The sequence below is a fragment of the Flavobacterium sp. ACN2 genome (genome assembly GCF_002303885.1).
Taxonomy (GTDB): Bacteria; Bacteroidota; Bacteroidia; order Flavobacteriales; family Flavobacteriaceae; genus Flavobacterium.
Genome location: NZ_MRCM01000003.1, coordinates 288,358 through 346,028, shown reverse-complemented (window position 1 = coordinate 346,028; position 57,671 = coordinate 288,358). Strand labels below are relative to the sequence as shown.

The 57,671-nt window shown below is 35.1% G+C and carries 36 protein-coding genes (1 of these 36 running past the window's edge); 26 read left to right on the top strand and 10 right to left on the bottom strand.

All coding sequences use genetic code 11. The features are described from left to right. The first annotated feature begins 352 nt into the window (after positions 1 to 352). Together BSF41_RS05410 and BSF41_RS05405 are read left to right on the top strand one after the other, a co-directional pair. Entirely contained in the window at positions 353 to 4,180 is a 3,828-nt protein-coding gene (locus BSF41_RS05410) for a T9SS sorting signal type C domain-containing protein (protein WP_253251761.1), read from the top strand. A gap of 443 nt (positions 4,181 to 4,623) precedes the next feature. Continuing rightward, positions 4,624 to 10,047 carry a T9SS sorting signal type C domain-containing protein gene (locus BSF41_RS05405; protein ID WP_095928490.1) on the top strand — a complete coding sequence of 1,808 codons (5,424 nt, stop codon included), beginning with the start codon at positions 4,624 to 4,626 and terminating at the stop codon, positions 10,045 to 10,047. 43 nt (positions 10,048 to 10,090) lie between these two features. On the opposite strand, the gene BSF41_RS05400 is transcribed toward BSF41_RS05405, so the two are convergent. The 3 genes from BSF41_RS05400 to BSF41_RS05390 form a co-directional block, all read right to left on the bottom strand. After that, positions 10,091 to 10,957 carry a cupin-like domain-containing protein gene (locus BSF41_RS05400; protein ID WP_095928489.1) on the bottom strand — a complete coding sequence of 289 codons (867 nt, stop codon included), beginning with the start codon at positions 10,955 to 10,957 and terminating at the stop codon, positions 10,091 to 10,093. Between the two features lie 163 nt (positions 10,958 to 11,120). Continuing rightward, the gene (locus BSF41_RS05395) at positions 11,121 to 11,558 is read right to left on the bottom strand and encodes a hypothetical protein (protein ID WP_095928488.1); all 438 of its coding nucleotides are present in this window, start codon (positions 11,556 to 11,558) and stop codon (positions 11,121 to 11,123) included. Between the two features lie 98 nt (positions 11,559 to 11,656). Further along, positions 11,657 to 12,604, bottom strand: a complete 948-nt coding sequence (locus BSF41_RS05390; protein WP_095928487.1) for a bifunctional riboflavin kinase/FAD synthetase — start codon at positions 12,602 to 12,604, stop codon at positions 11,657 to 11,659. A gap of 194 nt (positions 12,605 to 12,798) precedes the next feature. Here BSF41_RS05390 and BSF41_RS05385 point away from each other — a divergent pair, with 194 nt between their 5' ends. Next, positions 12,799 to 15,474: a reprolysin-like metallopeptidase gene (locus BSF41_RS05385; protein ID WP_095928486.1), complete on the top strand. Its 2,676-nt coding sequence runs from the start codon at positions 12,799 to 12,801 to the stop codon at positions 15,472 to 15,474. A 15-nt stretch (positions 15,475 to 15,489) separates the two neighbouring features. Here the strand turns inward: BSF41_RS05385 and BSF41_RS05380 are convergent, their stop codons facing one another. Then, positions 15,490 to 16,023, bottom strand: a complete 534-nt coding sequence (locus BSF41_RS05380; protein ID WP_371610881.1) for a ComF family protein — start codon at positions 16,021 to 16,023, stop codon at positions 15,490 to 15,492. Between the two features lie 345 nt (positions 16,024 to 16,368). Here BSF41_RS05380 and BSF41_RS05375 point away from each other — a divergent pair, with 345 nt between their 5' ends. The 6 genes from BSF41_RS05375 to BSF41_RS05350 all read left to right on the top strand — a co-directional run bounded on the left by BSF41_RS05375 (position 16,369) and on the right by BSF41_RS05350 (position 23,841). Further along, positions 16,369 to 17,787, top strand: coding sequence for a T9SS type A sorting domain-containing protein (locus tag BSF41_RS05375; protein WP_095928484.1), 1,419 nt, complete (start codon positions 16,369 to 16,371; stop codon positions 17,785 to 17,787). Positions 17,788 to 17,926: 139 nt separating this feature from the next. Next, positions 17,927 to 19,468, top strand: coding sequence for a glycine--tRNA ligase (locus BSF41_RS05370; protein ID WP_095928483.1), 1,542 nt, complete (start codon positions 17,927 to 17,929; stop codon positions 19,466 to 19,468). 270 nt (positions 19,469 to 19,738) lie between these two features. Beyond that, positions 19,739 to 20,548, top strand: coding sequence for a LytTR family DNA-binding domain-containing protein (locus BSF41_RS05365; protein WP_095928482.1), 810 nt, complete (start codon positions 19,739 to 19,741; stop codon positions 20,546 to 20,548). A gap of 177 nt (positions 20,549 to 20,725) precedes the next feature. Then, on the top strand, positions 20,726 to 21,001 hold the full coding sequence (locus tag BSF41_RS05360; protein WP_095928481.1) for a hypothetical protein: 276 nt from the start codon (positions 20,726 to 20,728) through the stop codon (positions 20,999 to 21,001). A gap of 97 nt (positions 21,002 to 21,098) precedes the next feature. Then, the gene (locus tag BSF41_RS05355; RefSeq protein WP_253251760.1) at positions 21,099 to 23,153 is read left to right on the top strand and encodes an ATP-binding protein; all 2,055 of its coding nucleotides are present in this window, start codon (positions 21,099 to 21,101) and stop codon (positions 23,151 to 23,153) included. Continuing rightward, complete coding sequence (locus BSF41_RS05350; protein WP_095928479.1) at positions 23,143 to 23,841, top strand: response regulator; 699 nt, start codon at positions 23,143 to 23,145, stop codon at positions 23,839 to 23,841. Before BSF41_RS05355 ends, BSF41_RS05350 begins: the two co-directional genes overlap by 11 nt. A 122-nt stretch (positions 23,842 to 23,963) precedes the next feature. On the opposite strand, the gene thiL is transcribed toward BSF41_RS05350, so the two are convergent. After that, positions 23,964 to 25,010: a thiamine-phosphate kinase gene (thiL, locus tag BSF41_RS05345; protein WP_095928478.1), complete on the bottom strand. Its 1,047-nt coding sequence runs from the start codon at positions 25,008 to 25,010 to the stop codon at positions 23,964 to 23,966. Between the two features lie 231 nt (positions 25,011 to 25,241). Here thiL and BSF41_RS05340 point away from each other — a divergent pair, with 231 nt between their 5' ends. Together BSF41_RS05340 and BSF41_RS05335 are read left to right on the top strand one after the other, a co-directional pair. Continuing rightward, positions 25,242 to 25,721: a DinB family protein gene (locus tag BSF41_RS05340; RefSeq protein ID WP_095928477.1), complete on the top strand. Its 480-nt coding sequence runs from the start codon at positions 25,242 to 25,244 to the stop codon at positions 25,719 to 25,721. A 47-nt stretch (positions 25,722 to 25,768) separates the two neighbouring features. Continuing rightward, entirely contained in the window at positions 25,769 to 26,266 is a 498-nt protein-coding gene (locus BSF41_RS05335) for a DinB family protein (RefSeq protein WP_095928476.1), read from the top strand. A 38-nt stretch (positions 26,267 to 26,304) separates the two neighbouring features. On the opposite strand, the gene BSF41_RS05330 is transcribed toward BSF41_RS05335, so the two are convergent. After that, complete coding sequence (locus BSF41_RS05330) at positions 26,305 to 27,264, bottom strand: YafY family protein (RefSeq protein ID WP_095928475.1); 960 nt, start codon at positions 27,262 to 27,264, stop codon at positions 26,305 to 26,307. 193 nt (positions 27,265 to 27,457) lie between these two features. On the opposite strand from BSF41_RS05330, the gene BSF41_RS05325 reads away from it, so the two are divergent. Genes BSF41_RS05325 through BSF41_RS05315 form a run of 3 tightly spaced genes read left to right on the top strand, consistent with a single transcriptional unit; the run spans position 27,458 to position 29,785 of the window. Next, positions 27,458 to 28,201, top strand: a complete 744-nt coding sequence (locus BSF41_RS05325; RefSeq protein ID WP_095928474.1) for a prolipoprotein diacylglyceryl transferase — start codon at positions 27,458 to 27,460, stop codon at positions 28,199 to 28,201. After that, positions 28,191 to 29,582: a radical SAM protein gene (locus BSF41_RS05320; protein ID WP_095928473.1), complete on the top strand. Its 1,392-nt coding sequence runs from the start codon at positions 28,191 to 28,193 to the stop codon at positions 29,580 to 29,582. The genes BSF41_RS05325 and BSF41_RS05320 overlap by 11 nt, the downstream gene beginning before the upstream one ends. Positions 29,583 to 29,587: 5 nt before the next feature. Further along, complete coding sequence (locus BSF41_RS05315; protein ID WP_095928472.1) at positions 29,588 to 29,785, top strand: hypothetical protein; 198 nt, start codon at positions 29,588 to 29,590, stop codon at positions 29,783 to 29,785. A gap of 91 nt (positions 29,786 to 29,876) precedes the next feature. On the opposite strand, the gene BSF41_RS05310 is transcribed toward BSF41_RS05315, so the two are convergent. The 4 genes from BSF41_RS05310 to BSF41_RS05295 all read right to left on the bottom strand — a co-directional run bounded on the left by BSF41_RS05310 (position 29,877) and on the right by BSF41_RS05295 (position 34,144). Then, a complete protein-coding gene (locus BSF41_RS05310) occupies positions 29,877 to 30,494 on the bottom strand; it encodes an outer membrane beta-barrel protein (protein WP_095928471.1) in 618 nt (205 codons plus the stop codon). Positions 30,495 to 30,731: 237 nt separating this feature from the next. After that, positions 30,732 to 32,528, bottom strand: coding sequence for a translation elongation factor 4 (gene lepA / locus BSF41_RS05305; protein ID WP_095928470.1), 1,797 nt, complete (start codon positions 32,526 to 32,528; stop codon positions 30,732 to 30,734). Between the two features lie 162 nt (positions 32,529 to 32,690). Next, positions 32,691 to 33,392 carry an NUDIX domain-containing protein gene (locus BSF41_RS05300; RefSeq protein WP_095928469.1) on the bottom strand — a complete coding sequence of 234 codons (702 nt, stop codon included), beginning with the start codon at positions 33,390 to 33,392 and terminating at the stop codon, positions 32,691 to 32,693. A 35-nt stretch (positions 33,393 to 33,427) separates the two neighbouring features. After that, entirely contained in the window at positions 33,428 to 34,144 is a 717-nt protein-coding gene (locus BSF41_RS05295; protein WP_095928468.1) for an NUDIX domain-containing protein, read from the bottom strand. Between the two features lie 389 nt (positions 34,145 to 34,533). Between BSF41_RS05295 and BSF41_RS23590 the strand changes: the two genes are divergently transcribed. The 12 genes from BSF41_RS23590 to BSF41_RS05240 form a co-directional block, all read left to right on the top strand. Then, entirely contained in the window at positions 34,534 to 34,716 is a 183-nt protein-coding gene (locus BSF41_RS23590) for a hypothetical protein (protein ID WP_141248118.1), read from the top strand. Positions 34,717 to 34,756: 40 nt separating this feature from the next. Continuing rightward, positions 34,757 to 37,846 carry a TonB-dependent receptor gene (locus tag BSF41_RS05290; protein ID WP_095928467.1) on the top strand — a complete coding sequence of 1,030 codons (3,090 nt, stop codon included), beginning with the start codon at positions 34,757 to 34,759 and terminating at the stop codon, positions 37,844 to 37,846. A gap of 12 nt (positions 37,847 to 37,858) precedes the next feature. Beyond that, a complete protein-coding gene (locus BSF41_RS05285) occupies positions 37,859 to 39,439 on the top strand; it encodes a RagB/SusD family nutrient uptake outer membrane protein (protein ID WP_095928466.1) in 1,581 nt (526 codons plus the stop codon). An 18-nt stretch (positions 39,440 to 39,457) separates the two neighbouring features. After that, the gene (locus BSF41_RS05280; protein ID WP_253251759.1) at positions 39,458 to 40,327 is read left to right on the top strand and encodes a hypothetical protein; all 870 of its coding nucleotides are present in this window, start codon (positions 39,458 to 39,460) and stop codon (positions 40,325 to 40,327) included. 137 nt (positions 40,328 to 40,464) lie between these two features. Then, a complete protein-coding gene (locus tag BSF41_RS05275) occupies positions 40,465 to 42,951 on the top strand; it encodes a glycoside hydrolase family 2 TIM barrel-domain containing protein (RefSeq protein WP_095928464.1) in 2,487 nt (828 codons plus the stop codon). Positions 42,952 to 43,079: 128 nt separating this feature from the next. Beyond that, positions 43,080 to 45,479: an alpha-xylosidase gene (locus BSF41_RS05270; protein ID WP_095928463.1), complete on the top strand. Its 2,400-nt coding sequence runs from the start codon at positions 43,080 to 43,082 to the stop codon at positions 45,477 to 45,479. A gap of 263 nt (positions 45,480 to 45,742) precedes the next feature. After that, the gene (locus BSF41_RS05265) at positions 45,743 to 47,749 is read left to right on the top strand and encodes a glycoside hydrolase family 97 protein (protein ID WP_095928462.1); all 2,007 of its coding nucleotides are present in this window, start codon (positions 45,743 to 45,745) and stop codon (positions 47,747 to 47,749) included. Positions 47,750 to 47,845: 96 nt separating this feature from the next. Beyond that, complete coding sequence (locus BSF41_RS05260; protein WP_095928461.1) at positions 47,846 to 49,426, top strand: glycoside hydrolase; 1,581 nt, start codon at positions 47,846 to 47,848, stop codon at positions 49,424 to 49,426. A 99-nt stretch (positions 49,427 to 49,525) separates the two neighbouring features. Then, entirely contained in the window at positions 49,526 to 51,763 is a 2,238-nt protein-coding gene (locus BSF41_RS05255; RefSeq protein WP_095928521.1) for a glycoside hydrolase family 3 C-terminal domain-containing protein, read from the top strand. 93 nt (positions 51,764 to 51,856) lie between these two features. Beyond that, positions 51,857 to 53,347 (top strand): cellulase family glycosylhydrolase, encoded by a 1,491-nt coding sequence (locus BSF41_RS05250; RefSeq protein ID WP_172426849.1) that lies wholly within the window; start codon positions 51,857 to 51,859, stop codon positions 53,345 to 53,347. Positions 53,348 to 53,461: 114 nt separating this feature from the next. Then, on the top strand, positions 53,462 to 55,408 hold the full coding sequence (locus tag BSF41_RS05245; RefSeq protein ID WP_095928460.1) for a sialate O-acetylesterase: 1,947 nt from the start codon (positions 53,462 to 53,464) through the stop codon (positions 55,406 to 55,408). 288 nt (positions 55,409 to 55,696) lie between these two features. Beyond that, positions 55,697 to 57,671, top strand: the 5' portion of a protein-coding gene (locus BSF41_RS05240) for a glycoside hydrolase N-terminal domain-containing protein (RefSeq protein ID WP_095928459.1). 422 nt of this gene lie beyond the right edge of the window; 1,975 of the gene's 2,397 nt are visible here — the first part of the coding sequence; the start codon lies at positions 55,697 to 55,699; its stop codon lies off the right edge, out of view.

Genomic DNA, 57,671 nt, shown 5'->3' with positions numbered 1-57,671 from the left:
ATAATATTTCTTCAAAAGCCCATTTTTTTATTAAAGAATGGGCTTTTTTTATTGGTCTCAGATCGGGGTTTAAAACCCTGCAATTTATTGCAGTACTTTTAGTAATGCGAAAAAATTTAATTTTTTGACTTTTTAGTATTGATAATAGTTTTCAAAGTTGAGAGACTTTCAGTCTCTCGTCAAACAAACCTCTGCACTTTCAGTGCAGAGTGGTTTAGTTAGAAAAAATCCCTAAATCTTGGTATTGTGTTTTTAATTATGGCTTTATAATTTAGTTTAATTCTTACAATTTTTAAACTTTAATTGCGCCGTTTTGATTAAAAATATATTTTATTCGTTAATGCTAGTTTTAATGTCAGCTCAAACGCTTTTCTCGCAACAAGGCAAAGTTGACAGTTCGTTTAACGTTTTAGATGATGGCCAAAATGGGGATGGATTTGATAATAGTGTTCGAACGCTTCTTCTTCAAAAAGAAGGTGCTTTGCTGGTTGGTGGCGATTATTTGAGTTTGAATGGCACAGCGGTTTCCTACCTTACTCGATTAAATCCAAACGGATCTATAGACGAAAGTTTCAATACAGGAACAGGTTTTAATGGTAAAATTTATGCCTCTTGTGTACAAGCCGATGGAAAAATTATTGTTGGAGGAAATTTTACAAGTTACAACGGAATTAAAGCTGGAAGATTAATTCGTTTAAATGAAGACGGTTCTTATGATGCTACTTTTGATATCACAATTGGAGCAGCTACAGGCATTGTATATGATATTGCTTTACAGTCAGATGGTAAAATAATTATAGTTGGCAGCTTTGCAAAATATAATAATGGTACAGTAAACAGAGTAGTACGTTTATTGCCAAACGGAACGATCGATTCTACATTTCTTACCGGTTCTGGATCCGCATTAAATGTTACACAAGTAAAAGTTTTATCAGACCAGAGAATCATCCTTACAGGTAATTTTACCACTTTTAATGGCATTTCTGCCAACAGAATAATTCGTTTAAACTCTAATGGGACCTTTGATTCCAGTTTTAATACTGGCGCTGGATTCAATGATGATATTAATGCAATTGCCTTACAGTCTGATGGTAAAATGATTTTAGGCGGTAATTTTACTTTTTTTGATAATGTTGAAGCGAATAGAATTATTCGCTTAAATGAAGACGGAACTAAAGATGAAAGCTTCTCAACTGGTTCAGGTTTCAGCAAAGAGGGAGTTCAGACAATCAGAATTAATAAGAATGGCGATATTATGGTAGGCGGTTCTTTTACCGGATATTACAATAAAACCGAAGTGATAAGATTAATTTTTCTACAATCTGATGGTAGCGTAAAACCTAATTTTGATATCGGTGCAGGACCTGCTTCTGCCTCAGTTCTAGCTTTAGAATTTGATGAAGAGGATTGTTGGTTTGTAGGAGGTTCTTTCGCTGTTTTTAACGGCCAAAATCAGGGCAGGTTAGCAAAAATTAATAGTGAAGGAGAACACGATATTTCCTATTTGGCTTCTGGAGTAGGATTTGACAACTCTGTTTTTAGTATCCTGCCTCTTCCAAACAGAAAGATAATAGTTGGCGGAAATTTTAAAACCTTTAATGGAGTTGCTGCTCCCAAAATGGTTTGCTTATTAGAAAACGGAGCGATCGATCCAGCTTTTAACGCCACAAATTCTGGAAGCAATAATGTAATTAAAACTACTGTACTTCAAAGTGATGGAAAGATTGTTTTAGGAGGTAATTTTACAAAGTACAATGATCTTACTCAGAATCGTATTGTTAGAATATTGGTAAATGGAGAAATTGATAATTCATTTAACGCTGGCGACGGATTTAATGCACAAGTGTATACGATGGCAATTCAGTCCGATCAAAAAATAATTGTGGCAGGAGCATTTACTAAATATAATACTGTTAGCGCTAATAGAATCGTCCGAATTCTTCCAGACGGAACAAAAGATCCAAATTTTAATGTTGGTTTAGGTGCAGACAGTATAATAGAAAGTCTAGTCGTGCAAGAAGATGGAAAGATATTGGTTGGAGGTCATTTTAAAACTTTTAATGATATGACTTTTGCAGGTTTGGTAAGACTAAATCAAGATGGAAGTATTGATGCTAGCTTTAATATAAAAGAGGGTTTTGATAAATATGTTTATGCAATTGCACTTCAATCCAATAAGATTATAGTTGGAGGTTCTTTTTTGACTTTTAATAAGGTTTCACAAAAACGAATTCTTCGATTAAATAGTGATGGAAGTCTCGATACTACATTCCAATCAGGCACTGGCTTCAGTAAAGGAGATGTTCGTGCTATTTTAGTGCAGCCAGACGATAGAATTTTGGTAGGAGGAAGTTTTTCAGGCACATATAATACTATTGCTTCTTCTAGATTGATTCGTTTATTGCCTTCAGGATCGTATGATAATTCTTTTGCGGCGCCATCAAATAATACGCTGTTTGCAATGAAATTTGATGAAGATTATAGATTGATGATTGGTGGTAATTTTAATTCTGTTTCTGGCATTTCAAAACATAGAATTGCCCGCTTAAAACTTTGCGTTAATACCACAACTTGGGATGGAGTTTCGTGGTCGAATGGTTATCCTTCTGCGGGAAAAGACGTTTACTTTAAAGAAAGTTTTCCAAACTTGAAAACAGCTAATATATGCGGATGCAATATTGAACAAGATAAAACGGTTACGTTACTTGAAAAAAATACATTAGGAATTGAGTTTGCTTACACCGGTAAAGGAATACTTGTTTTAGAAGATTCTGCTAGTTTATATCAAGAGGATGATGACATAGTAAACACAGGAATCATTCATTTAAAAAGAAAAACAAAACCAGTAATTCGATTTGACCTTACCTATTGGTCTTCACCAGTAGCCGATATGACATTGCATGATTTTTCATCCGAAACCCTTTTTGATAAATATTTCTGGCACGATTCCACTTTAGGATGGAAAACAAACCTTTACGGAAGCATGACTATGACTTCTGGTCGTGGCTACAGTATTAGAGCTCCGCAAAGTTTTTCTACTACAGAGCGAGCGATATTTGAAGGTGTTTTCAAAGGAATTCCAAACAATGGTAAAATAGAAGTTGAGTTGATTGCCCCAGATAGGTTTTATTTAGTTGGTAATCCATATCCATGTGCCATAAGTGCAGATGATTTCTTAAGAGAAAATGCTCCGAAAACAAAGGGAGCATTATACTTCTGGACACATAACACTCCGCCTAGAATTACAATTCCAGGAACTAATACCTATCGATATACTAATGATGATTATGCAGTTTACAATTTATTAGGAGGTGTTGGCACAAGCTCAGTTTTAAGTTCTGGAGTTAGTAATGATGCGCCAGATGGTACAATTGCGTCGGGACAGGCCTTTTTTGTAAAAAGCAATCTAACAGGCACTTTAGAATTTAGAAATAGTATGAAAGTTCGAGATAGAAATACTTCTTTTTTTCGACCAGTTCCAAGCTCACAAGTAAAATCTGTTGCCGAAAAGTCTAGGTTTTGGTTAAATATTAAAAACAATGAAAATGAATTCAAACAGATTTTACTAGGATATGCATCAGGCGCTTCAAATTCTTTAGATCTGAATTATGATGCAGAATATTTAAGTTCAGGAATGCCATTGGATTTTTATAGTATAATAGAAAATAAAAAATTAGTAATCCAAGGCCGTGAATTGCCTTTTTTAGAAAGCGATTCAATAGCTATAGGTTATAAAACTGCAGTTAGTGATAATTTAAAAATTGAGATAGATCATAAAGATGATTTTTTTAATGATAAGCCTATCTTTCTAGTCGATAAAAAATTAAATAAAACACATAATATTTCTGAAAGTTCCTATCAGTTTGATTCTGAAGTAGGAACCTTTAATGATCGTTTTTCTATAATTTACATTAATGCAACTTTACGAAACAATATTTCTGATAACCTCTCGAAGGATATTTTAGTATCTGTTAAAAACCATAATATACATATTGAATCTCTAGCTGAACTAATGAAAGAGGTACTAATATTTGATGTTTTAGGAAATCTACTGTATAGAATAGATCAGCTTGAAACCCAAAAAGTCTCGATCGAAAACTTGTTCTCTTCTCATCAGGTTTTATTAGTAAAAGTCATTTTCGAAAATGGCAAATCGGCTTCAAAAAAAGTCATTTTTTAAAGACCGAATAGAAATCGTATCTAATTGCTTTTTTTCTTTGGTTAATATCTTGAAAATCAATGTCTTGTTTTTAAATTAACAGTTTTTTCTTATTTTTTATGTTTTTTGAGTTTTTAGTGTTAAAATTATGGGTTTAATACTACATTAGGAATTTATGCGTAAATAAAATCGTACCTTGTAGTTGGTTTTTGTCGATGAAATGCTTTTTTTATCGATTAAATACTTTTCTATAAGCCAATGATTTGATTTTTTTTCTTCAAAAAGCACAGTTTCAAAAACGGTGTTTTATCTGCCTTAAGTTGATTGTAAAATTGGAGCGCTTCATTAATTCTATATAAAGACTCAGTCTTGTTGGTATGGCCTTAAAGAATTTCTCTTTTTCATTTTGCAATTAATGATGTTTTGAGTTTGAATTTATTTTTCAATTACTAAAATGCCACAAGATGAAAAAAGATTTACTTACTACGCTGAGTTTCTTCAGCTTTTTATCTTTAATGACTTATATTGGGAAACCATTAAAATCAAGTAGAGGATTAAGAATTCTGCTGGTTTTAGTTTTATCAATCTTCTATACCACGTCAAAAGCACAAACTTTAGTACATTCAGTTCCAGCTAGTAATCCTTCTTTCCCTCTTCCTGCAGGTATGGACGAAGTTACTGTTGAAGCTTGGGGTGCAGGAGGAGCTGGAGGTGCAGCTCAAGGTGGTAGCGGATGGGGAAGAGGTGCTCCTGGAGGAGGAGGAGGTGCATATGCTTTAGGAAAAATTACAGGAATAACAGCATCAACTTTGAATGTCATTGTTGGTCTTCCAGGCGCAGGAGGAACAGGAAATGGAACCGGTGGGGGAGCATCTTATATAACCGGTTTTCAAGGAGTTTTTTTCGCGCCAGGGGGTGCAGGAGGTACGGCTAATCTTCCAACTACAGGAGATACTCCGCCTGGTGCGACACCTGCAACTACTGGTACTATAGGAAGTATAACGATGACAAATGGAGGAGCTTCGGGAATAGGATATAATAGTTTACTAAATTTAGCGCTTTCCTCTGGAAATGGTGGTAATGCCGCCAATCAAGGACCACAAAAAGGAGGAGCAGGAGGACTTGGTTATGCTAGTCTTTTGGGAGCAAATGGTGCAGGAAAGCCTGGACAGGAATTTGGAGGAGGGGGTTCTGGAGCGGCTAGTTCCTTAAATTTATTAACTCCATCAACTTTATATAATGGAGGAAGTGGTGCCAGAGGTCAAGTTAACATTACATATACTTGTAAACAATATAGTTTAACTGGAATATCAGCGCCAAATGTTTGTACAGGAACAACCACACAAGTACAATTAACGGGGTCAGCGGCTAGTCTGCCGGCTGGTACATACACAGTAACGTACAATAGAAGTCTACCCAATGCGGCAGGACTAACAGAAACAATGGTAGTTGGGGCTGCCGGATCTGGAAGTTTTACCGCAAGGGGATTGACTGCTTTAGGAAGTAGCACTATTACAGTTACTTCTTTAACTTCAGTAGATTGTACTTCACCTATTAGTGCGAATAATGCTGTCAATATCGTAGTTAGTGCTCAGCCGACAATAACTTTAGGCTCAACTACGGCTGTGTGTGAGAGCGCTAGTTTGCAAAATGTAACATTACCTTATTCGGCAGTTACGAATGCGCCAACGACTTACAGCATTACGTGGAGTGCAAATCCTGCAAATACTTTCGCACCAGTTACAAATGCTGCTTTGCCAGCAAATTCAATAAGTATTGCTGTTCCTGCTGGAACTGCTAGTGGGACATATACAGGATCGCTAACGGTTCGCAATGCGGCTGGGTGTGTGTCTGCGGCTCCAACAAATTTTACTATAACTGTAAATCCGTTACCTACAATAACTTTGGGAGCCACTACTGCGGTATGTGCAAGTACAAGTGCACAAAGCACTACTTTGCCTTATAGTGCTGTCACAAATGCACCAACGACATACAGCATTACGTGGAATACCAGTCCGGCGAATACTTTCGCGCCAGTTACAAATGCGACATTGCCAGCAGGTTCGATTAGTATTCCGATACCTGCAAATACTGCCGCCGGAACATATACTGGTACATTGACTGTTAAAAACGCAGTTGGATCTGGATGTACGTCTTTGGCAAATAATTTTACAGTTATTGTCAATCCGCTGCCAACAATAACTTTAGGCTCAACTACAGCTGTGTGTGAGAGCGCTAGTTTGCAAAATGTAACATTGCCTTATTCGGCAGTTACGAATGCACCAACAAACTACAGTATAACATGGAGTGCAAATCCTGCAAATACTTTCGCACCAGTTACAAATGCGACCTTGCCAGCAAATTCAATAAGTATTGCTGTTCCTGCTGGAACTGTAGGTGGGACATATACAGGATCGCTAACGGTTCGTAATGCGGCTGGGTGCGTGTCTGCGGCTCCAACAAATTTTACTATAACTGTCAATCCATTGCCGACCATAACATTGGGAGCCACTACCGCAGTATGCGCAAGTACAAGCGCGCAGAGCACAACATTGCCTTATAGTGCTGTGACAAACGCACCAACGACCTACAGCATTACGTGGAATGCCAGTCCGGCAAATACTTTCGCAGCAGTTACAAATGCGGCCTTGCCAGCAAACTCAATCAATATCCCTATACCTGCAAATACGGCGGCGGGAACTTATACAGGAACTTTAACGGTAAGCAATGCAAACGGATGCGTGTCATCAGCAAACAATTTTACCGTTACCGTAAACCCATTGCCGACCATAACATTAGGTGCTACTACTGCAGTATGCGCAAGTGCAAGTACACAAAGCACTACTTTGCCTTACAGTGCTGTTACAAATGCACCGACGACCTACAGCATTACGTGGAATGCCAGTCCGGCAAATACTTTCGCAGCAGTTACAAATGCGGCCTTGCCAGCAAACTCAATCAATATCCCTATACCTGCAAATACGGCGGCGGGAACTTATACAGGAACTTTAACGGTAAGCAATGCAAACGGATGCGTGTCATCAGCAAATAATTTTACCGTTATCGTAAACCCATTGCCAACAATAACATTAGGAGCTACTACTGCAGTATGCGCAAGTACAAGTGCACAAAGCACTACTTTGCCTTACAGTGCTGTTACAAATGCACCGACGACTTATAGCATTACGTGGAATGCCAGTCCGGCAAATACTTTCGCAGCAGTTACAAATGCGGCCTTGCCAGCAAACTCAATCAATATCCCTATACCTGCAAATACGGCGGCGGGAACTTATACAGGAACTTTAACAGTTTCTAATGCAGCTGGCTGTATTTCGACAGGCAATAATTTTACGATAACAGTTAATCCAGTTCCAACAATTACAACATCAGGAAATTTACTTCCAATTTGTCAAAATGCATCAGAGCAAACAGCTTTTCTGCCCTATTCTGCTGTAACAGGATCACCAATTAGCTATTCTATAGACTGGGCATTATTGAATGATCAAATAACTACTGCTTTTTCTTTCGATTCGGGAGGAGGAAATATCAATAATATTATTGTTCCAGCAAATACACCAGCGGGAAATTACAGTGGAGTAATGACAATTTTTACGTCAAATGGATGTTTGGCAACTCAAGCCGTTTCTTTAACGATTAATGCCGTTCCAACAATAAGTACTGCAGGGGTTTTTACTCCAGTTTGTCAAAGTTCATCAGCGCAGACGACTACTTTAAGTTACAATTCTACTACGGGTTCTCCAGTTAGTTATGAAATCGATTGGATTGCATTGACAGATCAAGGAGCGACACCGTTTCCTTTTAGTTCTGGATCAGGAGATATTATAAATGTGAATGTTCCGGCAAATACGACAGCAGGTACTTACAATGGTATAATGACCATTACAACATCAAATGGGTGTCCTTCTACTCAAAATGTTTCTTTAACTGTAAATGCAATTTCAGTTGCGCCAACTGCTTCAGTAACACAACAGCCAAGCTGTATCAATAATACGGGTGTTATCACGGTCACTTCGCCTTCATCTGGAACAGGATATACGTATAGTGTTGATGGAATAGATTTTAGTAATACTTCGGGAATATTTACAGGTTTGTCTTCCGGAGGTTACAATGTGCAAGTGAGAAATAATACATCGGGCTGCGAATCAGAAGTAACACCAATTACAATAAATGCTTTTGTTACTAAAGTATGGAATGGAATTGCGAGTGCCAATTGGGGTGATCCTGCAAATTGGACGCCAGTAGGGGTTCCTATTGCTTCTGACTGTATAGACATTCCAGATGTAGGTGTTGATCCTATTATTTCTGGAACCAATGGAAGTTTTTTTGCGAGTAGATTAACGATTGAAAATAATGGATCATTAATTGTAGAAGAAACAAATTCTTTAACGGTGACAAATGAAGTCAGTGTATTGGGTAATGGGGTTTTGATTTTTGAAAATAACTCAAGTTTGGTTCAGGTTGCCGATGTCAATAATACTGGAAATATAACTTACAGAAGAAAAACATCTGTAAGACGATTTGATCTTACCTATTGGTCTTCTCCCGTTGCAGATATTACAATGAATGAATTTTCTTCAGAAACGCTATTCGATAAGTATTTTTATTGGACTTCCGATTTTAAATGGGCAACCAATTTGTACGGTACAATGACAATGGAACCAGGAAGAGGTTATAGCATTAGAGGTCCGCAGTCTTTTCAGACGGGAACGCCAAGTGTTTTTACAGGCGAATTTGTTGGGGTGCCAAATAATGGAACAATCCAAGGTCCTGTAGCGGGTCCCGAAAAGTTTTGTTTTTTTGGAAATCCATATCCATCGGCAATTTATGCAGATGAGTTTATTCATGATAATGCTGCTAATTTTTATGGAACGCTATTTTTTTGGACACATAATACACCTCCAAAAATAACTGTGCCAGGAGGTAATACCTATACTTATACAAACGATGATTATGCCATTTATAATTTATCGGGAGATACTACAGTTGGTAACTTAACTGGTATTGGTGCGCCATCGCCTGGAAATCAAGAGCCATTAAAAGGTTACATTGCTGCTGGGCAAGGGTTTTTTGCAAAAGCAAGAACAGGACAAAGAGGTGTTTTTACAAATTCGATGAGAGTTCCTAATTCTAATAGTCAGTTTTATAAATCTGCGAAAACAGAGGTTGTAGAAAAACATCGTGTCTGGTTAAATTTTACAAATACAGAAGGAGCTTTTAAACAATTGCTTGTCGGATACATAACGGGAGCAACAAACTTATTTGATTTTAATTACGATGCTGTAACAATGAATGCAAATCCTTATGTTGATTTTTATAGTATCAATGACGGTAAAAAATTAGTTATTCAAGGGCGAGCGGTACCTTTTGTGGTAACTGATACAATTCCGTTAGGATATAAATCGACTATTAAAGAAGGTGCTTTTACAATTGCTATAGATCATACAGATGGAGATTTGGCCAATAACGATATATTTTTGCACGATAAGGTAACAAACACGGTACATAACCTTAAATCTGGAGGATATACCTTTATCTCTGCGCCAGGAACTTTTCTAGACCGATTTGTATTGCGTTATACAAATCCAAATGGTGGCAAACCTTTAGGAAACGAAGATTTTGAAAATCAAGATAAGAGGGTTTTTGTTTCGGTTAAAGATAAAAACATCAGATTGCAATCTATGCCTGAGCAGGAAAATCTGGACGAAGTCGCTATTTATGATGCGGGAGGCAAATTGTTATATCGCAAAAAACAAATTGAAAGTAAAGAATGGCTCATTCCAAATTTTCAATCGGGCCCTCAAGTTTTATTGGTTAAAATCACTTTAGATAATGGAAATACAATGACAAGAAAAATAGTCTTCAGGTAAATAAAAAAAAGCGGTTGAGTTAATCAACCGCTTTTTACATTTATTAGGCAGTACGCTGTAAATTTTGATGCGTATTGGTAATCGCTTTTTCGTTTTTATAGTCAATCCATTTTTGGCCTTGAATTTTTCGCATCATAATATCAAAATGACGCATAATAAAAACATTGTATGCTGCTTTCGATAAATTGACAATGTTTTTTGGAAACGATCTCAAACTCATAGAAAATCCTGGCGTTAGATATTTCATATAATGCCAATATCCTTCGGGCATGTAAAGCATCTCTCCATGTTTTAGATTGGTAATATAGCCTTCGGCATTTTTGAGCGCTGGAAATTTTTCATAATCTGGATGGTCAAAATCTATATCTTCTCTCGAAATTAATGCATGAGGAACTTTATACATAAATTTTGATTGGCTAGGAGGGAAAATCATACATTGTTTTTCTCCGTGAAAATGAAAATGAAGAATATTCGAATAGTCAATATCATAATGCATAAACACTTTCGAATTTTCACCGCCAAAAAACAACATCGGCATTTGCTTGACTAATTTTAAACCAATTTCTGGCCATAAAAAGTCGTTTTTTAACGAAGGAACCTGTTTCATTAAGTTGTAAAGAAAAATACGATAATTAGTAGGTTTTTCTTGTAGTAACTCGATGTAATCGCTCATTTTCATTGTGGTATGCGCCTCGTTGAATCCGTCTTCGTGATTTACAGGTCTGTCGTCGTATAAAGGAACGACCAAATCTCCTGCGATTTCTTTCATATAAGATAATTTCCATTTGTTATAAGCTGGCCAGTCTTCGGTCAATTCTTCGATAACAACAGGAATTTGTTTTTTTACATATTGGGAAATAAACTCTTCTTTTGAGATTTTTTTTACCCTTTCAATTTGTTTTAATTTCATTCTTTATAAATAAAAAAATTGCTTATAACTCTCTGCTACAAGCAATTTAAAAATATTTATTGAGAATTAAGATCTCTATTGACTAAAATTTTTAATCTAATCGATGCTCAAAAGAGGCATTTATAAAAAGTGATTTCCGTAAAAATTTTGCAGCAGTTTCAGATTAATCGGCTGCATATTTGTTATTCCAATACAGCATCATCATTAAAGTAACAATTACAGAAGAAGCAATTCCTTCAAATAATAAACAAATACAATAAGTTGGTACTGATGGATTTCCTCCAAACATGAAAGTTTCAGACAAAGTTCTTACGTAAGCATCTCCGCCTCGAGCGTAACTATAAACTAATAAGCCAAATACACTCATAGATACACCAACCACAGAAGTGGTCATTGCAGAAATAGCATTCGATAGAAAATTGGTTTCTCCTTCCTGTAGGTTCATCTGCATTGTCCTGTTAACCCCCCAGAATATAAAGAAAACGTTGAGTGTTCTCAAATAAAACAAATGCGCTAAACCTAATACATTCATTAATAAAAAATAAATGCCAATTCCGAGGAAAATCAAAAAACCGTTGGTAATTTCTTTAGGTAATTTCATAGTGGTTATATTTTAGAAGTTAATAGTAAATATTTGAAAAACAGTGTTCTATCAAATTTACTAAAAAAATAACTACGATGATTTAAAAACGCTAAAAACTATACAGTCTGATTTTTTAGAGAAGAATCTATAAAAGCCAAAGATTCCATTTTATCCTGATGAAGCTGTGCTTTTAAGGCATCTACCGAACTAAATTTCTGCTCATCGCGAATGTAATGAAGCAAAGAAACTTCGATGTTTTGATCGTAAATGTCTTTATCAAAATTAAACAAGTGAACTTCGATAGTTTGTTTTTCGCCATTAACCGTTGGATTAAATCCAATATTCATCATACCAAAAAGACTTTCGTTATTTATGGTCGCTTTTACAACATAGACACCGATTTTTGGTATTAGTTTGTAATCTTCTTCAATGTTAATGTTAGCTGTAGGAAATCCAATTGTTCGTCCCAATTGTTTTCCTTTCACAATAGTTCCGTTCAAGAAATAGTTATAGCCTAAATACTCGTTGGCCAAAGCCATGTTTCCTTCATTTAAAGCCTTTCTAATTTTGGTCGAACTTACCGAAACATCTTGGATTTCTTCTGCAGAAATTTGTTCTACTTCAAATCCGTATTCAATTCCAAAAGCAATTAAATCATCAATGTTGGCAGTTCTATTACGGCCAAAACGGTGATCATGCCCAATAATAATTTTTTGAATCTGAAATTTCTCAACCAAAATAGTGCGAACAAATTCTTCGGCTGTTAGTCTTGAAAAACTTTCGTTAAAAGGATGAACAACTAAGTTTTCAATACCTGTTGCTTTCAAAAGTTTTATTTTTTCGCCAATCGTATTCAGTAATCTAATTTCAGATTTTTCTTGAAGAACCATTCGCGGATGCGGAAAAAAGGTAAGAACCAGGCTTTCATATTTCCCGTTTTCAGTATTCTCAGTAATTCGTTCTAGAATTTTTTTATGACCAATATGCACACCATCAAAGGTACCAAGAGTTAAGATAGTTTTCTTGGTTGACTGAAAATCGTTTATAGAATGAAAGAGCTTCAAAACAAATTATTTAAGATGCTGCAAATTTATACTATTCTGTTTTAAATTTAATGCTATGCCAAATCGAATTTTAACGCATAATCTATCTTTTTGTAAAAAAATGCCAACTCGTCGACGAAAAAGCAATAATTGTCGGATAGATAATATGATTTCAAATTAATTAAAGTAATTTTGATATTCGATATTTTGAGGGTATGAAAAAACAACTACTTTATATATTTTTAATTTTTTGTTTTGCCACTGCTAATGCACAAGATGCTTTATGGCAAAAAGTAACTTCTTCATCGCTTTCAAGAAAGGCAGATGGGGCGAGTTCTAATAAATTATATTATAAGCTAAATGCCAATCTTCTAAGTTCTAAACTGGTTTCGGCATCGAGCAAAACGGCAAAAAATACAACATCAGAAATTACAATTCCAAATACTGATGGAAATCTAGAACGTTTTGCAGTTTGGGAATCATCTAATTTTGATCCAGAATTACAGGCGAAATATCCACAAATTAGATCTTATGAAGGTCGCGGATTAGATGATAAAAGTGCAAAAATCTATTTTAGTGTTGCTCCAATCGGTATGCAGACAATGGTTTTTAGAACTGAAAAACCAACTGAATATATTGAACAAAATCCTGATAACAAATCAGAATATGTTTTGTTTAAGTCGGCAGACAATGCAGATTCAAGAGCGCTTTTGAATTGTAAAACAATCCATTCGATTTCGGATGATAAATCTACGACTACTGCAAAAACAACTTCTAGCGCCAAACAATTTAAAACACTTCGATTGGCATTATCTTGTACAGGTGAGTACGCAGCCTATTTTGGCGGTACAAAAGAAGGCGCTTTAGCGGGAATGAATGCTACTTTAACTCGCGTAAATGGCGTTTTTAATAGAGACCTTGCTGTAGAACTAATTTTAGTTGCTAATAATGATGCTGTTGTTTATACAGATGCTGCTGCAGATCCTTATTCTATTCCGAAAATAGGTGCTGATCTCAATAATCCTACTTGGCCGAAAGAAGTTCAGACAACATTAACTAGCGTTATTGGTGAGGCTAATTACGATATTGGCCATTTGTTTGGAGGTTCTGGAGGAGGCGGACTTGCCAGTTGTATTGGCTGTGTATGCGATAGTCCAACTCCTAGCAATTCTGTTGGAAAGGGTAGTGCTTATACCTCTCCAGCAGATGGAAAACCAGAAGGAGATAATTTTGATATTGATTTTGTTGCTCACGAAATGGGGCACCAACTTGGGGCAACGCATACTTTTTCATATGCAAATGAAGGACTGGGGGCATGCTACGAACCGGGAAGTGGCTCTACGATTATGGGATACGCTGGTGTAACAGATGGCTATAATGTTCAGGATCATTCTGATTCTTATTTTTCTTATGCAAGCATCAATCAGATACAAAATAATTTAGCTGGAAAAACGTGTCCAGTTTCAACACCTATAGTCGATAATAATCCACCTGTTATAAATGCAGGTCCAGATTATACCATTCCAATTAGTACACCGTTTATTTTAACCGGAACGGGTTCTGATCCTGAAGGTAATACGATAACCTATACTTGGGAGCAATATGATAGTGCCACAACGGCTTTTGGAAATAGTAGTTTCCCTTCTCCAACAAAACGAGATGGGCCAATGTTTAGATCGTTTACGCCAACAACATCGCCAGTCCGTTATATGCCTGCTCTTAATTCAGTACTAAATAATCAGCTTACTACAACTTGGGAATCTGTTTCTTCTATTGGAAAAACAATGAATTTTACCCTTACGGGTAGAGACAATGCGGTACAAGGAAAAGGACAAACCTATACAGATGCGATGGTTGTAACGGTAACTGCTGCAGTTGGGCCATTTGCCGTAACTTCACAAAAAGAAGGCGATATCGCATGGGCAAAAGAATCTGCACAAACCATAACTTGGAGCGTAAATAACACTAATACACTTCCAGGATCGTCAAATGTGAATATAAAATTATCTCTAGATGGCGGATCAACATTCCCAATTGTTTTAGCAGGCAATACTCCAAATGATGGAACAGAAACTATCTTAGTTCCGTCAGAAATTGAAGCTTCTACAAATTGCCGACTTTTAATAGAGCCAGTTGGTAATATTTATTATGCTGTCAACAGTGCCTCCTTTGCTGTAGGATACACCGTTTCGACATCTTGCGCGTCTTATAATTTTGGAGGCGGATATTCGACAGGAGATAATGTATATGTAAATAGAACGGTTTCTGTGCCCACTTCTTCTGGATCTATTTCAAATGTCAACGTTTCGGTAAATGTAACACATGATAGATTTTCAGATTTGACTATGGAAATCGTAAGCCCGAAAGGAACAGTTGTAACTTTATTCAATAAAAATTGCGCTAACACAAAATCAACTTTTGCTTTACAGTTTGATGATAACGGATCTGCATTAAATTGCGGTACAACGACAAGTCAAATCGTGATTCCATCAAGTTTATTAAGTGCTTTTAACGGAGAAAATTCGCAAGGTACATGGACTTTTAGAGTTATTGACGATAAGGTGGGAATGACAGGAACGATTAATTCTGCTTCGGTAAATATTTGTAATAGAACTTATACTTTAGGAAACGATGACTTTGAGAATGTTGACTTTGTTGCATATCCAAATCCAAATAAAGGAAGTTTCACAGTACAATTTAGTAGAGATTCAATAAGTGAGATTAAAGTCTATGTTAATGATATTGTAGGGAAATATGTTTACGAGAGAACTTTTCAAGGTTCAGGATATTTTATTCAAGACATTCAATTGCCAAATGTACCTTCAGGTCTTTATTTCTTAACGGTTACAGATGGGGAAAGAAAAGTAGTGAAGAAGATATTAGTAAACTAAATTTTTGGAAATGGCTTAATGGGCCATCGCCATACAAATCATACTGATTTTTACGCCAGGAATTTTCGATAAAGCTAGCGAACAGGCTTCAATTGTTGCTCCGGTTGTGAGTACGTCATCAACAATTAAGAAATGTTTGTTGTAATCGGCTTCAGTAAATTCAACATCAAAAATGTTTTCGATATTTTCCGATCTTCCCAAAAGATTCTTTTTGGATTGTGTTTTAGAATATATCTTTCGAATTAAAATATTTTCTTCAAAAGGAATTTCAAAACCAGATGCTATTGCTTTTCCAAAAGTAGTAACCTGATTGTAGCCACGTTCCTTAAACTTTTTTTTATGAAGTGGTACAGGAACTACAGCATCAAAAGGAATTTCAAATTGAAGTTCTTTTAAATCTTCAACATACCAGCTTCCTAATTCAGTGCCAATTTCTTGATGGCCTTTGTATTTTAAATTATGAATTAATTCTTGAACGATCCCTTTTTTATTAAAATACAAAAATGTAGCAGCAAATTGAATATCGATCTTGCCATAAAATTTTTTCATGGCCTCGTTTTTTGGATCTAAATGATATTGAGTAAGAGGCATTTCATGTCGGCAAATCGTACAGAAAACCGTTTCATTTTGAAGTAAAAGCGCACGGCATCCGCTACAGACTTTAGGGAAAAAGAGATTAATAAGATAATGAAACACAGTTGGATGGTTTAGTTTTAAAAAAGAAATAATTTTAGTGTAGTGAGAGTTTTGTTAAAGCGATAAAATACTACCGACTTTTGAATAAATATAATTGAAATAATAATTTTAATCAAAATATTTTTACAATAAAAAGTTTTTTTTCTTTTTTAAAGACTTAAGCAATTTAATTTTAAAGACACTGAATCAATACTTTATATGAAAAATAGCTATCAAACTCGCTGTGTGATTTTAACTATAATCATTTTTTTAATTTTTGAAACCCACACAATTGCTCAAAAAAAAGGAACAGTAAACAAAACTTATTTTAAAAATGGACTAGTTGCGAGAGAGTTTTATTTGGGAGCAGATCAAATGCTGGATAGTATTAAAACCTATTATATTGTTGGAGGACTGGATGAAAGATTTTATTTTGATGAAAACAGTCAGATGAATGGTCTTTGTCAAAAGTTTTCAAGCGATGGAAAGTTAAAAACCACATGGCTTTTTAAAAAAGGAATTTTGATTAAAAGAACTGATTTCTTTAAAGAGGATAATCTCAAAAATAAAGTGAAAGTCGAAGAAAACTATGCTATTATTGTCAAAAATAATGAATTATTAAAATCAGATCCTAATAATTACGGACTACTTTATGGTAGAGCAGCAAGCCGTACTTATCTTGAGGATAATGTATTGGCAGAGTTTGATTTTTTAGGATTTAAAGCGCATCTAGAAAATCTTAAAGCAAGTCCAAATGCTGCACAATTCCCCAGATTAAATCAGGATTTGGCTGAAATTTACAGTAGACTTTCTACCATTTACTCCAGATTTGAAAACGATAATCTTAGTGTTGATTACAGACTAAAGGCAATTCAGATTGATCCGGAAGAAACAAGACATTATTTTAATCTAGGAGCTTATCTAGCAACAGAAGTTCATGATTATCGATTGGCAATTTATTATTTGGACGAAGTGGAGCGCAGATTTCCAAATCATAATTTTGCGCACTGGGTTTTAGGCTATACATATTTGGAATTGGAACAGTATGATAAAGCAGTAGAAAATGTAGATATTGCTTTTAAAAATGAAGCGAATCTATATGAAAACGGATACGGAACAGAAGAGAGTGATTTAAGAACAATAAGAGGTCTTGCCTATCATAAATTAGGAAAGACCGATTTGGGAATTGCGGATTTGAATGAAGCTTTACGAATTAATGAAAAAAACTCTGTAGCAAATAAATATCTTGGAATACTATATGATGATCTAGGGAAGTCGCAAAAAGCTTGCGATTATTTTCAGAAAGCACGGGATTTGGGCTATGAAAAAAAATACTTTAACAAAGAACTAGAAAGCTTCATAAAGAAAGCATGCAATGAGGATCAAAATAGAATTGCCAATATTGCACCAAAAGACTTGCCCTACATAGCGCCTAATCCTGCAGAAAATAAGATTGAGGTATTTAATTATCCCTATCCAAATTTTACTTATGAAATATATGATGTACAATCTCGAAAATTACGCCATGGAATTTCAAACAATAGAACAATAGAAGTTTTAGGATTGTCAGCGGGTTTGTATATTCTTACTATTAGCAACCAAGATAAATCAGAAACTTTTAAACTGATTAAAAAATAGGGTTTTAGATAGAAAAGGGAAGTAATTATCGTTCTAGTCTATAGAATAAAACATGATTTTCTATTTTCAGATAGAAAATCGGGCAATCTTCGGCTATTTTTCTTTTTTTTAAATTCACTTTTCATATTTTTGCATCACTATGGCAAAACAAGAAGATATATTTAAGAATGTGGTTTCGCACGCAAAAGAGTACGGATTTATTTTTCCGTCAAGCGAAGTTTACGATGGTTTAAGTGCTGTATATGATTACGCACAAAACGGTGTCGAATTAAAAAAGAATATCCGTGAATATTGGTGGAAATCAATGGTTCAGATGAATGAAAATATTGTCGGCCTTGATGCTGCAATATTGATGCATCCAACAACTTGGAAAGCTTCTGGCCACGTTGATGCATTCAATGATCCATTAATTGATAATAAAGATTCTAAAAAGAGATATAGAGCTGACGTTTTGGTTGAAGACCACGCTGAAAAAATTCACCAAAAAGCGCAAAAAGAAATTGACAAGGCAAAAGCTCGTTTTGGCGATGCATTCAACGAACAAGAGTTTGTAACTACAAACGCTCGTGTAATCGAATATTTGGCTAAAGAAAAAGAAATTAGAGAGCGTTTAGGTCGTTCTTTAGGAAACGGAGATTTGGCTGATGTTAAAGCTTTGATCGAAGAACTTGAAATTGCGGATCCTGAAACGGGTTCTAAAAACTGGACAGAGGTAAAACAATTTAACTTAATGTTCGGAACAAAATTAGGAGCTTCTGCAGAAAATGCAATGGATTTATACCTTCGTCCAGAAACGGCTCAAGGTATTTTTGTGAACTTCTTAAATGTGCAGAAATCGGGTCGTATGAAAGTTCCTTTTGGAATTGCTCAAACGGGTAAAGCATTTAGAAATGAAATTGTAGCAAGACAATTTATTTTCCGTATGCGTGAGTTCGAACAAATGGAAATGCAATTTTTTGTGCGTCCAGGAGAAGAAATGAAATCATACGAGTACTGGAAAGAAACTCGTCTAAAATGGCATTTGTCTTTAGGATTAGGAAAAGAAAATTACCGTTTTCACGATCACGAAAAATTAGCGCACTATGCAAATGCAGCTGCTGATATCGAATTTAATTTCCCATTTGGATTTAAAGAATTAGAAGGAATTCATTCTCGTACCGATTTCGATTTGAAAGCGCACGAAGAATATTCTGGAAGAAAATTACAATATTTTGATCCTGAATTAAACGAAAACTATGTTCCTTACGTAGTAGAAACTTCTGTTGGTTTAGATCGTATGTTCTTGGCTGTTTTTGCCACTTCATTAAAAGAAGAAACATTAGAAGACGGTTCTACAAGAACAGTTTTAAAATTGCCAGCAGTTTTAGCGCCAACTAAAGCAGCGGTATTGCCATTGGTTAAAAAAGATGGTTTGCCAGAAATTTCAAGAAAAATCATCGAAGATTTGAAATGGGATTTCAATGTGGCTTATGATGAAAAAGATGCTGTAGGACGTCGTTACAGAAGACAAGATGCTTTAGGAACGCCTTTCTGTATTACAGTAGATCATCAAACACTTGAAGACGAAACAGTAACAATTCGTCATAGAGATACAATGAAACAAGATCGTGTAAAAATTACTGAATTAAGAGGTATTATCGAAAACGAAGTTTCGATGAAAAACTGGTTAATGAAAATGTAATCTTTACAGTTTAGTATAGAAATCCCAAATTCCGTAACGGAGTTTGGGATTTTTGATTTTAAAAAGCAGGTATTTTATCGGCTTTTTTTGCATTTCATCTTTATGTATTAACATTTGGGTTTAATGTGTTAACAATGAATTGTTTAAGATGTTTAAATCCGTAATTTTAAATTTGTAATACCGTCAAGAGCAATTTTTTTCTTCATTACATCAAATAAAAGCGATTTTTTGATTATGATTGCGTAGTGAGAAAACCAACAAAAACCGAAATTGAAAAAGTATTCGTATATTATAATTGATGATGACGCTGAGAGTATTTTGAAAACTCAAACAATCGCTTCAGGTTTTTCAGAATTATCTTTTATGGCATCGGCATCAACTTTTCAGGACGGTTTAAATTTGGTTTTAGAGCACCAACCGGCTTTGATTTTTCTCGAGATCGAGCCCCAAAATGCTGCGAGTCATTTGTCTTTGACTTTTATTAGCGAGCTTCATCGTTTTTTGCAGCAGATTCCCAAAATTATTATTACCACAAAACAAAAAGACAAAGCTTTTGATGCTATTCAATATGGCGTTTTTGATTATCTCTTAAAGCCAATTCTATCAAACGATCTTTTAAAAACAATTTTAAAACTCAATAGAGCCAATTTAGAGACGCAAATTGCTCCGTTTAGGGAAGAACCTTCTTCTATTGTTATAGATCAAATAACGATTCCGCAAAACATTCAAAAACCATTAACGATTTGTATAAAATCATATGGCGATTATCGATATTTAAATGCAGAAGATATTTGTTATTTTCAAGCCGATAATAACTCGACAGATATTTATTTAAATACTGGCGAAATGATTACGGCGTTTAAAACTTTAAAGCATTTTGAAAGTGTTTTGACATACCCTTTTATCCGTATTCATAACAGTTATGTAATTAATCGAAATTACATTTCAAGGATTCATAGCGGAAACTCAATCTGTTACATAAAAAACTCCACAAAGAAGATTCCTTTTTCTAAAACCTATCGAGGAAATGTCGAACAGATTATTGCCGATTTTGCAGCAGGAAATTATCTAGAAGTCTAAAAATTAGGAGATTACATTGATTTGCTACCCGTTGACTATCAATTGGGTACGATCTACCACAAACTCATTTTTTCGTATAAATTTTTTTCGACCTCAGTATTAGTTTTACACTCTGATTCTGCCATAAACAGCAAATCATCTCCAAAAAAATAATACAAAACATTAAAACCTCAGGTCATGAAAAAAACAGCTTTAACATTCGGATTATTCTCATTAGTAATAGTTGCAACCTCTTTTGCAAACCCAACAGCTTCTGCTCGTCCAAGTGAAACATTAAGTATTATTACTCCAATTGATGGAGGACAAAAAACAACTCCAGACAGAAAACGTGATAGCTTTCAACCTATAGATGGAGGACAAAAAACAGTTCCAGATAGAAAATCAGATTTTGCAAATATTGGTGGAGTTAATTCTGACTCTCAATTATCTACTTTAAATAGAAAACTTGACTAAAAGTTAAAAAAATAAAAATATAAGAAAAGGCTATCAACAATTGATAGCCTTTTTTTGTATCTATACTTTTGTTATTTTTGATGAAAATCAAAATCTTTTGAAAAAATATAACCAAATAGTATTGCTTCTATTCTTAATTTTATTTGGTTGTACCAAGAAAGATGACCTTTATAAATATTTAAATCCTTCTAAAGACAGTCTGTCTATTTATCTCTCCTTGGCAAACGATATTGATTTATCTCGTAAGCTTAAAGAGGATTATAATGAAAAAGCATTGGCAATTATCTTAAGTGAAAAAGATGATTCTTTAAATAAAGTAAATTTATTTAAAGTGGCCAATAGATACTATAATATGAACGATTTACAGTCGTATGGCCGTATTTCTAAATTAATTGTGACAAGATCCCTAAACAGTCGCGATTCGATAAATTTAGCAAAAGCGTATACTTATCTTGGAGATTATTATAGTCGAAAGTCAGTTTCAGATAGCGCTTTTTTAGTTTACTTCAAGGCAGAAAAAATATACAAGCAAATTGATGATAAAATTAATTTAGCTAAAACCTATTTTAGTAAAGCCGATCTTCAGTTTAAAGAAAGTGACTTGTTTGAAAGTGAAATTACCATTTTTAAAGCGCTGAAAATACTTAAGGACCAGAAAAATGTAAGTGATCTGCTCTATCAATGTTATAATCTGTTGGGAATATTGTATAATGAGCGTGAAGAATATAATAAAGCTTTAGAGTTTCATAATAAAGCATTGGCTATTTTAAAAGATCCTTCGATTCCGTCAGATTTTCAGCTTAAGGCAACTTCACTTAATAATATTGGTTTTGTGTATTTAAGTATGAAGAATTATAAAAATGCAAAACAAAATTTTTCTGAAGGTCTCAAACAAAAGAATTTATTTCAAGAAAGCACATCGTTGTATGCCATGTTGTTAGATAATCTAGCATACTCAAAAATTAAAATGAATGAATTTGAAGATATTCCAAAACAATTTTATGTATCGCTGAAGATTAGAGACAGCTTAAATTTGACATCGGGAATAATTTTAAACAAAATACATCTGTCTGAATTTTATGCAATTAAAAAAGACACTTCTCAGGCAATTAAACTCTCTCAGGAAGCTTTAAATCTTTCAAAAACATCCAATAAACTAAGAAACACGCTTGAGGCCTTAAAACAATTGGCTGTTGTTGATCCTAAAAATGCATCGGAATATTCGAAAGAATATATTCAGTTGAACGACAAATTGTTGAAAGCAGAACGAAGAATGGGAGAGAAGTTCTCTCGCATTGAATACGAAACCAACGAAATTAAAGACCAAAATTCTAACCTTCAGGAAAAAAATAAAACTTTGGTTTATGTATTTAGTATTTGTACATTGCTCGGACTGTTTTTTTATGTTTACAAAACGCAGCAAGCCAGAAATCGAGAATTGCTTTTTAAACAGCAGCAGCAGATTGCAAATGAAGATATTTACAATTTAATGATTTCGCAGCAAAATGAAATTGAGCTTACGCGAATAAAAGAAAAGAAAAGAGTTGCACAAGAGCTGCACGATGGAGTTTTAGGACGAATGTTTGGTATTCGAATAAGTTTGGATAGTTTGGATAAACTAGACGAAGAAGAAGCAGTTTTTAAAAGAAAAAAGTATCTTACAGAACTAAAAAATGTAGAGCAGGATATTAGAGAAATTTCGCATGACCTAAATAGAGAAAAATCCGAATTAATTAATAATTTTGTCTCTATTTTAGGAAAACTGTTTGAAGATCAAAGAAATACATACAGTTCTAAGTTGATTACTACTTTTGATCCTGATATTAAATGGGATTTGATAAGTAATATTGAAAAAATCAATTTGTATAGAATTGTTCAGGAAGGACTCCAAAATTGTAATAAATATGCTAATGCTGATATTATAAAAGTCGAGTTTAAAAACGAAAATAATAATTTGGTTTTAACCATTAAAGATGACGGAATTGGATTTAATACCAATAAGACCAAAAACGGAATTGGTTTGCATAATATAGAATATCGTGCAAAAGAGTGTAAGGGTACAGTTACGATAAAATCTGCCAAGGGAGAAGGAACAATTCTCACTATAAAAGTCCCAATAGAGCCAAATAATAACCTGCATAATGACATTTGATTTAACAGCCTCAGTTCCACAATTAGTTAGAAAGAATATTTTAATAGTAGATGACCACCCATTTATTATTGAAGGCTATAAAAATGCTATAACTCGTTATAATCCAAAACAATATGATTTTTTGATTTCTCAGGCGCATGATTGCAGATCAGGTTATGATATAATTGAAAATAATAGCACGCCAGAGTTTGATATTGCTTTTTTGGATATCAGTATGCCTCCTTACGAAGAAAAAGAGATATTTTCGGGTGAAGATCTGGCAAAATTACTTTTGAAAAAAATGCCTTCGTGCAAGATTATTCTTTTGACGATGTATACCGAATTGCTGAAAATTAAAACCATTATCAGAACAATTCAGCCAAACGGATTGATTATTAAAAATGACCTTACTTTTGACGAATTACTCCTGGCTTTTGATAAAGTAATGAAAAATGAAAAATATTATAGCCAGTCCGTTATAAAAATGCTGAATCAATCTACGCATAATGCAATAGAGATCGATCAATACGATAAACAGATATTAATTCATTTAGAAAAAGGAACTTCAATTCAAGAAATGCTTCAAGTTATTCCGATTTCATTAAACGCCATAGAAAAACGAAAAAAGCATTTAATGGAATTGCTAAAAATAAGAAGCGGCTCTGATCAAGATTTGATCAAAGAAGCAAAAAGCAAAGGACTTTTTTAAAAGTCAAATTCCAATATTAAAAATTCCAAATTCCAAAAAAAAAAGCGAATAGAAAATCCAAATTCCAATGTTGATTATCATATTGGAATTTGGATTTTTTTAATATTGGAATTTTCTAAAAATTATTCACTCAAAGCATCCCATCCGCGTGCTTTTAAAGCGATTTTTGTATTGGCACGGGTTATAAGGTGGATTCCTTCATTTTCTTCCGCCATATGTCCGATAACAGAGAAATTCGGATTTCCTTTTATTTTGTCAAAATCATTAATGTCAATCGTAAATAAAAGTTCATAATCTTCACCGCCATTTATGGCAACTGTGGTACTGTCAATATTGAATTCTTCGCAAGTAGAAATAAACTGCGGATCTAATGGAAGTTTGTCTTCATATAAATTACAACCCACTTTTGATTGCTTACAGATATGAATAATTTCAGAAGATAATCCATCTGAAATATCAATCATTGCTGTTGGTTTTATGTCTAAAGCATGAAGTAGCGTGCGAACATCTTTTCGTGCTTCAGGTTTCAATTGGCGCTCTACCAAATAAGTATATGGATCTAAATCGGGCTGATTGTTTGGATTAACCTGAAAAACTTGTTTTTCGCGTTCCAAAACCTGCAATCCCATATAAGCCGCACCAATATCTCCCGTTACAACCAATAAATCTGTTTTTTGAGCCCCGCTTCTGTAAACCAATTCATTTTCATCAGCTTCACCAATTGCAGTAATACTGATAATTAATCCTTTTTGAGATGAGGTAGTATCTCCGCCAATAACATCAACTTTATACTCTTTAGCGGCATGTGTAATTCCTGCAAACAATTCCTCTAAAGCCTCAAGTGGAAAACGATTAGAAACAGCAACCGAAACCGTAATTTGAGTTGGTTTTGCATTCATCGCGCAAATGTCAGATACATTTACCACAACGGCTTTGTATCCTAAATGCTTCAATGGCATATAAGCCAAATCAAAATGAACTCCTTCAATTAATAAATCGGTAGAAACTACTACTTTTTTGTCTTTAAAATCAAGAACAGCAGCATCATCGCCAATACTTTTTAAAGTAGATTCTTGAGTAACGTCAAAGTTTTTGGTTAAATGGTCAATTAAACCGAATTCGCCTAATTGCGCTATACTAGTTCTCTGCTGATTTTTATCTTCTATCATTTCTGTTAAGTTCCAAAGTTATTAAGGTGCAAAGGTACAAAGGATTTTTTTAAAGAGGCTAAGATTCTGAGATGCTAAGGTTCTAAGTTTTTTTATTCTGTAGAGACGCACTACAGTGCGTCTAAAATGTGTTGAAGAATATTTTTTGAAATATTTTTTTTGCTGCTGACAAACTGTTGTCACCAGCCCATTTTACTTTTGAAGTATTAAAAATATTTAAACTTTAAAACCATGAAAACATTAGAAGCACAAGTTATTACTTCAGAAGATTTATTAAAACACTGGCAAGGGCACAGAGCACTTACACGTCGTTTAATTGAGATTTTTCCAGAGAAAGATTTTTTCGAATTTTCAATTGGCGGAATGCGACCTTTCGCTAAATTGGTAGATGAACTTTTAGCTATTGCAGTTCCAGGATTAAAAGGAATTGTGACTAAACAAACTGAAGCATTTTCAGAAGGAAAAGACAATTTGATTTTCAAAGCGCAATATTTGGAAAAATGGGATGAAGCTACAGAAGAAATCAATAAATATTGGGAGCAATTATCGGTTGAGGATTTTAGCGAGACCTTTAATCTTTTTGGACAATATGAATTTCCTGTAATTCAGAATATCTTATATTTTATTGATAATGAAGTACATCATCGCGGACAAGCTTACGTTTATTTAAGAGCTTTAAATATCGAGCCACCGTTTTTCTGGGAGAGATAATTAATGATTTTTTACTAACTTAATATCAGAAATCTAAAACTAAGATTATGAGTTTAAAGAAGATAATGTCAAATTACGCAGATTATAATTTGTGGGTAAATCAACAATTTGTGAATTGGCTTTCGCCAAAATCAGATGAATTGCTTTATGCTGAAGTGCCGTCGAGCTTTTCTACTATTATGAAAACACTTGATCATATCTGGTCTACTGAAGAATATTGGTTTTCTGTTATTTCCGAATCTTCATTATCAGAAAAGAAAGCAGAAAGCGATTTATCAAAAGAGGAAATATTTGCCGGATTATTAAATTCGTCTACAAAATTGAAACATCTTATTAACTCATTATCTGAAGAAGATTTAATGAAAGAAGTTAAAATCGTAAATCCGTGGTTTGAGTGCGAATTGCCCATTTCCGAATATTTAATTCAGGTTATCAATCATGGAACGTATCATCGCGGCCAGATTGTAACAATTGGGCGAAATGTCGGAATTACAGATGCTTCAAACACCGATTATAATTTCTATAATGTTGTAAAACAGAAATAAATGAAAAAACTCCTGAGATCATATTCTCAGGAGTTTTTTTATAAAAGCCTTTTTCTGTTAATTTCCAATAATTCTAAGACATTGGTTTTTAATATCTCAGGTTCGAGAATTTCTGCGTAATCTCCATACATCAAAAACCATCTCGGAAAAGCGTTATTAATATCTCTAGACATAAAGGTCATTTCGATTTTTTCACCTACGTCTTTTTGCGAAATAAAGCCATGATATTTTCTCTCGGTTGCCAAATATCGTGCTATTTTGCGGTCAATTAAAATACGAACTTTTGTTGTTGGGCAGGTTTCTGTTTTAGTTAAATAGGTTTCTAAAGCATCGTGTTCGATCGTAAAATCTACATCGGTTTTTTTTATTTCCTGAATTCTATCGGTTCGAAATTGTCTATAATCTTTTCGAAGATGACAATAGCCCAGAAAATACCAGTTATTATTATCATGAAAAACGCCTATTGGCTCAAGATTACGCTGTGTTGTTTCGTCTTTATCAAAAGTTTTATAAGTTAAAAGAATTTGCTTTTTCTCTGCAATTCCTTCAAAAAGAACAGACAAAGTATTAGGCGAATTATCATTAAACATTGGTTCTGCATCCTGCATTACAATTCTAGATTCGATGCTCGAAAGATAATCTTTGTCGTTACTTCTTAAAACCGATTTCAGTTTGTACATCGCCGACGCGTAATGTGTTCCCAAAGAAGGATCGGTAAATTTCTGCATCAATTTTTCGGCTGCAATAAAACTGCTTACTTCTTCGCGCGTAAACATAACTGGCGGTAGCCGATAACCATCCATCAATGCATAACCAACTCCTGCTTCGCTATAAATAGGAACGCCAGAGGCTTCCAAAGTTCGAATGTCTCTATAAATCGTCCTCAAACTACATTCAAAACGATCGGCCAATTCTTGGGCTTTTACAACCTTTTTAGATTGCAATTGAATAAGAATAGCTACAATTCGGTCAAATCGTTTTGGAGTTTCGTCAAGCATTTTTTTTAAGATTCTAAGGTTCTGAGTTGCTGAGACTCTAAGTCTTTTGCTAATTCAAAGATACAAATGTAAAAAGTAAAGAGAATAAAAAAAGCTGTTCTAAACTAGAACAGCTTTTACTTTATAAGTCAAATGAATTTAAACATTTTTTTGCATCTTTACAGAATTATAGTATTAAATCTTAGCGTAAAAAATGAAGTTTCCTTTTGAGCCGGTTATTTTTGGTTATGAAATCAGTATCCATTTAGTTTTAGAATATCTGGCATTTTTTTTAGGATATCGTTATTATGTTTTTTTGAGAAAAAGAACCAATGATACTATTGTTTCTTCCAATAGATTATCTATTATATTGGGAGCTGCAATTGGAGCTTTTTTGGGTTCTAGAATTATGGGTTTTCTAGAAAATCCTGTTTTTCATCTTGATGCAAGATCAATTTTAGAACTCTTCAATGCGAAGACCATTATGGGAGGATTGTTTGGCGGACTTTTAGGCGTTGAAATTGCTAAGAAGATTATAGGAGAAAAAGAGTCATCGGGTGATTTATTTACCTTTCCGATTATTCTAGGAATTTTTATAGGAAGAATAGGCTGTTTTTTATCTGGAACCAATGAGTTTACATATGGAAAAGAAACAAACTTTTTTACTGGGATGAATCTTGGCGACAATATTATGAGGCATCCAATTGCCTTGTACGAATTAATTTTTCTGATCATTTTGTTTTTTGTTCTCAAGAAATTAAAAAGCAGAAATATAAAAAACGGACTTATATTTCAGTATTTTATGATTGCCTATTTTGCATTTCGCTTTTTTGTAGAATTTCTGAAACCCAATTATTTCCTGATTTTTGGAATAAGTTCGATTCAGATTTTATGTTTGATTTGTCTGCTTTATTATAACAAAACAATTTTAAATTTATTTGTAAAAAATGCCAGTTAGAAAATATACTTATTATGACTTTACATTAAGCCTTTGTCCAGAATGCTTAAAGAGAATTGATGCTAAAATTGTTTTTGAAGACGAGAATGTCTACATGCTTAAAAGATGCCCGGAACATGGAAGTTCTAAGGTTTTGATTGCTGACGATATTCAGTATTACAAGAATATCCGAAACTACAATAAACCATCTGAGATGCCGTACACTTTTAATACAAAAACGCACTATGGTTGTCCGTACGATTGTGGTTTATGTCCAGATCATGAACAGCATTCTTGCCTTACAGTTGTTGAGGTTACAGATCGATGCAATCTGACATGTCCGACTTGTTATGCCGGTTCATCACCTAGTTATGGTAGACACAGAACTCTCGAAGAAATAAAAGCAATGCTCGATACGGTTGTTAAAAACGAAAAAGAACCCGATGTAGTGCAGATTAGCGGAGGAGAACCAACCATACATCCTGAATTTTTTGAAATTTTGGATTATGCAAAATCAATTCCGATAAAGCATTTAATGCTAAACACAAACGGAATTAAAATTGCAAAAGACAAAGAATTCGTTCAGAGGCTAAAAAGCTATGCTCCAGATTTTGAAATCTATCTTCAGTTTGATTCTTTTGAAGATAGTGTATTGCAGGAATTGCGTGGAGCCGATTTAAGTGAAATAAGAAAACAGGCTTTAGAAAATCTAAATGAAGTTAATTTATCTACCACTTTGGTTGTTACGCTTCAAAAAGGATTAAACGATCATGAAATCGGTAAAATTGTTGAGTTTGCACTAAAGCAAAAATGCGTTCGAGGGGTTACATTTCAGCCGACTCAAATAGCGGGTAGATTGGAGAACTTTAACCTCGAAACCGATCGCATGACATTAACAGAAGTAAGAAGAAAAATTCTGGAGCAAACGACTGTTTTTAATTCAGATGATTTACTTCCTGTTCCCTGTAATCCTGATGCTTTAGTAATGGGTTATGCGTTGAAGTTAGGAGACGAAGTTTTCCCGTTAACGAGATATATTAATCCAAATGATTTATTGGACAATAGTAAAAACACCATTATTTATGAGCAGGACGAAGTGCTTCGAGGCAAAATGATAGATTTGTTTAGTACAGGAAATTCTGTAGAAGTAGCACAAGAAAACTTGAAATCGATATTATGCTGCCTTCCTAATATTGATGCACCAGAATTAGGATATGACAATCTGTTTAGAATTATTATCATGCAGTTTATTGATGCCTATAATTTTGATGTGAGAGCAATAAAAAAATCATGCGTACATATTGTCAATAAGGATAATAAAATAATTCCTTTTGAAACCATGAATTTGTTTTACAGAGACGATAAAGTAAAAAGATTAGAAGAATTAAGAACTAACATATAAAGAATATGACAGCACTAGAAGTAGGTAATTTAAGTGGTTTGGTCGCAATTTTTGTAGCGATTATGGTTGGCCCACCAATTTTAATGACCATTATCGGTTTTGCAGTTAAGAAAAATAGTCCCAATGGAGCAAAAGTTTGTTTTATTATTGGAGCATTATATTTAATTATTGGATTAGGAATATGCGGAACACTTCTGTCATAAGAAAAATCCAAAACCAATAGAATTACTTGGCAATAAAAAAAGCTGTTCCAAATTGAAACAGCTTTCCGATTGTTAAATCGCAAAAAAAAAATTAAAATCTATACAAAACTCCAAATTGAGGTTGATCGAAAATGTTTTCAAATAAATTGATATTTAATTGAAAAGTATCAGACGACGGACCATTTTCTGGAGAAACGCTATTGTAAGCCAAAACATTTGCAAGAACGAAAGTAACAGCAATGTTTTTGGTTACAAAGTAATTTAAACCAACATTAATATCAGCTGTTAAACTGTTGTCGGTATCGCTGCCCACTTGCGGTATATCAGTTTTGTTTCTTCCGTAACCCAAACCAACTTCAGCGTAAGTTTTAAAGCGTTTTTTGTCTAATTCTAAGAAATAGTAACGAGCAAAAGCACCAATCCCAAATACATTTGTTTCTACTTGAGTGGTTTCTACTTTGTTACTTGAGTAATTTAATTTAGCTCCAACAGCAAATTTATCATTTAACAAATAGCCAAACTTTGGGCTAAAGCCATAATAGTCTGCGTCTCCGCCGGTACTAATTTTGATAGATCCTTCTAAAAACATATCACCCTTTTGAAAAGTGACGCCTTTCGCAGAATTCATTTCTGCATCAACCTGGTCTTGTTGAGCGTTTGCAAAGCAGAATGCGAATAGTGCTAAAATAACAGAAAATTTGGTTTTCATAGTCTTGTAATGTTAAAGTTGTAAGATTAAAAATACATTTTCTGTCATGAAATGGCCTTGAGTTTACTCGAATGGGTTAAAAAAGGATTTTTAGAGTTAATATTTCAATGTTTTTGTAGGGAATGACTTTGTAATTTTGCTAACAAAAAGCCAACAAAAAACCAACAAAAAACCCGACAACTTTCGTCATCGGGTTTAATCTATATTCTTGTTTCTTTGTTCTATTCTCTAAAAAAACTAGTCGTTCAATTTCAAAACAGCCATAAATGCTTCTTGCGGAATCTCTACGTTTCCTACTTGACGCATACGTTTCTTACCTTTTTTCTGTTTTTCAAGCAATTTACGCTTACGCGAAATATCTCCACCATAACATTTTGCAGTAACGTCTTTACGAAGTGCCTTAATCGTTTCACGAGCAATAATTTTTGCTCCAATTGCCGCTTGAATCGGAATGTCGAATTGCTGTCTTGGGATCAATTCACGTAATTTCTCGGTCATTTTTTTACCGATATTGTAAGCGTTATCTTCGTGAATCAATGCAGAAAGTGCATCAACTGTCTGAGCATTCAAAAGGACGTCCAATTTAACTAATTTCGAAGTTCTCATTCCGATAGGAGAGTAATCGAAAGAAGCGTAACCTTTAGAAACCGTTTTTAAACGATCGTAAAAATCGAATACAATTTCTGCCAAAGGCATATCAAAGTTTAGCTCAACGCGTTCTGTTGTTAAATAAGTTTGATTGGTAATTAAACCACGTTTTTCGATACATAAACTCATTACGTTTCCAACAAAGTCAGATTTTGTAATGATAGTAGCTTTAATATATGGTTCTTCAACTCTGTCCAGTTTTGAAGGCTCTGGTAAATCTGAAGGATTGTTTACAATTAATGCTGTTTCAGGATGTTTTTTGGTGTAAGCCAAATACGAAACGTTAGGAACCGTTGTAATTACAGTCATGTCGAACTCACGCTCTAAACGTTCCTGGATAATTTCCATGTGAAGCATTCCTAAGAATCCGCAACGGAAACCAAATCCTAATGCCGCAGAACTTTCAGGAGTAAAAACTAATGAAGCGTCATTCAATTGTAATTTTTCCATTGAAGAACGTAAATCTTCGTAATCTTCTGTGTCAACAGGATAAATACCAGCAAATACCATTGGTTTTACATCCTCAAAACCAGTAATCATATTGGTAGTTGGTACTTTTGCATCTGTAATCGTATCACCAACTTTTACTTCACGAGCTTCTTTAATTCCAGAAATCAAATAACCAACATCTCCTGCCGAAACTACATTTTTAGGAACCTGATTTAATTTTAAAGTTCCAATTTCGTCAGCAAAATATTCGTTATCTGTAGCCATGAATTTAATTTTCTGGCCTTTTTTGATTTCACCATTTACAACTCTAAAGATTACCTCAATTCCGCGGAACGGATTATAAACCGAGTCAAAAATTAAAGCTTGTAATGGTTCTTCTGGATTTCCTTTTGGAGCAGGAATTTTTTCGATAATAGCGGCAAGAATGTTCTCAACACCAAAACCAGTTTTTCCAGATGCGTGAATAATATCTTCTAATTTACATCCTAATAAATCGATAATATCATCACTAACTTCTTCTGGATTAGCACTTGGCAAATCGACTTTGTTTAAAACTGGGATAATTTCTAAGTCGTTTTCAAGAGCTAAGTATAAGTTTGAAATCGTTTGTGCTTGAATACTTTGAGCAGCATCAACAATCAAAAGCGCACCTTCGCAGGCAGCGATTGATCTTGAAACTTCGTATGAAAAGTCAACGTGCCCAGGAGTATCAATTAAGTTTAAGATATATTCTTCACCCTTGTATTTGTATTCCATCTGGATGGCATGACTCTTAATGGTAATTCCACGCTCGCGCTCCAGATCCATGTTGTCAAGCAATTGTGCTTTTTCTTCACGAGCTGTAACGGTTTGTGTTGCGCCTAGTAATCTGTCTGCCAATGTACTTTTACCGTGGTCAATGTGTGCAATAATGCAAAAGTTACGTATCTTCTTCATTTTATATATCAGTTCTCTATAACGAGTTTTAGTATTTTTTGGGTGTAAAACAGCCTAAAGCAATTGCTTTAAAGCATGTTATTAAGGCGCAAAGATAGCGCAAAGTTTTGGATTCTGGAATCTTGATGTTGGATAGTTGATTGGAAAGAATCAAAAATGATATTAAAATTCAAAATTGAATCCTTTTTCTGTTAATTTCTTATACATTTCGGGGTCAAATTTATAAAGTTTGGCCGCTCTGTGCGAAACGTCTTTTTGCTTTTCATCCAATGCTGTCAGCAGTTTCATATGAAGCACTTTTCGTCTAAAATTAGATTTATCCAATTCGATTCCAAGAATTTCTTCGTACAAATGCATTAATTGCAATAAAGTAAATTTTTCTGGAAGAAGGTTAAAACCAATTGGAGCCTGACGAACTCTATTTCGCAATTGCAATAAACTGAAATCAAGAATTTCGTTATGGTCAAAAATCAGCTCAGGAATTTCGTTTATTTTGAACCACTTTGCTTCAAAAACCTTTAAACTGGCTTTAATATTATAATCTTCTCTATTGACCAAAGTATAATAACCAATGGTAACCACACGTCTTTCCAGAACACGCTGCGGATTTGTAAAGGCTTTTAATTGTTCCAAATAGATGTTTTCGAGACCAGTAAGTTCTTGTAAAATTCGTTGGGCAGCATTATCTGCACTTTCGTCTATTTGAAGCCATCCGCCAAGAAGTCCCCATTTGCCTTTACTTTCTCCTTCTGCATGCTGCACCAAGAGCACTTCGAGACTCTCTTTGTTAAATCCGAAGAAAACACAGTCAATCGTGATTCCGTCTACTGCTGGTTTGTGTTGGTTAGTAGTTATTTCAGTCAATTTGTTGTTGTGGTGTTAGTATTGTGTATTGAAAATTAGAATTCAAAATTGAATCCTTTTTCAGTGAGTTTTTCATAGATTTCTGGATCAAACTTGTACAGTTGAGCTGCTCTGTGCGATACATCCTGCTGCTTTTCGTCTAATGCAACCAGCAGTTTCATATGAAGAATTTTTCTTCTAAAGTTGGGTTTGTCCATTTCGATTCCTAAAATTTCTCCATACAAATGCATCAATTGTAATAAAGTGAATTTTTCGGGTAATAGATTAAAACCAATCGGTGTCTGGCGCACTTTATTTCTAAGATGTTTTATGCTGTAATCAAGAATTTCGTTGTGGTCATAAATCAAATCTGGAATTTCATTGATTTTATACCATTTCGCATCAGAAGCTGTAAAACCTGCTTTAATGTTATAATCTTCTCTTTTTACAAGAGCATAATACCCAATCGTAATAACGCGTCGCAGCGGAAAACGATCTGGATCTCCAAATGCTTTCAATTGTTCCAGATAAATATTGTCAAGACCCGTAAGCTCATTCAATAACCGATGAGCGGCATTGTCGGTGCTTTCTTTTTTATAAATCCATCCACCTGGAAGTCCCCATTTCCCTTTACTGATACCTTCGGCGTGTTGTACCAAAAGTACTTCAAGACTGCCTTTGTCAAATCCAAAAATGACACAGTCAATTGTGATGGCATTCATCGCACTGTTTTCATTTTTTGAAGCAGTTTTGTCGTCTACATTTTCAACCATATATGAGATAAATTTTGACAAATTAAATAAATAAAATCATTAGTAACCTTTTTGAAAGCCTTATATTTTTTTTAACGAAACAAAATTTTGATAATCAGTCGTTTAAGAATGTACTAAAAAAGCGTTCTTTTTAAATTAATTCTTAAACGACTGATTGTCAATTTTATAAAACGTTGATTTTTTTATATTTTTTATTTCAATTCTCGTTCAGATTTTACAACATTAATAAAAATGGATTAGGATTAATCAGAATCGAAAAAAAATAACCCTAATATTTTGTTAATATAGAAAATTTGTTTTACACTTGTAGTCAAATTTACCATAAGATAAATTCAAATTGACTATAAGTAAAAAAGAACAAAACTACACTTAACTTAAACTTACCACAAATGTTTTTTTTAGAAATTGATTTAAATCGCTTTTTGATGAGATTACCATCATCAGATTTTGCCCAAAGAATCGATTTTAAAGTTGTTTATAGTCTGCAAGTACTAAATGTTGGAAAAGAGATTCAGGCCCTCTTTTTTGGCATGACCTGCTTGGGAAGTTTTTCCGGATTTCTCGTAGGGTAAAAAAACACTAACTATAACTTAAACTTAATCAATTCTTATTATGAAAAGCAAAAATTGTATTAAAACAACAAAGCTTCCATATTTTATGGCGGTGCTGCTTAGCGTATTTATGATGCAGTTTGGATTTGCTCAAGAATCCAAAACTGTAAGTGGGACAATTACCTCTTCCGAAGACGGATTTGGAGTTCCAGGAGCAACTGTACAAGTACAGGGAACAAAATCGAGTACTGTTACCGATTTTGATGGAAAATATAAAGTGGAGGCTAAAACAGGAGATGTTTTGGTAATCACTTTTGTAGGTTTCAAATCGCAGAATATTACGGTTGGAACTCAAAAAGTTATCAATGTCGTTTTGAATCCAGAAACTTCAGAACTTAAAGAAATTGTAGTAATCGGTTACGGTACTCAAAAGAAGAAAGTAAATACTGCGGCAACTTCTTTGGTGTCTGGAAAAGACATTCAGCAGGTTGCGAGTCTTGATGTTGTAAATGCTTTACAAGGTCAAGCTTCTGGGGTTTCGGTAACTTCATCTTCTGGACAGCCAGGTGCGAATATGGTGGTAAATATTCGTGGAGCAGGTACAGCAGGAAACAGTGATCCGCTTTATGTGGTTGATGGTGTAGTAGTGGATAATGGAATTGGATACCTTGATCCTTCGGTAATTGAAAGGGTTGACGTTTTGAAAGATGCTTCTGCAGCTTCTATCTACGGAGCAAGAGCCGCAAACGGAGTTATCTTGGTTACAACAAAAAAAGGAAAAGATGGTAAAATGAATGTGTCTTTCAGTTCTTATACAGGTTTTCAGCAGATTGCTAAAAAACTGGATTTGATGAATACACAAGAGTATACAACAATAATGAATGAGGCTCGTGTAAATTCTGGATATGCGCCATTATATACTAAAGAGCAAATTGCTGCATTTCCTGATCATGATTGGCAGAAAGATTTATTTAACGAAGGCGCAATGAAACAAAATCACTCCCTTTTGATTACTGGAGGTGACGAAAAATCTACCATTGCAACTGGTTTATCTTACTACGGACAAGAAGGTATGATTGGAGGATCTACTAACCAATCTCAATACGATCGTGTTACTTTTTCAGTAAACTCGACTTCTGAAGTTATTAAAGGATATTTGAAAATTGGTGAAAACTTCACTTTATCAAACATCAAGTCTAGTGGTGTTGCAGATGATGGTATCTACAGCAACGCAATTAGAGCTTTCTTAAATGCAGCTCCAATTGATCAGGCTTATGACGAAAATGGAGATTTTGCACGTTCTATTATTTCTCAAGATATTAGTAACCCAGTTGGATCTTTATACTATAACAACTTTAATCAGACTAAAACAAATCGTTATGTAGGTAACATTTTTGCGGAATTAAAATTTGCAAAAAACTTTACTTTCAGAACTAGTTATGGTGTTGATATGACAGATAGCAATTACCGTTCTTTCAGACCAGTTTATTCGCTTTCTTCAAATGATAATAATACAGTTTCTAGCGTAACTCAAAGCGCAACAAAATCGTTAGGATGGATTTTTGAAAACACACTTCAATACAAATTTAACATTGCTGATTCTCATAATTTTGATGTGTTAGTGGGTACTTCTGCTAAAAAGAATACTTCTGATTATATGGAAGGGCAAGGAAGAAACTTAATTTTTGATGATTTCGAGCACGCTTATTTAGATAATGCAAAAGATCCGACATCAAATGTGGTAAAAGGAAATCGTAAAGATTATGCGATTCAGTCTTACTTCGGACGTTTATTGTATGATTACAACAATAAATACTTATTCTCTGCAACAGTTCGTCGTGACGGTTCATCAGAATTTGGTCCAGATAACAAATATGCTATTTTCCCATCGTTCTCTGCAGGATGGAATTTAGATAAAGAAGCTTTCTTCAAAGAAAATAAAGTTTTAAATACATTCAAATTAAGAGCAAGCTGGGGACAAAATGGTAACGACCAATTTGCTAGAAGATTTGCTTATATGTCAACTGTAAATTCTACAGATAAAACATATCATTTTGGAACTGGTGACGAAACCCTTTTAGTAGGTTCAAGCCCAGACCAATTAGCAAACCGTAACTTAAAATGGGAAACTTCTGAGCAGTTAGATTTAGGTTTTGATGCTACGTTGTTCACCAACTTTACTTTGACTTTTGATTACTACGACAAGAAAACCAAAGATTGGTTAGTATTGGCCTCTATCCCAACTTATGCTGGAGCAACTGCACCTTACATTAATGGTGGAGACGTAAGCAATAAAGGTTTTGAAATTGGTTTATCTTACCGTACACGTTTTGGAAAAGACTGGAATTTTGCTATCAATGCAAACCTTTCTCGTAACCAAAATGAAGTGTTGAAAATTGCTAACAACGAAGGAATCATTCACGGAGAATCAAACGTTTTATTTCAAGGTCTAGACGAAATGAACCGTGTTGAGGTTGGAAAACCAATGGGCTATTTCTACGGATTAAAAACAGACGGAATTTTCCAAAATGCTACTGAAGTTGCAGCAGGTGTTCAGCCAAATGCACAGCCAGGAGACGTTCGTTTCGTAGACTTAAACGGTGACGGAAAAATCGATGCAAACGATAAAACTCAAATTGGTGATCCAAATCCAGATATTAATTACGGGGTTAACTTAGAATTATCATACAAAGCTTTTGATTTCTCTATTAATACTTACGGTATCGCTGGAGGACAAAACGTTTTTGGAGTTCACGATTATACTCGTGCGTACACAAACAACACTACAGAGGTGTTAGGAAGATGGACAACTGAAGGAACTTCTAACAGAATTCCGAGAGTTACATACGGAACAGATGATAATGGTAACTATACTAAATTCTCTGATTTGTATATTCAGGACTCAGATTTCTTCAGAATTAAAAATGCTACAATCGGATGTGATTTAACAAAGCTGACAACAAAACTTAGTTTCTTCAGCAAATTCAGATTGTATGTTGCAGGAAATAACATTTATACATTCACAAAGTACAAAGGAATGGATCCAGAAATTGGTTTCGGAAACGTAAATCAGTCTTGGGCTAAAGGTATTGATGTTGGATATTATCCTCAGCCAAGAACCTATTTAATGGGTCTGAATGTTAACTTTTAATTTTTGAAAACGATGAAAACATATATAAAATTATTTGCTCTTTCAAGCTTACTTGTTTTAGGCTCTTGCTCGGAAGATTTTTTAGAAAACGAACCATATACAGATAAAGTAACGGAGAATTTCTATAAAACTCCATCTGATGCTTTTGAAGGTTTAGTAGCAGTTTATGACGTATTGCAAAGAGAAGCTTACGGTACACAATTGATCGTAAGTGAGCAAGCATCTGATAACTGTTTTGGAGGATTCGGTATTGCAGATCCAACAGTAGATTTACAATGGGACCGCTTTCAATATACTACAGATAAAGATATGAACGCTCTAACATGGACAAACTCTTATCTTGGTATTTATAGAGCTAACGTTTTATTAGAAAACTTAGACAAAGTAAACTGGGGATCTAATACCGCTTTGAAAACACGTTACGAAGCAGAAGCTCGTTTCTTAAGAGCACACTTTCATTTCCAAGCGGCAAAAATGTTTGGAGATATTGTTCCGCTAGACCATACAGTAACCACAAGCGAATTTGAATTGCCAAGACAAGCGCCAGAAGTTACTTATGCTTTAATTGCAAACGATTTAAAATTTGCAGCAGATAACTTAGGTCCTGAAAATTACTCGCAAGCAGGAAATGCAAACTACGGACGTATTACAAAATGGGCGGCAGAAGCTTATTTGGCTAGAACATTTTTATTTTACACAGGAGCTTATAGCAAAGCAGATTTAGCAGGTGTAGTTACCAAAGCACAAGCTGTAACGTATATCAATGATGCTGTAAATAACAGTGGCCACGGACTAGTTGCCGATTTTGCTAATCTTTGGTTAGCGGCTTCTTTCGAAAACTTTGCTGGAGAAGATAATACAGAAATGGTTTGGGCTGTTCGTTTTAATGGTTCAGGTAAAGGAAATTGGGATCTTCACGAAGGAAACCGTTTTCAAGTAAACATTGCACCACGTGGAGGTTCAATTGGAAAATATGCAACAGGATGGGGAGGAGCAACAGTGAATCCAAAATTGGTTCAAGCATATGAATCTGGCGATAGTAGAAAAGCAGCATCATTTATTGATTATGTTGGTGAAGGTTTAAATTTTGATCCACAAGCTAGAGAACAACGTCAATACACAGGATATTCTTGGAAAAAATACTGTCCAATTACTAATGCGGCAGGAACAGCAGTTGTTGAAGCAAATGGAGGAAACTTCCAAATTGATAACTATCAGGATTATGCTATTATTCGTTTTGCCGATGTTTTATTAATGGCTGCCGAATTAAATTTGGAAGGAAATGCAGCTTTAGCACAAGCAGATTTAGACCGAGTTCGTGATCGTGCTTTCAAGAGTACTACGCATAGAATTCCTGTAACTAAAGCGGTTATTATGGAAGAGCGTCGTTTAGAATTGGCATTAGAAGGATTACGTTATTTTGATTTAATCAGACAAGGTATGCCAGCAATGAAATCCGCTATTGATAACACGACTGGAGATTCTCAATTTGCAGTTACTTTTAGACCAGAAACTCTAGGTTGGTTCGCATTGCCACAGTCGCAAATAGTACTTTCAAATGGTACTATTCAACAAAATCCAGGTTGGAATTAACATTTAAACAAATTGATTATGAAACGTATATTATATATAATATTAGCGGCTGTAACTATCAGTTCGTTTTTATTTTCTTGTGAAGCAACTGAGGATCGTGAAAGCCTTCCGGCAGTAACGCTTACGCCAGAAACACTTGAGTTCTCGATAACTCAAAATGCAGCAAAAAAGAATGAAGTAGTTTTAAAGAATGATGATCCAACTGTAATTCCATTTTGGAGATATGTTGACGGAAACGGAAATGAACTTGGGCATTCTAACAAAAGTGACGATAAAGTAAATTTCCCTTTTGCAGGAAAGTATACTATTTACTACACAGCATTTGTTAGAGGTGGATCTGTAGAAGCTGCGCCAGTAACTGTAGACGTTCCAGAGAATGATGATGCTTTCTTTAGTGATCCAAGATGGGAAAAATTGACCAACGGACAAGCTGGAAAAACTTGGGTTTTGTATATGACTGCTCCATTGGAATTTATTGGAAACACTCCTAGTTATGTAAACAGAGAAGTAAGTGGACCAGGTTGGTGGCCAAATCTATCTGATATTTCTTGGGCTGGTCTAGAAAATAAAGATTGGGGAGAAATTACATTTGATCTTAATGGAGGTTATAATGTTTCAGTAACACAAACCAACCCAACTTTAGGAAACACACAAAAAACAACCAAAGTAGGAACATTCAATTTTAGTCTTACAACTGGCGAAACAAATGATAGAATTTCGTTTAACGGAGGAACAGAAATGCTTCATCCAAATGAACCAAGTTACTTTAGTCCATCATTTAGTTTTACCAATGTAAAAATTGTTGAACTTACCGATACAAGTTTATGTTTTATAGCTATTAGAGCAGATAATGATTATTTGATCTATCATTTAGTTCCAAAATCATAAGTTAGTTAGTTTTGAAGTCTCAGTTTTAAATACATTTATAATGTGCTTTAAGACTGAGACTTAAATTATTTTGGGTAGGAATAAATGAAATCGATTTTTATTTCTATCTTCAAATTCCAAAAAACAAAAAAGTACCCATGCATATTATTAAAAACATAAAAAACATAAGTTTATGGGCAGTTGCAGCCGGAGTTCTTTTCTTGAATTCTTGTGCAAAAAAAGAAGATGCATTTGTAAACCGAAAAGTTTCTTTTAATGCAGATTGGAGTTTTCATCTTAATGACAGTATTGCTGATAAAGACACTATTGGAACTTCGACAAAATGGAGAACTTTAGACGTCCCTCACGATTGGAGCATCGAAGGAAAATTTGATGAAAAAAGTCCTGGCGGTTATGGTGGAGGATCTCTAAATGGCGGTTTGGGCTGGTACAAAAAAACATTCAAAGTAGCTGCAGAAAACAGCACAAAAATTACTTCAATCACTTTTGACGGTGTTTACAGAAACAGCGAAGTCTGGATAAACGGTCATTATTTAGGAAAACGTCCAAACGGATATATTGGTTTTCAATATGACATGTCACCTTATTTAAATTACGGAGACAAAAACAACGAAATCATTGTTAAGGTTGACAATTCAAAACAACCCAATTCACGCTGGTATTCGGGTTCAGGAATTTTTAGAAATGTCTGGATCGAAACCACAGATAAACTTCATGTGGGACAATGGGGAACGTATATTACAACTCCAAAAGTTACGGCCGAAAAAGCTTCTGTAAGTATTGAAACGACAATTAAAAATCAATATGCAGCAAGTAAAAAAGCAACGGTAACAACCACTATTTTTAAAGAAGACAAAAAAGTAACATCCGTTACTCAAGATATAACAATCAACGCCAACGAAAACCAAACGCTGAATCAATCGACAGAAGTTGAAAATCCGATTTTATGGTCAGATGAAAACCCAGAACTATACACAGCAGTTACCGAAATTTCGCTTGACGATAAAATCATCGATCAATACAAAACCACTTTCGGAATCAGAGATTTTAAATTCGATTTGAACAAAGGTTTTATTTTGAATGGAAAACAAGTCAAAATAAAAGGGGTTTGTATGCATCATGATTTAGGACCGTTGGGGTCTGCGATCAACACGCGTGCCATCGAACGTCAGTTGGAGATTTTGAAAGAAATGGGCGTAAACGGAATCAGAACTTCTCATAATCCGCCTGCTACAGAACTTTTAGAACTTTGCGATAAAATGGGTTTCATTGTCATGGATGAAGCTTTTGATATGTGGAAGCAAACGAAAACCAAATACGATTACGGAAACGATTGGGACAAATGGCACAAACAAGATCTAATCGATCAATTGTTGCGCGACCGAAATCATGCGAGTATTTTTATGTGGAGTATCGGAAATGAAATTCCAGAACAATGGAGTGAGACGGGTGTTGAAATTGCTAAAGAATTGGCAGCAATTACGCGTCAATACGATAAAACACGTCCGTTGACTGCAGGAATGAATCCGCCAGTAAACATGAATATTGATGCCGTGACTTTACAATTTGAGAAAAAAGAGGTATCGATTAATCCGCTTGCAGGATCTGGAGTTTTAGATTTAATCGGATACAATTATGCACATCAAACATTCGAACATCATTTGAAGAACTTCCCAAATACTCCTTTCATTGCAACTGAAACCACTTCAGGTTTACAGACAAGAGGATATTACGATGCCGTTTCAGATACTATCAAAAAATGGCCAGTAAGATGGGATCTTAAATTTACAGAAGGAAACCCTGGAAATACTGTTTCAGCTTACGATCAGGTGCAAACGCCTTGGGGATCTACGCATGAAGCGACTTGGAAAATTATTAAAAAACATGATTTCTTGGCAGGAATGTACGTTTGGACAGGTTTCGATTATATTGGAGAACCAACACCTTACGAATGGCCATCGGTAAGTTCCTATTTCGGAATTGTTGATTTAGCCGGTTTCCCGAAAGACGTGTATTATATGTACCAAAGCGAATGGACAGACAAAACGGTTTTGCACATTTTTCCGCATTGGAACTGGAAACCAGGACAAACTGTTGATGTTTGGGCATACTACAATAAAGCCGATGAGGTTGAACTTTTTGTAAACGGAAAATCAGTTGGAAAAAGAAGTAAAAAAGGAGACGATTTACACGTAATGTGGAGAATTCCTTTTGAAGCTGGAACTTTAAAAGCCATTTCTCGTAAAGACGGAAAAGTGGTTTTAGAAAAAGAAATTAAAACCGCTGGAAATCCATCTCAATTGAAACTGACTGCGGATAGAAGTACCATTAAAGCAGATAAAAACGATTTATCATTTATTACAGTTGATATTTTAGATGATAAAGGAACGATTGCACCAAATGCGAATAACGAAATTAATTTCTCTTTAAAAGGAAATGGAAAAATCGTTGGGGTTTGTAGCGGAGATCCAGTTAGCCACGAATCGTATAAAGGAAATAAACACACCGCTTTGGCTGGAAAATGTTTGGTTATTGTACAATCTGGCGATCAATCTGGAAGATTAGAATTAACCGCAAAAGCGAATGGCTTAAAACAAGCTACAATTGTAATTACAACAGAATAAGAAGTCAAGTTCCTGCAAGGTTTTCAAAACCTTGTAGGTATATATAATATTTTAAATAAGTAAAAAAAGTAAAGACCTACAAGGTTTTGAAAACCTTGTAGGAGAACTAACATCTACATTATTAACCAATGAAAAACTCAAAACTAACCGCATTATTTTCTGCTCTTATGTTTGGATTTTTGGCAGTTCCAAATGCTAATGCTCAAATCCAAAATGCAGATGTATTAAATGCTCCAATAGATATAAGTAAAGATTTTCAGAACTATCTGAATACTTTTTATTTCGCAGACGAATTGGCTTCTTTTGATCCCGCAACGGGAAAAGGAACCATCAAATATTTGAGATACAATTATAAAACACGTCAGGCTTTCAACAACATGATGATGAAACCAGATGTGGAAAAAGCAAACGAATTTCCAACAACAGAATATGCAGAATCTCCTGTTTTGCCATTCGAAATTCAGTTTGTTTCAGATCGAACAGTTCGTATCAAAACAACTTCTGGCCCGCAATTTCATCCGCAGAAGGAATCTCTAATGCTGATTGACGGCGTTGCACCAAATCACCCAGAATTATGGAAATATGCTAAAATTGAAGGTGGTCACAGTTATACAAGCAAACACGGAAGAGTTGAAATCTTGACAAAACCTTGGCACGTAAAAATCTACGATGAAAAAGGAAAACTGCTGACAAGCACACTTCACGATACTGATTTTAAAAACACATACACACCAACGCTTCCGTTTTCTTACGTTCGCAGAAATAGTGATTATTCAAGAAGTATGGGCGCGGCGTTCAGTTTAGAACCAGACGAAAAAATATTTGGTTGCGGTGAATCATTCACACAATTCAACAAACGAGGACAAAAAGTAGTTTTATGGACGGATGACGCTAACGGAATCCAAAATGAAACGATGTACAAACCGATTCCGTTTTACATGAGCAGCCGTGGTTACGGAGTTTTCATGCATCATTCAACGCCAATTACAGTGGACTTTGGAAAGTATTTTTCAAGTGCCAACGAAATGTACATTGGAGACGACGAAGCCGATTTGTTTTTCTTCATCGGAGAACCAAAAGAGATATTAGATCAATACACTAATTTGACAGGAAAGGCTGCAATGCCACCGCTTTGGTCTTTCGGTTTTTGGATGAGTAGAATCACTTATTTCTCAGAAAAAGAAGGAAGAGAAGTAGCCAGAGATTTACGTAAATACAAAATCCCAACCGATGTTATTCACTTTGATACAGGCTGGTTTGATGTAGATTGGAGAAACAATTATGAGTTTGCAAAATCTCGTTTCCCAGATGCCACAAAAATGATGTCTGATTTAAAGAAAGACGGTTTCCAAGTTTGTCTTTGGCAGTTGCCTTATTTCACGCCAAAGAATACTTTGTTCCCTGAAATCATGGATAAAAACTTAGCCGTAAGAGACAGAAAAGGAAATCTTCCGTACGAAGATGCCGTTTTAGATTTCTCAAATCCAGAAACGGTAACTTGGTATCAAGGAAAATTGAAAAAATTATTTGATGAAGGCGTAGCAGTTTTCAAAGTAGATTTTGGAGAAGCAGCTCCGCCAGACGGAATTTATCATTCTGGAAGAACAGGTTTCTACGAGCATAATTTATATCCATTACGTTACAATAAAGCGGTTGCAGAAATCACTCAAAAAGAAAAAGGATATACTTTAATCTGGGCAAGAAGTACTTGGGCAGGATCACAACGTTATCCTTTGCATTGGGGAGGAGATTCTGAAACGACAAACGGTGCTATGTCTGCAGAATTACGCGGCGGACTTTCTTTAGGTCTTAGCGGATTCAGTTTTTGGAGTCATGATGTTGGAGGATTTGCTACAAAATCTCCTGAAAATATTTATAGAAGATGGACACCATTCGGAATGCTGACTTCACACGTAAGAAGCCACGGAGAACCGCCTCGCGAACCTTGGTTGTATAGTAAAGATTTCTTGGAAGGATTTAGAAAAGCAGATAATATGCGTTACGAATTAATGCCATATATCTACGCTCAAGCAAAAGAAAGTTCTCAAAAAGGATTGCCAATGATGCGTGCTCTTTTTGTAGAATATCCAAACGATCCGGGGGCTTGGTTGGTAGATAATCAATATTTATTTGGTTCAAGCATGTTGGTTGCACCACTTTTTGAAGAAGTTGAAGAAAGAGACGTTTATCTTCCAGAAGGAACGTGGATTGATTACCAAACTAAAAAAGTGTACCAATCGGGCTGGCATAAAATTAAAGCGGGCGAAGTGCCAATCGTAGTTTTAATTAAAGACGGAACTGCAATTCCACACATTGGTTTAGCGCAGTCTACAAAAGATATGGATTGGAGCAAATTGACTTTAAAAGTATTTGCAAGCGATAAAATGACTTCGGCTACAGCCAAAGTATTTTTACCAGAAGGCGATGCAGTACAAGAAATAAAAGTGAATAAAACTGGAAACAATTTTGAAGTAGCAGCAAATCCACTAAACGGAAAAACCACTTTTAAAACGGAGTGGGCAAAATAAAAAAGTTAGCCACGAATTACACGAATTTGCACAGATTTAATTCGTGGAAATTGGTGCAATTCGTGGCAAAAAAATAGCCACAGATTGCAGAGATTAAAGAGATTATTACTCGCGCAGATTTAGCAGATCATGCAGATTTTTTTTAATTTTTTAAAATCAGCTCACTCAAGCGATAGCGAACAGGCGAAGCAATCTGCCAAATCTGCGAGAGAAAAATAAAAATCCTTTAAGTCAGCGGCAAGAAAAATATAATACCAAAAAACATGAAAAACTACCTAATTCTCCCAGCCGTACTGTTTTCAATAGCAGTTGGCTACAGTCAAAAAGCGAAAAACGCTTACGAATTGGCATCGCCAAACGGAAAGAATACCATCAAATTTGAGTTAGTAAAAAATGCTCCAAAATACGCCGTTTCTCACGGAAAATCAGAAGTGATTTCTCCGTCTGATATGGGATTTGTATTGAAAGGAAATGAAGACTTAAGTTCAAATTTTGAAATTAAAGGAGCCAAAACTTCTACGTTTGACGAAACTTGGGAACAAGTTTGGGGAGAAAAGAAAAATATTAGAAATCACTACAATCAATTGGTAGTCGATTTACAGCAAAAAACAGGAAACAAAAGAAAGTTACAAATTCAGTTTCGTGCTTTTGATGACGGAGTGGCTTTTAGATATGTTTATCCAAAACAAAATGTAAAAGACAGCATTTTCATCATGGATGAAAAAACAACTTTCAACTTAAAAGAAGATGGAAAAGCTTGGTGGATTCCGGCAAACAGAGAAAACCGTGACGAATATCTTTTCAAAGATGCTCCGGTAAGTACTTTGGATACGGTTTTGACTCCATTAACAATTGAAAGCAAAAGCGGATTGGCTTTAAGTTTTCACGAAGCAAACTTGATCGATTTTGCAAGTATGACTTTAGTGAATAATAAAGGAACAGAATTGAAATCGGATTTGGTGCCTTGGCCTGACGGTGTGAAAGTTCGCGTAAAAGATACTTTTACTTCTTCTTGGAGAACACTTCAAATTGGAGAAAATCCAGGAGAATTGATTACTTCTTATTTGGTTTTAAACTTAAACGAACCAAACAAATTAAAAAATACAAACAGCTATTTCAAACCGTATAAATATTTAGGAATCTGGTGGGGAATGCATATTGGGAAATACACTTTCTGGGAAAGCGACAAACAAGGCGCAACAACCAAAAATGCGGAAACGTATATCGATTTTACAGCAAAAGAAGGTTTCAATCATTTATTGATTGAAGGCTGGAACAAAGGATGGACACCGGGCTGGTATGAAAACCGTATGCACATGTTCAGTTTCACGAAAAGTGCGGACAATTTCGATCTTGAAAAAGTTGTTGAATACGGAAAGAAAAAGAACATCGAATTAATCGGTTACCACGAAACAGGTTCAAACTTAATTAACTACTTAAAAGAAGTTGATGAAGGTTTTGCTTTATACAAAAAACTTGGAATTCATACCGTAAAAATCGGTCACGTAGGTTCAAAATTGAATATGAAACAAATGCACTTCGGTCAGTTTGGAGTAAATTATTTCAGATACATTTTAGAAAAAGCAGCGCAATATGATTTAGCGGTTTTATACCACGAATCAATTAAAGATACGGGAGAAAGAAGAACTTTCCCAAACATGGTTTCGAGAGAAGCAGCGCGCGGACAAGAATATAACGCTTGGAGCGAAGGAAATCCGCCAAACCATTTAAGTATTATTCCATTCACAAGATTGCTTTCTGGACCAATGGATTTTACACCTGGAATTTTTGATGTTGAGGTAAAACAAGGTTATCCAGGGAAAAGAATTCAAGGAACAGTTGGACAGCAATTGGCATTGTATGTTACGATTTATTCTCCAATTCAAATGTTGGCGGATCTTCCAGAAAACTACGAAGGAAAACCAGCTTTACAATTCTTAAAAGATGTTCCAACAGATTGGGAAGACACTAAAATCTTAGAAGGAAAAATCGGTGAATACATCACCACAGCAAGAAAAGACAGAAACAGCGCTGATTGGTATTTAGGAACTTTGACCAATGAAAAACCTAGAAATGTAGAGGTTTCATTATCATTCTTAGATCCAAATGCAACTTACGAAGCACAGATTTATGTAGATGTTGAAGGAACAGATCAAACACATAATCCAGAAGCAGTAGCAATTTCTAAGAAAACAGTAAAAGCTTCAGATAAATTACAATTGAAATTAGGCGGAGCTGGCGGTGGAGCAGTAAGATTTAAAAAGCTATAATTATTAATTTCCCAAACCCGACAGGTTTTTAAAACCTGTCGGGTTTACTAAACGCAACGATTTTGTTCCAGTGATCAAATAAATATTTATTATCAAATGAAAAAAATTTCAGCAATACTATTTATTTCATTAATTCTAAACAACAGCATTTTGTTTGGACAAAACAATAATGCTGAAAATCGAATCATAAAAGTAGATTTCAATAAAACTGCTGGAAAATTAAACACCATGTTTAAAGAATGCATCGGCGCAGGAAGAGCAAACGAAGGTTTGAGAGCCGACTGGCAACAGCAATTGGCATTGGTGAAAAAAGAATGCGATTTTAAATACATCCGTTTTCATGGTTTATTGTCTGATGATATGGCCGTTTATCGCGAAGACGAAAAAGGAAATCCAGAATACAATTACCAATATGTTGATGTTTTATTCGATTATATTGTTAGTCTGAAAATGAAACCGTTTGTAGAATTAGGTTTTATGCCGAATGCATTGGCAAGCGGAAAAGAAACTATTTTTTGGTGGAAAGGAAATGTAACGCCTCCAAAAGATTATAAAAAATGGGAAGATTTAGTTCGAAACCTAACTCAACATTTTGTAGCACGTTACGGAGATGAAGAAGTAAAAACTTGGTATTTTGAAGTTTGGAACGAACCGAATTTATCCCCAGGTTTTTGGACTGGAACTCAGGCAGATTATTTTAAATTGTATGATTACGCAGCTCGTGGCGTAAAAGCCGTGAATCCTGCATACAAAGTTGGCGGCCCAGCAACAGCAGGAGCAGCATGGGTTCCGGAAACAATTGATTTTTGTGCAAAAAATAATGTTCCAATGGATTTTGTTTCGACACATACTTACGGAGTGAAACACGGATATCTGGACGAATTTGGAACTTCGGGAACTATTTTAAGTCAGGATGAATTCGGCGTAAGCGGCGATATTTTAAATTCGAGAAAACAAATTGCAGCTTCAGCAAAACCAAATTTGGAATTGCATTATACGGAATGGAGCACATCGTATACACCAGCAGATCCAATTCACGACAGTTATCATTCTGCAGCGTATATTTTGCAGAAAATAAAACAAGTTGGAAACGCTGCAAACTCGATGTCATATTGGGTTTTTACTGATATTTTTGAAGAACCAGGACCAAGATTTACCCCTTTTCACGGCGGTTTCGGATTATTGAATACGCAGGGAATTAAAAAGCCAGCTTATTTCTCTTATTATTTAATGAATAAATTGGGAGAAACGGAACTTCAAAATTCAGATAAAGCTTCTTGGGCTTCTAAAAATGAAAAAGGTGATGTTCAGGTTTTATTATGGGATTTTACCAATACACATCCCGGCGACAAAGAATTGAATCAAACCTATTACATAAAAGACCTTCCATCAAAAGAAAAAGGAAAAATAAAAGTGGAGATTGATGGAATGCAGAAAGGAAAATATCTTTTAGAAATTTATAAAGTGGGTTACAAAGTAAATGACGCTTACGCGGATTATCTGGCAATGAATAAACCGAGTCAGTTAACAAGAGAGCAGGTAAATTCCATAAAAGAAAAAAATAACGGTGCACCACTTTCAACAGAAAAAATTACAATTGACGGAAAAGGCACTTTCGGCAGAGAATTCAAAATCAACGAAAATGATGTTGTAATGCTGAATTTGATCAAACAATAATTTAGAGAAAACCACAAACATAAAAAATAGTATTAACGTTATTTAAAGATGATGCGTGAGGAATCAAAAATCTTTAAATCAAAAAACACCGAACTATCTATGAAAAACAAAATGATATTCCTTTCATCAGCTCTACTTTTTGCATTCTTTACTTCATGTAAAAATGATGCCCAAACAACAGCTTCAAATTCGGCACAAACCGAAGAATACGTTGGAAAAGAAATAAGCACAGATCATGATGCCGAAATCGACAAGTTGATTTCGCAAATGACATTAGAAGAAAAAATCGGAATGCTTCACGGGAACAGTATGTTTGCTAACGCAGGCGTAAAACGTTTAGGAATTCCAGAATTAAAAATGGCAGACGGTCCGTTGGGAGTTCGTGAAGAAATCTCACGCGACAATTGGGCTCCAGCAGGATGGACAAACGATTTCGCGACTTATTATCCTGCAGGTGGTGCTTTGGCAGCAACTTGGAACACAGAAATGGCACATACTTTCGGAACCAGTTTAGGAGAAGAATTACGTGCAAGAGACAAAGATATGTTGCTTTCGCCAGCCATCAATATGGTAAGAACGCCGCTTGGAGGAAGAACATACGAATACATGTCTGAAGATCCGTTTTTGAATAAAAAAATTGCAGTGCCTTTGGTTGTTGGTTTACAAGAAAAAGATGTAATGGCGTGCGTAAAACACTACGCGGCAAACAATCAGGAAACAAATCGTGATTTTGTAGATGTGCAAATTGATGAGCGTACACTTCGCGAAATTTATCTTCCGGCTTTTGAAGCTACTGTAAAAGAAGCAAAAGCATACAGTATTATGGGAGCTTACAATAAATTTAGAGGCGAATATTTATGTGAGAATGATTATATGCTGAATAAAATCCTTCGTGACGAATGGGGATTTAAAGGTATTGTAGTTTCTGACTGGGCTGCGGTGCATTCTACAGCAAAAGCATTGAAAAATGGTTTAGATATTGAAATGGGAACACCAAAACCTTTCAACGAATTTTTCTTAGCCGATAAATTAATCGCAGCAGTTAAATCTGGAGAAGTTTCTGAGAAAGAAATTGATTTGCACGTAAAACGTATTTTAAGAGTTTTATTCCAAGTGAAAGCAATGGGCGGAGGCGAGCGTGCAAAAGGAAGCATCGCAACCGAAGCACATTACCAAGACGCATACAAAATTGCCGCTGAAGCAATTGTATTGTTGAAAAACGAAAACAATGCATTGCCTTTAAAACTAGACGGAGTAAAATCTATTGCTGTAATTGGAAACAATGCAACAAAGAAAAATGCTCTTGGCGGATTTGGAGCTGGAGTAAAAACAAAAAGAGAAGTTACACCTCTTGAAGGTCTTAAAAACAGACTTCCTTCATCAATCAAAATCAATTACGCAGAAGGATATTTAGAGCGTTACGATGAGAAAAACAAAGGGAACTTAGGAAATATTACGGCTAATGGTCCAGTTACAATTGATGCTTTAGATCCTGCAAAAGTTCAGGAAGCAGTTGATGCAGCTAAAAATTCAGATGTTGCCATCATTTTTGCGGGTTCAAACCGTGATTATGAAACAGAAGCTTCTGACCGTAGAGATTTACACTTGCCTTTTGGACAAGAAGAATTAATTAGAAAAGTGACAGCTGCAAACCCTAAAACTATTGTCGTAATGATTGCTGGGGCTCCTTTTGATATTAATGAAGTTAGCCAGAAATCTTCTGCTTTAGTTTGGAGCTGGTTCAACGGTTCTGAAGGTGGAAATGCTTTGGCTGATGTTATTTTAGGAAAAGTAAATCCGTCAGGAAAATTACCTTGGACAATGCCTAAACAATTGAAAGATTCTCCTGCGCATGCTACAAACAGTTTCCCTGGAGACAAAGCGGTAAATTATGCTGAAGGAATTTTAATTGGATACCGTTGGTTTGATACAAAAAATGTTGCACCATTATATCCTTTCGGTTACGGATTATCATACACAACTTTCGCGCTTGATAATGCAAAAGCAAATAAAGATTCGTACGCTCAAAACGACGTAATTGAAGTTACAGTTGACGTTAAAAACACAGGAAAAATAGACGGAAAAGAAGTAGTTCAATTGTATACTTCAAAATCTGATTCTAAAATCACTCGTGCAGCGCAAGAATTAAAAGGATTCAAAAAAGCGGATGTAAAAGCTGGAAGTTCAGAAAAAGTGACGATCAAAGTGCCGGTAAAAGAATTGGCTTACTACGATGTTGCTGCTAAAAAATGGACAGTGGAACCTGGAAAATATACTATCAAATTGGGAACTTCTTCAAGAGATATTAAAAAAGAAATTCAGGTAACAGTTAAATAAATTGTTATTGCTATAAAATAACCAAACCACCAACGCCAGCCCATTAAGCTGGCGTTGATTTTAAAAACTTATATTTAACTTAACTTAAACCAAATGAAAAAAACAATCAACGATTACTTCTTGAGTTTTATTTTATGTTTTGTTTTTCTAGGAGTTTCAGCCTGCAGTTCAGATAAAGAAGAAGCTCCAGTAAGTATAAAAACGCTTACTGCGAGTACGAGTAAAATCGATTTTGAAAGCAAAGAAAATACAATAGAAGTAACGGTTAATTCCAATGGAGTTGCTTGGACATTGAGCAATCCTGTCAGCTGGATAAAATTAAGTTCGACTGCTGGAACATCAGGAAGTACCGTGGTAAAAATTACCGCTTTAGAAAACACGACTACAGCTTTGCGAAATGCTGTGATTACTTTGACAAGCACGGATGTGCCGTCTGCAACAATTTCAGTTTCTCAGGCAGCAGGAAGTTTATATCCAAGTTACAATACCAATCCAATTGCTGCGGATGCTTCCGGAATGGGAAGTTCTGCGGTCGAATTGGCAGCAAAAATCAAATTGGGATGGAATATCGGAAATACTTTGGAAGCAACTGGAGGAGAAACCGCTTGGGGAAATCCAAAAGTAACCAAAGCTTTAATTGATGCCGTAAAAGCAAATGGTTTTAATGCCATCAGAATTCCGTGTTCTTGGAATCAGAATTTAGAAAATGCTGCAACAGCAAAAATCAAAGCAGATTGGCTAAATCGTGTTAAAGAAGTAGTGCAATACTGCATTGATAACGATATGTATGTTGTGGTAAACATTCACTGGGACGGCGGCTGGCTGGAAAACAATATTACCGAAGCCAAAAAAGTAGAAAACAATGCGAAACAAAAAGCGTTTTGGGAACAAATTGCAACACATTTACGAGGTTTTGACGAACATTTACTTTTTGCAAGCGCCAACGAACCAGCGGTTGAAGATGCTACTCAAATGGCAGTTTTAAATTCGTACCATCAAACTTTTATCGATGCAGTTCGTTCAACGGGAGGAAAGAACGCCACTCGTGTTTTGGTAGTTCAGGGACCAACGACAGATATCGAAAAAACAAATAAATTAATGACTACATTGCCAACAGATAAAGTTACTGGCAGAATGATGGTCGAAGTACATTATTATGCTCCGTGGAATTTCGCAGGTTTAACCAAAGACGAAACTTGGGGTAAAATGTTCTATTATTGGGGAGCAGGATTTCATTCTACAACAGATACAGAACGAAACGCAACTTGGGGCGAAGAAGCTGACTTAGAAAAGAATTTCAAATTGATGAAAACCCAATTTGTAGACAAAGGAATTCCGGTTTTATTGGGAGAGTTTGGAGCAATTAGAAGAACAACTTTAACAGGAGACGCGCTGACTTTGCATTTAAACTCAAGAGCCTATTATTTAAAAACGGTAGTCAAAACGGCAAAAGCAAATGGATTATTACCATTTTATTGGGACGAAGGAAGCTTAGGAAATAATGGTTTCGGAATCATGAATAGAACTAATAATACCGTCTTCGATACACAAGCTTTAAACGCTTTAATAGACGGTCTAAAGTAAAAAATGAAGTTTAAAGCATATAAGTGATATAAGTAAATTTAAGTACAATGTAAATAAAAACTTAAAATATCTTATATCACTTATATGGTTTAAAAAATATTTAAATTAGAAAAAATGAAAAAGAGTATAATGTTTATTTTTCTGTTAATTAGTGTTTTAGCTAATGCTAATGTGAGAATGCCTTTAATATTCTCTGACGGAATGGTACTTCAAAGAGATAAACAAATTCCAATTTGGGGTTTTGCCGATGCAAATGAAAGTGTAGAAGTTCATTTCAACAAACAAATTAAGAAAACGACAGCCGATAAAAATGGAAAATGGACGGTAAATTTAAGTCCAGAAAAAGCGGGCGGACCATTCGAATTACTCATTATTGGAAAAAATAAAATTACGATCAAAAATGTTTTGGTTGGCGAAGTTTGGATTTGCAGCGGACAATCAAACATGGAATTTCAGGTTTTCAAAACGATGAATTCTGAAAAAGAAATCAGTAGTGCAGATTATCCAATGATTCGTCATTTTGGTGTTGCTCAAGATTTAAGTGGTACTCCAAAAGACGATTTAAAACAAGGGAAATGGGAAGTAGCAAATAAAGAAAATGTAGGCAATTTTACAGCAGTTGGCTATTATTTTGCTAGAAAACTATATTCAGAATTAAAAATCCCAATCGGAATCATCAATACTTCTTGGGGCGGAACCAATGTTGAAACTTGGACAAGCCGTGAAGCTTTCGAAAACAGTCCCGATTTTAAAGCGATGATTGCCGATGTTCCAACCGTAGATATCAATGCCATTTTTGAAACCTATAAAAAATCGGTTTTAGATAATCTGAAAAAAGTACAAGGTTTTGATGTTTCGATGGAAAACGAAGATCAATTTAAAAATCCAAACTTTCAAGATAAAAACTGGCCTGAAATAAAAGTACCTTCACTTTGGGAAAACCAGCAGATTGGCAATATCGACGGAATTGTCTGGATGAGAAAAACCATTGTTTTAACAGCAGAACAAGCCAAAAAAGTAGCCGTTTTACATTTAGCAAAAGTCGATGACGAAGACAAAACGTATGTAAACGGAGTTGAAGTCGGAACTAATAATCTTTGGGACGCAAAAAGGATTTATAAAATTCCGGCAAATGTATTAAAAGAGGGTACAAACGTAATCGCCGTAAGAATTACAGATTACAGCGGCGGCGGCGGAATCTACGGCGATCCGCAAGATTTAAAAATCGATTTTAAAGATTCAAATGTACCGTTAGAAGGTCTTTGGAAATTCAACGTCATAAAAGTGAAAATCGAAGTTTCACCAAACAGTTATCCGTCATTATTGTACAATGCTATGGTAAATCCGCTAGTTCCTTATGCGATTCAAGGTGCTTTATGGTATCAAGGAGAAGCGAATGTTTGGAGAGCGGCAGAGTACAAAAAATCATTCCCTTTACTGATCAACGATTGGAGAACCAAATTCAAACAAGGAAATTTCCCTTTTTACTTCGTTCAATTATCCACTTTTGACGAATTTGGAGGGAACAGTCAAAAAGGAAGCCGTTGGGCAGAACTTCGTGAAGCACAATCTGAAACTTTAAAATTGCCAAATACAGGAATGGCCGTTACAACCGATATTGGAAATGCAAAAGACATTCATCCAACCAACAAACAAGACATCGGATTACGTTTGGCAGCCATCGCAATGAACAATCTTTACAACAAAAAACAAGTTCACAGCGGGCCAACGTATAAATCTCAAACAATAAAAGGAAACGAAATTATCATTACTTTCGATAACATCGGCAGCGGATTATCAACACCTAATAATGTTGAATTAAAAGGATTCGAAATTGCAGGTGCAGACAAAGTTTTTCATTCCGCGAAAGCGATAATCAAAGACAACAAAATAATTGTTTCGAGCGATAAAGTTCAGAATCCCGTAGCAGTTCATTACGGCTGGGCAGATGATGATACGGCAATTAATCTTTTCAATAAAGAAAAATTTCCCGCATCGCCATTCAGAACAGATAATTGGGAAATGCTAACGGCGAATGAAAAGTATAAAGTGAGTAAATAGTTTTTGAGTACTTAGTGATTAGTCCCTAGTAAAGAGCTAAATAATACGTAACGATAGATGTTCCGCTAGGAACATTTCGTCGGTAGAAATTTCATCGGTGGCAATGGAAATCCGTTGAATAAAATGGATATAACAAAAAATGTTCCGTAGGAACATCTGATTTGGTACCGTTTTTTATCCTAACAGGTTTTAAAAACCTGTTAGGTATGACTAGATTTTTTTATTAGTTTAGATAAAAAATAAATACCTAACAGGTTTTTAAAACCTGTTAGGATAAGATAACACAATATGATAAAAAAAACATTTTTCATCTTACTTCTCACGTCTTGCTACACAAACATTTCGGCGCAATCCAAGAATGTTTTATGGTACAAACAACCCGCAGAATTCTTTGAAGAAAGCTTGGTTTTAGGAAACGGAAAAATGGGAGCAACGGTTTTTGGAGGCGCCAATTCAGACAAAATTTATTTGAATGACATTACGCTTTGGTCAGGCGAACCTGTAAATGCCAATATGAGTCCGGAAGCTTACAAAAATATTCCCGCAATTCGAGAAGCATTAAAAAACGAAAACTACAAACTGGCCGAAGAACTGAATAAAAAAGTCGAGGGAAAAAATTCCGAATCGTATGCGCCTTTAGGAACATTAGAAATCAATAATTCCGAAAAAGGGAAGGCAGTAAATTATCATCGTGAACTGGATCTTTCAAATGCTATTTCTAAAGTTAGTTACGAAATGGCGGGTATCAAATATACGCGAGAATATTTCGTATCGGCTCCAGATAAAGTTATGATTATCAAACTGACAGCCGATCAAAAAGGAGCTTTAAACTTTGATATCAATCTAAAAAGCCTTTTAAAATCAAATGTTGAAGTGAGAAACAATATTTTGGTTCTAAAAGGTTCTGCGCCAATTCATGAAAACGCAGGGTACAATGTTTCTCCAAAATATTTGAGCTTAAAAGAAAGAGGAACACGATTTACAGGTTTGGTCCAAATCAAAAAAACAGACGGAAAAGTTACAAGTTCTCGAGAATCTTTAACGCTAACAGATGCAACCGAAGCAATTATTTATGTTTCTGTGGCAACAAGCTTTAACGGTTTTGACAAAAATCCAGCATCAGAAGGATTAGACGAGGTATCGATCGCCTTGCAAAATCTGAACAATGCCTACGCAAAACCATTCGATAAACTAAAGGAATCTCACATTGCCGATTATCAAAAATTCTTCAATCGTGTCGATTTAGATTTAGGAAAAACAGGTGCTCCAGATTTGCCGACCGACGAACGTTTATTGCGTTATGCTGAGGGAAAAGAAGATAAAAATCTAGAAATTCTCTATTTCAATTTCGGACGTTATTTATTAATCAGTTCATCTAGAACTTTGGGCGTTCCAGCCAATTTGCAAGGACTTTGGAATCCGCATTTGAGTCCGCCTTGGAGCAGTAATTATACGATGAATATCAATTTGGAAGAAAATTACTGGCTGGCAGAAAACACCAATCTATCCGAAATGCATTCGTCACTTTTGAGTTTCATTAAAAATCTTTCGGTAACAGGAAAAGTTACAGCCAAAACTTTTTATGGTGTAGATAAAGGTTGGGCTGCAGCGCATAATTCAGATATTTGGGCAATGACTAATCCCGTTGGACAGTTTGGAAAAGAAGATCCGATGTGGGCGTGCTGGCCAATGGCGCAGGCGTGGCTGAGTACACACATTTGGGAACATTATACTTTTACCCAAGATGTAGCTTATTTGAAAAAAGAAGGTTATCCTTTGATGAAAGGCGCAGCCGAATTTTGTTTAGGTTGGATGGTTACTGATAAAAATGGAAATTTAATTACATCGCCTTCGACTTCGCCAGAAAATCAATATAAACTGGCAGATGGTTTTGTAGGTGCGACATTGTACGGAGGAACTGCCGATTTAGCCATGATTCGCGAATGTTTTGATAAAACCATAAAAGCTTCGAAAGTGCTGAATATGGATGCTGATTTCAGAAAAAAACTAGAGACAGCACTTTCAAAATTGCATCCGTATCAAATTGGAAAAAAAGGAAATCTTCAGGAATGGTATTTTGATTGGGATGATAATGAACCGAAACATCGTCATCAATCGCACTTATTCGGACTTTTCCCTGGCGATCATATTACACCGTTAAAAACGCCTGATTTGGCTGAAGCTTCTAAGAAAACTTTGGAAATAAAAGGTGATGAAACCACAGGCTGGTCAAAAGGCTGGCGAATTAATCTCTGGGCAAGAC

What these genes read in the sequence shown, in the direction of transcription:
- BSF41_RS05410 (WP_253251761.1), top strand. Translation starts at nt 353, where the DNA reads ATGTCAGCTCAAACGCTTTTCTCGCAACAAGGCAAAGTTGACAGTTCG.
- BSF41_RS05405 (WP_095928490.1), top strand. Translation starts at nt 4,624, where the DNA reads ATGAAAAAAGATTTACTTACTACGCTGAGTTTCTTCAGCTTTTTATCT.
- BSF41_RS05400 (WP_095928489.1), bottom strand. Translation starts at nt 10,957, where the DNA reads ATGAAATTAAAACAAATTGAAAGGGTAAAAAAAATCTCAAAAGAAGAG.
- BSF41_RS05395 (WP_095928488.1), bottom strand. Translation starts at nt 11,558, where the DNA reads ATGAAATTACCTAAAGAAATTACCAACGGTTTTTTGATTTTCCTCGGA.
- BSF41_RS05385 (WP_095928486.1), top strand. Translation starts at nt 12,799, where the DNA reads ATGAAAAAACAACTACTTTATATATTTTTAATTTTTTGTTTTGCCACT.
- BSF41_RS05380 (WP_371610881.1), bottom strand. Translation starts at nt 16,023, where the DNA reads ATGAAAAAATTTTATGGCAAGATCGATATTCAATTTGCTGCTACATTT.
- BSF41_RS05375 (WP_095928484.1), top strand. Translation starts at nt 16,369, where the DNA reads ATGAAAAATAGCTATCAAACTCGCTGTGTGATTTTAACTATAATCATT.
- BSF41_RS05370 (WP_095928483.1), top strand. Translation starts at nt 17,927, where the DNA reads ATGGCAAAACAAGAAGATATATTTAAGAATGTGGTTTCGCACGCAAAA.
- BSF41_RS05360 (WP_095928481.1), top strand. Translation starts at nt 20,726, where the DNA reads ATGAAAAAAACAGCTTTAACATTCGGATTATTCTCATTAGTAATAGTT.
- BSF41_RS05350 (WP_095928479.1), top strand. Translation starts at nt 23,143, where the DNA reads ATGACATTTGATTTAACAGCCTCAGTTCCACAATTAGTTAGAAAGAAT.
- thiL (WP_095928478.1), bottom strand. Translation starts at nt 25,010, where the DNA reads ATGATAGAAGATAAAAATCAGCAGAGAACTAGTATAGCGCAATTAGGC.
- BSF41_RS05340 (WP_095928477.1), top strand. Translation starts at nt 25,242, where the DNA reads ATGAAAACATTAGAAGCACAAGTTATTACTTCAGAAGATTTATTAAAA.
- BSF41_RS05335 (WP_095928476.1), top strand. Translation starts at nt 25,769, where the DNA reads ATGAGTTTAAAGAAGATAATGTCAAATTACGCAGATTATAATTTGTGG.
- BSF41_RS05330 (WP_095928475.1), bottom strand. Translation starts at nt 27,264, where the DNA reads ATGCTTGACGAAACTCCAAAACGATTTGACCGAATTGTAGCTATTCTT.
- BSF41_RS05325 (WP_095928474.1), top strand. Translation starts at nt 27,458, where the DNA reads ATGAAGTTTCCTTTTGAGCCGGTTATTTTTGGTTATGAAATCAGTATC.
- BSF41_RS05320 (WP_095928473.1), top strand. Translation starts at nt 28,191, where the DNA reads ATGCCAGTTAGAAAATATACTTATTATGACTTTACATTAAGCCTTTGT.
- BSF41_RS05315 (WP_095928472.1), top strand. Translation starts at nt 29,588, where the DNA reads ATGACAGCACTAGAAGTAGGTAATTTAAGTGGTTTGGTCGCAATTTTT.
- BSF41_RS05310 (WP_095928471.1), bottom strand. Translation starts at nt 30,494, where the DNA reads ATGAAAACCAAATTTTCTGTTATTTTAGCACTATTCGCATTCTGCTTT.
- lepA (WP_095928470.1), bottom strand. Translation starts at nt 32,528, where the DNA reads ATGAAGAAGATACGTAACTTTTGCATTATTGCACACATTGACCACGGT.
- BSF41_RS05295 (WP_095928468.1), bottom strand. Translation starts at nt 34,144, where the DNA reads ATGGTTGAAAATGTAGACGACAAAACTGCTTCAAAAAATGAAAACAGT.
- BSF41_RS23590 (WP_141248118.1), top strand. Translation starts at nt 34,534, where the DNA reads ATGTTTTTTTTAGAAATTGATTTAAATCGCTTTTTGATGAGATTACCA.
- BSF41_RS05290 (WP_095928467.1), top strand. Translation starts at nt 34,757, where the DNA reads ATGAAAAGCAAAAATTGTATTAAAACAACAAAGCTTCCATATTTTATG.
- BSF41_RS05285 (WP_095928466.1), top strand. Translation starts at nt 37,859, where the DNA reads ATGAAAACATATATAAAATTATTTGCTCTTTCAAGCTTACTTGTTTTA.
- BSF41_RS05280 (WP_253251759.1), top strand. Translation starts at nt 39,458, where the DNA reads ATGAAACGTATATTATATATAATATTAGCGGCTGTAACTATCAGTTCG.
- BSF41_RS05275 (WP_095928464.1), top strand. Translation starts at nt 40,465, where the DNA reads ATGCATATTATTAAAAACATAAAAAACATAAGTTTATGGGCAGTTGCA.
- BSF41_RS05270 (WP_095928463.1), top strand. Translation starts at nt 43,080, where the DNA reads ATGAAAAACTCAAAACTAACCGCATTATTTTCTGCTCTTATGTTTGGA.
- BSF41_RS05265 (WP_095928462.1), top strand. Translation starts at nt 45,743, where the DNA reads ATGAAAAACTACCTAATTCTCCCAGCCGTACTGTTTTCAATAGCAGTT.
- BSF41_RS05260 (WP_095928461.1), top strand. Translation starts at nt 47,846, where the DNA reads ATGAAAAAAATTTCAGCAATACTATTTATTTCATTAATTCTAAACAAC.
- BSF41_RS05255 (WP_095928521.1), top strand. Translation starts at nt 49,526, where the DNA reads ATGAAAAACAAAATGATATTCCTTTCATCAGCTCTACTTTTTGCATTC.
- BSF41_RS05250 (WP_172426849.1), top strand. Translation starts at nt 51,857, where the DNA reads ATGAAAAAAACAATCAACGATTACTTCTTGAGTTTTATTTTATGTTTT.
- BSF41_RS05245 (WP_095928460.1), top strand. Translation starts at nt 53,462, where the DNA reads ATGAAAAAGAGTATAATGTTTATTTTTCTGTTAATTAGTGTTTTAGCT.